This is a genomic window from Nonomuraea rosea (assembly GCF_039539705.1).
Taxonomy (GTDB): domain Bacteria; phylum Actinomycetota; class Actinomycetes; order Streptosporangiales; family Streptosporangiaceae; genus Nonomuraea; species Nonomuraea rosea.
In genome coordinates this window covers 166496-212205 of sequence record NZ_BAABDQ010000024.1, presented here as the reverse complement: position 1 = coordinate 212205, position 45710 = coordinate 166496, and the positions used below count along the sequence as shown (strand labels likewise).

Sequence of the window (45710 nt, the reverse complement as noted above, 5' to 3'; positions counted from 1 at the left end):
CCACTTCGCTGGCGCACGTCGCGGGAGCGCGGGCCACCGCCCGCCGGCTGCGGCACGCGCTGGGGGAGCGGCAGGCGGATCTGGCGACGGCGCTGCTGACGGACGGGGCCGAGCCGCCCGAGGGCGACGACGCGTTCGTGCCCGACCCGCGGCCCGGCCGGATCGAGGCGCTGGTCGCCGACGGGCGGCTGGAGGAGGCGGAGCGGGCGCTGGCCGCGTTCGACGAGAGCGGGCGGGCGCGCGAGGCCGGGCCGCGCGGGCGGTCGGAACGGATCAGGCTCGAAGCGCTGCTGCAGGCGGCCAGGAACGTTCCAGATGCGGCCGAGGAGGGCTTCTCCCGCGCGCTCGCGCTGGTGTCCAGAGAGGTCTCTCCCCTGCATGAGGCACGGGTGCTGCTGGACCTCGGCCGGCTGCTGCGGCGTACGGGGCGGCGCAAGGCCGCCGCCGAGCGGCTGGAGGCCGCCCGTGCGATCTTCGAGCGGCTCGGCGCGTCGCCGCTCGTGGACCGGTGCGCGCACGAGCTGGCCGCCTGCGGGCTGGAACCCCCCGCCACGGTACGGCTCGGGCTGACGCCCCAGGAGCTCAGCACCGCCACGCTGGTGGCCGGCGGCCTGACCAACCGCCAGATCGCCAGGGAGCTGCTCATCAGCGTCAAGACCGTCGAGTACCACATCGGCAAGATCTACACCAAGCTCGGGATCGGCTCCCGGGTCGCGCTCGCCGCCAAGCTCGCCGCCTGCGGCCAGACCGTGTGACGGCGCCTCCGCCCGGGAGGCGGAGGTGTCGTCGGCAGGCATCGGAGCAGGCTGATCGGCCACGCAGGTGATACCTTGATCGCACCTGTGTGATCATGAAAGAATTCTTCAACAGGTGTATCCGGGGTAGTTGGGGGACGTCGCCCATGATCCGCGAGCCGATCGAGCGGCCCTAGGGTGCCGGACGACGAGCTGGACGAGGCGTTCGAGCTCGGCAGGACGTGCGCGCTGGCCGCGGAGTGCGGCAGGGACCTGCAGCGCTGTGCCCAGATGTACGCGGGGCTGTTCCCCGTGGCGGCCTTCGGCGCCGAGTGCTACAGCGGCCTGACCCTGTCCATGGCCTTCAGCGCGCCCTGGGCGACGGCCGACCGGCTCAAGGTCGCCAACCGGGCGGCGCTGTGGGTCCTGGCCGTCGACCGGCTCGTCGACCACACCGCCACCACCCGCGAGCAGGTGAACCGCCTGACCCGCGAATGCCTGTCCGTGGCCGACGGCGCCGTGCCGCGTTCTGCGGTCACCCGCTTCCTGGCCGACCTGCGCGACGAGCTGGCCATCGTCAAGGAGTTCGACGACGTGCAGTGGCTCTGGCGCGACCAGCTCGCCAGGATGCTGGCGGGCATGGCCAGGGCCTGGGTGTGGCGCGACACGCGTGCCGTGCCCACGCTGGGCCGCTACCTCGACAACGCCGACAGCCGCGGCACGAGCTTCGTGGACGTCTCGCACTGGATCTACGCGGGTGACGACTGGGCGAAGGCGCACCTGGAGGAGCTGCGCGGGGTCAGCAGGCACGTACAGCGTTATCTGCACCTGCTGGGCGACGTCGCCTCCTATCGCAAGGACGTGAGCTGGGGCGACCTGAACGTCCTGGCGCTCGGCGTCAGCCGCGCGGAGGTGACGGGCGCGATGGCCGCGCTGGCCGGTCAGGCGCCCGGCCTGATCGAGCCGGTACGCGCCCACAGCCCCCGCACGGCCGCCTACCTGCGACGACAGATCGGATTCAACGCCGGTTTCGTGGGAATTTCGGCCCCCGGCCCGACGGCGTAGGAGTCCTGTCGGATTCCATGACAAGCCTGTTTGACTCTCAGACTGATGAACAGGCGAATTAGGGGGCGTGGATCGACAAACCGTGACATTTTGTTTCTTGTAAAAGGTTGCGGCTTGAGTGGAAAATGTGGCGTTGCTAGGGTGTCTCGATGCCAGGCGTGTGGATCGATCATTCTCAACAGAGCCTTGACAGATACCACTGACCCCGGCATCTCAGAGCAGGTGTGCATGCGCGGGAGATGTACAGGCGGTGCTGGATGGAATTCGGTCGCTTTGACCGTTGGCGGCTGCCGACGGCGATCAAGATCTTGGTCGCCGGGGGTTTCGGCGCGGGCAAGACCACCATGGTCGGGGCCGTCTCCGAGACCCGGCCACTACGCACGGAAGAGGCTCTCACCCAGGTCGGAACCGACATCGACGATTTATCGGGCGTTGAGGCCAAGCTGACCACGACCGTGGCCATGGACTTCGGCCGCATCACGATCCGTGACGACTACATGCTGTACCTGTTCGGAACGCCGGGCCAGGAACGGTTCTGGTTCGTGTGGGACGAGCTGGCCATGGGCGCGCTCGGCGCCGTCGTGCTGGCCGACACCCGCCGCCTGGAGGACTGCTTCCCCGCCGTCGACTACTTCGAGAAGCGGGAGCAGCCGTTCATCGTGGCGCTCAACTGCTTCGACGGCACCAGGCCCTTCACGGTCGGCGAGGTGCGCTCGGCGATCGGCCTGGAGCCGGACATCCCCATCGTGCTCTGCGACGCCCGCAGGCGCGACTCGGGCAGGGAGGTGCTCATCACGCTGGTGGAGCACGCCATGCGCATGGGCGCCAGCCCGGTCGGGACCATGTCGTGACCATCACCGGCTACTTTTGACCGATGGAGGAGATCGACCGCCGGATCGTCACACTGCTGGCCCATGACGGCCGCATGAGCTTCACCGACCTCGCCAGGGAGACCGGTCTGTCGGTCTCCGCGGTGCACCAGCGCGTACGCCGCCTGGAGAAGCGCGGGGTCGTGCGCGGATACGCGGCGATCATCGACCACGACGCGGTGGGGCTGCCGCTGACCGCGTTCGTGTCGATCAAGCCGATCGACCCCGCCGCGCCCGACGACGCCCCCGATCGGCTGGCCCACCTGACGGCCATCGAGGCGTGCCACAGCGTGGCGGGGGACGAGAGCTACATCCTCAAGGTGCGGGTGGCCTCGCCGGTGGCGCTGGAGGACCTGCTGCAGCAGATCCGCGCCTCGGCGAACGTCTCGACCCGCACCACGGTGGTGCTCAGCACGCCGTACGAGCACCGTGCCCCCGAGGTGGCCACCGACCCGGTCGCCGTCCAGGACGGTCACCGGCTGACCCCCGACTGACCCCCGCGTCAGCGGGCGGGCCGCAGGGCCGTCCGGCATTCCTCGATCACCTTCGCGAGCGCGCGGAGCCGGGGGTTGCCGTGGGCGCTGCGCTGGATCCAGCGCACCACGGCGAGGTCATCGCCGGTCATCTCGGCGAGCGAGCGCCGCAGGATCGGCTTGATCCGGCTGGAGCGGGTCACCCGGGCGTAGTGGGTCAGCGCGCCGGCGGTGTCCAGGGCGGGCCTGAGCACGGCGAGCTCGGGCGGGTGGTGCCTGGCCAGGTGCCATGAGCACTCCAGCACGTCGATGAAGGGCCCGGCGAGCAGGTGGTCGCGCAGCAGCGCCCAGTGCGGCCAATCGGCGCCGGCGTCGAGCTCGGCGGGGTCGTCCAGCAGCGCGGGCCAGAGCGCCCCGCTGCGCAGCGCCTGTGCCCAGAGCGCCGGCAGCTCGGCGCGGCTCGCGGTCCGGCATCGCCGTGCGGCGACGGCCACGATCCGGGGCTGCGAGCTGCGCATGGCCTCATGGACGAGGTCGGTCTGCGACTGGCGGTGCATCAGGCCGATGGACTCCGCCAGCGGGGGATCGTCGCGGCGCAGGCGCACGAACCACTCCTCCAGCTCCAGCGCCCGCAACTGCTCGGCGATGAGCCAGCGCGGCCACCGGGAGCCGGGGAGGTGCCCGGTCAGCAGTGAGCCGTCGGCGTCGAGCGCCAGGTGGCCGTCGAGGTCTCCGGCCGCCAGCAGCACCCTGGCCCGCAACCCCGGGCGGCTCGGCAGCAGGCCCCACGCGAGCATCTCGCGCAGCAGCGCGACGTCCGCCTCCGAGCGATCCTTGAAGATCCAGTCGGCCAGTCCGTGCCTGCCCTGAGCGACGACGGCCGCCAGGGCGGTGGCGCGCACGGCCGGGTCCTGCGAGCTCAGCGCGTACGCGAGCTCGGAGTTGGAGCCCGTCCGGCCGGTACGTTCGAGCAGGTCCCACACGATCGGGTCGGCGTGCACACCCCACCAGAACCACAGCCACCTGACCGTCGAGCGGCTGCCGCGCCTGGCCTGACGGGCGAGCCACCACCGCGCCAGCCGGGCCAGGGGCCGGGGCGCGAACGGGTTCAGGTCGCAGGGATTCAGGGTGACGGGACGCGAGAGGAGCAGGTGCGGGGTGCAGGCAGGCGGGGCGAGCGGGCGCCGGAGGAGCTCGCTCCTGCCGAAGGCCCACCAGAGGAGCTCTTCGATCACCCAGTCGATCGCGCGGTCCCGCACAGATCGAGAATCATCCGGAACATCCCGCCGCGCAACGGGCCCGCGAGCAGAATGCGCGCGCTCCGGACTCTTACGAAGTGCGGACGGTTACGCCCGCGCCCCCCTGCCGGCGCGGCCCCGATGCGACGCTGCCCCCTATGAGCGACCGCACCGCCGCCGTCACCAGACCGCCCGGCACGCGTGCCCCCGGGCCGTCCCGGGCGGCGCTCGCCGCCGGGCTGGTCGCCGCCCAGACGGCCGTGCTCGCGGCGATCTTCCAGCTGGGCCCCGGCGGGCTGTTCTGGTGGTACGCGGCCGCGTGGGGGCTGTTCGGGGCCGCCGTATGGGCGTTGCGCGGAGTGCGGGGCCGGCTCGCGGGCCGGTTGGTGCTGTGCGGCGGCCTGGCCGTGATCGCCACCGGCCTGCTCGGCCCGCCGGGCACCAGCACGGACTCCTTCCGGTACGCCTGGGACGGACGCGTCCAGGCGGCCGGCCTGTCCCCCTACGACCACGCCCCCGCCGATCCCGAGCTCGCCTCCCTGCGCGATCCCTGGCTCTTCCCCGCGTGCGCGCAGGGGCACTTCTACCCGGCGGGCGGCGGGACGTGCACGCGGATCAACAGGCCCACCGTGCACACCGTCTACCCGCCGCTGGCCGAGGCGTACTTCCTGCTGGTGGACCGGCTCTCACCCGCCGATGCGCGGCACAAGCCGCTGCAGGTCTCGGGGGCGCTGCTGGCGGCGGGCGTCACGGGGACACTGCTGCTCCTGCTGCGCAGGCGCGACGTCCGGCCGGCCGCGTACTGGGCGTGGTGCCCGGCCGTGCCGATGGAGGGGGTGAACAACGCCCACGTCGACCTGCTCGCCGTGGCCGCCGTCGTCCTCGCCCTGGGCCTGGCCTACCGGCGTGTCCCCGGCGGGGCGCCGCCGGGACCGGCCTGGCGGGGGGCGCTGCTCGGTGCGGCGGTCGCGGTCAAGCTGGTGCCCGCCGTGGTCGTGCCGGGCGCGCTCTCCGGGGCGCTGGCGGACGCGCGGGCCGCCCGGCGCGCCCTGCGGATCCTGGTGCCCGCCGTGCTGCTCGTCGCGGCCGCCTATCTGCCGTACGTCCTGCTCTCGCGCGCCTCCGTGCTCGGCTACCTGTTCGGCTACGTCGCCGAGGAGGGCTACGACGAGGCGGGGGCGCGGGAGCGCTACGCCCTGCTGCGGCTGCTGCTGCCGGACTCCTGGGCGCTGCCGGTGGCGCTGGCCGTGCTCTCGGCCGTCCTGCTGCGCGTCCTGCGGCGCGGCGACCCCGACCGGCCCTGGCGCGGCGCGCTGGAGCTCACCGGGACCGCCTTCCTCCTGCTGACGCCCGGCTACTCCTGGTACGCGCTGCTCGTCGTCGCCCTGGTCGCCCTCGACGGCCGCTGGGAATGGCTCGGCATCCCCCTGGCGAGCGCCGCCGCCTACCTGACGCCCGCCGGCACCCCCGCGTACGCGCTGGCGGCCGTGGCCGTCGCCGCAGGACTCTTCCTGCGGGCCCCCTGGAGGCCCGTGGCGGGACGTACGGGGCGGCCGGGTCAGGCGGGGCCGGTCGGGTCGTAATGGGCGCGCAGGCGGGCCATGGCCGCGTCGGTGGCGCCGAGGCGTTCGAGGCCGAGCAGCGCCGCGCCCAGCACCGGCGGCACGTCGGCCACCACCGGCTTGGCACGCGGCGCCCGCAGCGCGAACCCCGTGTCCAGCAGCGACGTCAGCAGCGGGTCCCTGGCCGTCAGCAGGCCGCCGCCCAGCACCACCTCCACCGGCGTCTCCAGCAGGCCGAGCCGGCGCAGGCACACCTCCGCCAGCACGATCACCTCCTCCGCCTGCCGCTCGACCAGCGACGCGGCCACCGCGTCCCCGGCCGTGGCCGCCGCCAGCACGCCGGGCGCCAGCTCGTGCAGCCGCTCCTCGTCCACCCGGCCGACGTGCAGGCCGATCACCAGCTCCTCGACCGTCGCCGTGCCGAAGTGGGCGGTGAGCAGCGCGGTGAGCGCGGTCGGCGCGCCCCGGCCGTCCTCGGCGCGGGCCGCGTGCCACAGGGCCTCCTCCGCCAGCCCCTGACCGCCGCCCCAGTCCCCGCTGACGCGGCCCAGCGCGGGGAAGCGGGCGACGGCTCCGGCGGGGGAGACGCCGACCGCGTTGATGCCCGCCCCGCACACCACCGCGACGCCCCACGAGGCCGACGCGCCGGCCCGCAGCAGCGCGAACGTGTCGTTGCGCACCACCACGTCCCCGCCGAACCCCCTGGCGGCGAACTCACGGGCCAGCGCCTCCTCCTCCACGGGCAGGTCCGCACCCGCCAGGCACGCCGACACGTGGTCGAACCCGCCCGCCGGCAGCCCGTACGGCAGCGCCGCGACCGCCACCTCCACGGCCGCCGCCACCCCCTCCCGCTGCGGCGCGAACGCCCCCGAGCGGCCCGTCGCGAGCACCTCCCCGTGCTCCGACAGCACCGCCGCGTCGGTCTTGCTGTTCCCGCCGTCCACCGCCAGCACGAGCCGCGGGCGCGTCACCGGCGCACCGCCCACGGCAGGAAGCCGCGGTTGGCCGCCAGCAGCAGGCCCGTCAGCTCCTCCGCGGTCTCGTCCTGCCCGATCAGCGGATGGGCGAGCAGCGCGTCCCGCACCCGGTCCGCCCCGCCGTGCAGGGCCGCCTCCAGGGCGAGCGTCTCGTACGCGGACACGTTCGCGATCAGCCCGGCGTACAGCGGCTCCACGGGCGGCACCGGCAGCGGCACGGCCCCGTCCCGGGTGATCGCCGCGGGCACCTCGATGACCGCCTCGTCAGGGAGGAACGGCAGCGTGCCGGCGTTGCGCACGTTGACCACCTGGGGGACCGCCTGGGGGACCGCCTGGGGGACCGCCTGGGCCGAAGCGGGTCCCGGGCCGTCGCCGAGCAGGGCGGCGACGAGCGCCACGGCCGCCTCGGAGTAGAACGCGCCGCCGCGCTCCGACAGCAGCTCCGGCTTCGTCACCACCGCCGGATCGGCGTAGAGGTCCAGCAGCCGCCGCTCCATCGCCGCCACCTCGGCCGCCCGCGACGGCTTGGCGCGCTGCTCGCGCACCACCGCGTCGTGGGCGTAGAAGTAGCGCAGGTAGTAGGACGGCACCACGCCGAGCCGCTCCAGCAGCCCGAGCCGCAGCCCCAGGCTGTCGGCGATCTCCTGGCCGTGGGCGCGCAGCAGCTCGGGCAGCACGTCCTCGCCGTCGAGATGGACGGAACGCTCCCAGGTGAGGTGGTTGAGCCCGGCATGGCCGAGCGAGATCCGCGCGGGTTCGACGCCCAGCCAGGCGGCGAAGCGGCGCTGGAAGCCGATCGCCACGTTGCACAGGCCGATCGCGCGGTGCCCGGCGTCGAGCAGCGCTCTGGTGACGATGCCGACCGGGTTCGTGAAGTCCACGATCCAGGCCTGCGGCGCGTGCTCGCGTACGGACTCGGCGAGCTCCAGCACGAGCGGGACCGTGCGCAGCGCCTTGGCCAGCCCGCCCGCGCCCGTCGTCTCCTGCCCCACGCAGCCGCAGCGCAGCGGGAGCGTCTCGTCCACCTCGCGGGCCGCCTGCCCGCCCACCCTGAGCTGGAACAGCACCGCCCGCGCCCCCGCCACCCCCTCCGCGACGGAGGAGGTGGTCAGCACGCGGGCCGGATGCCCCGCGTGCGCCAGCATCCGCCGCGACACGCCCGCCACCAGGTCCAGGCGCGCGGCGTCGGGGTCTATCAGGGCGATCTCGGACACCGGTAGCTCCTCGCGCAGCCGCGCGATCCCGTCCACCAGCTCAGGCGTGTACGTCGAGCCGCCCCCGACCACGGCGAGTTTCAACCCTTCACTCCCGTCAAAGTGACGCCCTCGATGAACACTCGCTGGGCGAAGAAGAACACGATGATCACCGGCGCGGTCACCAGCAGCGTGGCGGCCATGGTGAGGTTCCACTGAACGCTGTGGAACGCCTTGAACGTGGCCAGGCCGAGCGACAGCGTCAGGTTCTCCTGCTCGACGCCGGCGTACAGCAACGGCCCGTAGTAATCGTTCCAGCAGTAGAAGAACTGGAACAGGGCCACGGCCGCGATCGCCGGCCTGGCCATCGGGAGGATCACCCTGAGCAGGGTCCTGACGTCCGAGCAGCCGTCCACCTTCGCCGCGTCGGTGTAGTCGCGCGGGATGGTGAGCAGGAACTGGCGCAGCAGGAAGATGGAGAACGCGTCGCCGAGCAGCATCGGCAGGATCAGCGGCCACAGGCTGTCGGTCAGCCCGAGCCGGGCCCACACGAGGTAGATCGGCACCGCGACGACCTGCGGCGGCAGCATCATGGCGGTGATCACCAGCAGGAAGGCCAGGCGCCGCCCCCTGAAGCGGAACCTGGCCAGCGCGTAGGCCACCGGCACGGACGACACCACGGTGAAAAGGGTGCCCAGGCCCGCGTACAGCAGCGTGTTGCCCGCCCACCGCAGCAGCATGGACTTCTCGAACACCACGGCGAAGTTGTCCCAGTTCCACGTGCGCGGCCACAGATCGCTGGTCAGCGCCTGCTCGTCGGTCATCAGCGCGGTGAGCGCGATGAACAGCACCGGGGTCAGGAACATCAGCGCCAGCGCGATGGCCAGCGCGTGCGTGGCGATCCAGAGCAGCGCCCGCCGCCTGCGGGCCCGGACGCCGTGGCGCCGCGCGGGAGGCGCCGCCGCCCGCGGGGGCGCGGTGATCGTGGCGCTCATGCGTCCTCCCCGGTCCGCCTGAACTGCCGCAGCAGGATCAGCGTGAAGATCATCGAGGTGCCGAACAGGAGCAGCGCGAGCACGCAGGCGTAACCCATCGCGTAGTCGCGGAACCCGGCCTGGAACAGCCACTGCGGCAGCGTGAGCAGCGACTCGTCCGGGTAGCCGGGGGAGAAGGAGCTGCCCGCCGAGTCGGTCACGCCCGACGCCACCCGGGAGGCGATCATCGCCTGGCTGAAGTATTGGAGGGCGTAGATGACGTTCGTGACCAGGGAGAACATCAGCACCGGCGAGATCATCGGCAGCGTCACGCTGCGGAACTGCCGCCAGGGTCCGGCGCCGTCGATGGCCGCGGCCTCGTACAGGTGCCTGGGCACGTCGAGCAGCGCTGCCAGGAAGATCACCGCGAGCTGGCCGCAGCTCCACAGCGACAGCAGCGTGAGGCTGGGCTTGGACCAGGCGGGGTCGCCGAACCAGTCGGGCCCGCTGATCCCGAACACGGCCAGGAGCTGGTTCACCGGCCCGGTCGCCGGATTCATCAGGAAGACGAACGTGATCGTCCCCGCCGCCAGCGGCACCAGCGAAGGCAGGTAGAAGATCGTCCTGATGAGCCCGGCGCCCGCCTTCAGCCTGGTGACGAGCTGCGCCAGGGCCAGCGAGAACAGCACGGTCGCGGGGACCATGATGAGCACGAGCCACAGCGTGTTGCGCGCCGAGACGGCCACCCTGGGGTCCTGGAGCAGGTAGCGGTAGTTGTCCAGGCCGACGAACTCCAGGGTGTACATGTCGTAGCGGTGGAAGGAGAAGTACACCGTGGACAGCAGCGGGTAGACGAAGAAGATCGACACGCCGGCGAGCCACGGCGACAGCCACACGAGGGCCCGCAGGCCCTCGCTGCGCCGCCACAAGGACGGCCGTCCTGGCGCGGTGGTCAGCGCGGCGGTATGCGCCACCATGATCAGCCTCCGGACAGCTTGAGCTTGGCGTCGATCTGCTTGTCCACGCCTTTCAGGCCGGCGTCCAGGTCGGGTACGGCGCCTTTCTCCCATTTCGCGACGAAGGTGGCGAGCGCTTCCTGGTTGAAGACGCTGTTCACGCTGGCGGGAACGGTCGAGGTCTTCGGGTGGGCGAAGATATCCAGAAATGTCTTGAAATTTGCGTCTTTGGTCAGGTTGGGCGATTCCATCGACGCCTTGGTCGTGGGGACGTTGCGCAGCGCGTTCGACAGCGTCACCAGTGAATCGGTGTCCGTCGTCAGGTGCTTGACCAGCTCCCACGCCTGCTGCGGATGCTTGGCGCCCTTCGGCACGCCGATCACGGTGCCGGCGGTGAAACCCCCGCCGTACAGGTCGGGGCGGTCGTCGGCCACGGGGACGGGGGCGGTGCCGTAGTCCAGGCCGGCGGCGTCATTGGCGATCATCGCGGTGCGCCACTCGCCGTCGAGCACCATGGCGACCTTGCCCTCGAAGAACGGGTGCTTGGCGCCCCACTCGTCGCCCAGGCTCTTGCGGAACTTCTCCAGCTTGTCGTAGCCGTACCAGTCGACGAGCTCCTTCTGCCACGTCAGCAGCCGCTTCCAGGCCGAATCGGTGCCGATGGCCGAGGTGCCGTCGTCCTTGTACCAGGTGGCGCCGGTCATCGGGGCGAGGTGGCTGGGGCTGTTCTCGTAGTACTGGACGCTCGGGATGAAACCGGCCACCTTGATCGTGCCGTCGGCGTCGCGGACCGTGAGCTTCTTGGCCAGATCGGCCAGCTCCGTCAGCGTCTTCGGCGGCGCCGCGCCCTTCATCAGCGCTTTGTTGTAGTAGAGGCCGTACGCGTCGGCGAGCAGCGGCAGCGTGCACTGCCTGCCGTCGAAGCGGGTGTAGGAACGTGCCACCTCGGGCAGCACCGACAGGTCGACGCCGTCCTGCGCGATCACCGGCGTCAGGTCCTGGAACGCTCCCGACTTGCACCATTGGGCGACGTTGTCCGTGGTGAACGAGGCCGCCACGTCCGGCGCGTTGCCGCCGCGGATGGCCTGGGTGATCTGGTCGTCCTGGACGCCCTTGGTGGCTTTGACGGTGATCTGCGGGAACTTCTTGTTGAAGCCGGCGATGGCCTGCTCGAACGCCTTGACCTCGGCGTCGGTGGCGAAGCCGTGCCACAGCTCCAGCGTGGCGGCCGGCAGGGCCTGCGAGGCCGAGCCCGAGGGTTTGGGCTGGGCGCCGAGCGAGGGCCCTGCCTCCTTGTTCGCTGTGCACGCGGTCAGCGCGAGAGCCGCGGCGACCGCCAGGGGGACGAAGCGCACGGGGGGTGCCTCCTGCCAGACGTGCTGGGATGGGATGAGAGGGTGATCAGGACGGGACCGTGGAGCTGAAGACCTCCTCGCGCACGGTGGCGAGGGCGAGGTCGAGCGCGCCGGCCAGGACGGGGTTGCCCTCGACGTTCGACAGGCGCACGTGGGGCTGGGGGATGGTGAGGGCGTGCAGCTCGTGCTCGACCAGTTCGCGCAGCGTCTCTCCGCCGGTCAGCACGATGCCGCCGGTCAGCACGATGAGGGCGGGGTCGACGACCGAGGTGATCGCCGCCAGGCCCACGGCCAGCCGGGCGGCGATGTCGCGCAGGCCCGCCCTGGCGTCGTCGGCCCGCTGGCCCTCGCCGTGCGCCGCGCGCACCGCGTTGGCGATCGCGTGGCGGAAGTCGGTGCCGCGCACGCCGTACGAGCGCAGCAGCTTGAGCACGGCGGGACCGCCGGTGAGCGCCTGGTAGCCGTGGTTGGCGTAGCGCCCGGCCTCGCGGGCCGTCTGCGCGCCCGGCGTCGGCATGTAGCCCACCTCGCCCGCGCCGCCTGTGGCGCCCCTGTGCATCCGGCCGCCCAGCACGATGGCCGAGCCGATGCCCTCGTCGGCCCACAGCAGCACGAAGTCCCGGTGTCCGCGGGCGGCCCCGTGGGCCTGCTCGGCCACCGCGACCAGGTTGACGTTGTTCTCGACGTCCACGGGGACGCCGAGGCCGGCGCTCAGCGCGGGCACCAGGTCGGGGATCTGCCAGCCGGGCACGTCCTTGGCCGCGGCGTACCCGAGCGTGCCGGTGGACGGGTCGATCGCGGCCTGCACGCCGATCACGACGCGCCGCAGCTTGTCCGGGGGATCGGCGCCGAGCAGGGCGGCGTTGAGCCGGTCGACCAGCTCGCCGTGGGGCCGGCGCGGGGTCGCCAGCGTGTGCTCGCCCACGATCGTGCCGGTGATGTCGGCCACCTTGGCGGCGATCCTGTCGGGGGTGACGTCGAGCGCGGCCACGTAGGCCGCCGCCGGGTTGATCCGGTAGACCTCGGCCGTACGCCCCGGCAGGCCCTCCCTGACGCCGTCGAGCACGACGAGCCCGGCCTCCTGCAGCCGGGACAGGAGCTGCGACGCGGTCGGCTTGGACAACCCGGTCAGCGTGCCGATCTCGGGACGGGTCAGCGGCCCGCGTTCGAGGAGTGCCTGCAGAGCCGCGCGATCGTTGATGGCACGTAGCAGACTGGGGGTCCCCGGCACCGGACCGCTCACGCTGGCACTCCTTCATCTGAAGTTAGGAAACTTTCCTAACTCGGAAAATAAGGAGTCCCGCCGCGAGGGTCAAGGGGCGAAACCAAGACGTGACCGAACCCGGAAGGGAGATCAAGGAGAAAGAATGGGAGTGCTGCAACAGGCATGCTAATGTCGTCGTTTGTCGTAACAACAAGCAGAATGGCCCGGAGTGTCCCATTAACCACAATAATGGCCAGGCGGCAACTCGTCAAACGGAGCTTGCCAAAGAGCAGGCTTACGTCACGCGCCTCTACGATCGCCTCGACACGCTTCGGGAGCGAACCCAGAAGCAGCTCAAGGAGGTACTGGCCGCCGGAGCCGTCGGCACGATGCAGAACCGTTCGGAGCGCGACACGTTCGCCGAAATGTACGCGTCGAGGCTCGCGCGGCTGTGGGCGGTCGAGCGCGGCCTGGTTTTCGGTCGTCTCGATCACACCGACGAGGGCCGGCTCTACATCGGCAAGCTCGGCCTGTCCGACGATGATCAGCAGCGCCTGCTCATCGACTGGCGGGCGCCGGTCGCGCAGCCGTTCTACCGCGCCACCGCGAACGTCCCCATGGGCGTCACCAGGCGCCGCCACCTGCAGACCCGCCGGCGCGACGTCATCGGGGTGGACGACGACCTGCTCGACCTCGACTCGCTCACCGACGACGACCGCGCCACGCTCAACGGCGAGGCGGCGCTGCTGGCCGCGCTCGACGAGCGGCGCACCGGCCGCATGCGCGACATCGTCGCCACCATCCAGTCCGAGCAGGACCGCGTCATCCGCAGCGACCTGAACGGCGTCCTGGTCGTCCAGGGCGGCCCCGGCACCGGCAAGACCGTCGTGGCCCTGCACCGCGCCGCGTACCTGCTCTACACGCACAGGGAGCGGCTGGAGCGGCGCGGCGTGCTCATCCTCGGCCCCAACCTCACCTTCCTGCGCTACATCGAGCAGGTCCTGCCCTCCTTGGGCGAGACCGACGTGCTGCTGTCCACGGTGGGCGAGCTCTATCCCGGCGTGACCGCCACCCACAGGGACCGCCCCGAGGTGGCCGCGCTCAAGGGCGACCTGCGGATGGCCGAGGTGATCGCCAAGGCCATCCGCGACCGCCAGAAGGTGCCGCGCAAGCCCATCGAGCTCACCATCGGCCGCATCACGCTCACCATCGACCGTTCCATGCTGGAGGGCGCCAAAAACAAGGCCGCACGCACGCGCCGCCCGCACAACCAGGCCCGCGCGGTGTTCGTCAGATCGCTGCTGAACGCCCTGGCCAGGCAGCAGGCCCGCAAGATCGGCAAGGGGCTCATCGACGAGGACGACCTGGCCGACCTGCGCGAGGAGCTGCGTACCGAGCCGGTGGTCAAGTCCGCCCTCAACCGGCTGTGGCCGTACCTGACGCCGCAGCGGCTGCTGCTGGGCCTGTACGGCTCCGCCGAACGCCTCGGCTACGCCGCCGACCAGCTCACCCCGGAGGAGCGGGCGCTCCTGCGCCGCGACGGCGGCGAGTGGACCGAGTCCGACGTGCCGCTGCTCGACGAGGCGGCCGACCTGCTCGGCGACATCGACGAGCAGGTGCTGCGGGCCAGCGCGCTGCAGGCCGAGGAGGAGCTGGCCGCCGCCAGGCAGGCCGAGGAGACCGAGCGCGAGTCCGAGGTGGCCTACGCCCGCGAGGTGCTGGAGCTGACCGGCCTGTCCGACGTCATGGACGCCGAGCGCCTCGCCGAGCGCCAGCGCGGCCAGGGCCCCTACCTCACCACCGCGGAACGCGCCGCCGCCGACCGCACCTGGGCCTACGGTCACGTGATCGTGGACGAGGCGCAGGAGCTGTCGCCGATGGCGTGGCGGGTGGTCATGCGGCGCTGCCCGACCCGTTCCATGACGATCGTCGGGGACATCGCGCAGACCGGCTCGGCGGCGGGCGCGCGGTCGTGGGCGGGCGTGCTCGACCCGTACGTGGCCGGGCGCTGGCGCCAGGAGCGGCTCACCGTCAACTACCGGACGCCGGTGGAGCTGATGGTGCTGGCCTCCCGCGTGCTGGCCACCATCGACCCGGCCCTGGAGGCGCCGACGTCGGTGCGCGAGCTCGGCGTGGAGCCGTGGGCGGCGCCGCTGGCCGCGCTGCCCGAGCTGGCCAAGGCCGAGGTCGGGGAGGGCGGCAAGGTCGCCGTCGTGGTGCCGGACGCGCTGCTTGACGCGCTGGGCGACGCGGTCTCCGCCGTCGTGCCCGGCACGGTGGTGGTGACGCCGGGCGCCGGGCGGGCCAAGGGGGCGGCGGCCCTGGACGCACCGGTGGCGGTCATGGGGGTGACGGACGCGAAGGGGCTGGAGTTCGACTCGGTGATCGTGGCGGAGCCCGACCTCATCGCCGCCCAGTCGCCGCGTGGGCCGAGCGACCTGTATGTTGCTCTCACCCGTGCCACGCAGCGGCTCGGGGTGGTGCACGATCGGCCGCTTTCGCAGGCTCTGCAGGGCTTGCCAAGCCGCTCGCCCGCACCGGCAAATGGGCTTTGACCCGCTTTACCACACCCGGCGAAACATGTCCTACCTGCGAAAACTTGATGTTTCTGCTGATCGGGACACGGTTGACATCTGAGGTGGAGTCGGTAGTTTGCTGCGCAGTCCAGCACGGGACTTGGCCGGTTGGCCGTCTCTGACATCGCCGGATCCTGCGTCCGTGACGGAGCGTGGCTTCGTCCACACAGCCAGGTGCAGGGCCGTCGGTCCGTCGAGTCGGGGCACCCCAACCGGGCGGGGGGTTGGACCCGGGACGGGTCCGGGAGCCCAGTAGACAACGGAATTCCGAGCTCGCCGCCGACGAGACGGGTCCGGTCCGAAGGGTTTCCGGGCCCTCTTCCCGCTCTCGTGCGCGGACCGCCAATGCGCCGGGTGGTCCCGTCGGTCGCGGGATCACCCTGCCGGCCCCCTGCGCCGCGGCCCTTCTGCCCTGCGGGGCATGCAGGGCGCTCGCTGGGCTCGTATGGCGCTGCTGCGGTCGTACGGGGGCTGCTGTGGTCTTACGGTGTGGGCCTGCCGCGCTGCGGGCTCCTCGTGCGACGTGAGGGCCGCTCGCGTCGCCCGGCGCCGCCGGCCCCGGGTGAGTTGCCTGGCTCGATTTTCCGATCTTCCTGCGCCACGCTGGCGTGAACGTGGCCGGCGGGGCGGTAGCGTTTTCGCGAGCATGCTTGCGAGTTTGGCGAGGAGACCCCGGAGTGGTTCAGGACAAAACGAGCCTTCCGCCCGTGTCCGGGCGCGACTCGACCCCCGCTGAGGGGCCTCCTCCGACCGCGCCCCCCCCCGCGGACGACGCGTCCTCGCCCGAGCCGGCCGACCGCGCGCAGGCCCTGACCGTGGCCCCTGAAGCGGTCGCCGAGCCTTCGCCCGACGCCTCCCGCACCCCGCACATCCCACCATCGGAAACCGCCCCGGCGCCCGTTACAGGTGCCGCATCTGGAACGCCCGCGCCCACGAACGGGGGTCCGCCCGACGCCGTCGGCGAGCCGGTGGCCGTGAACGGCGCCGCATCTGGTGGAGCGTCCGCGGACGAGACCGTGTCCGATCCGCTGCCGGCGAACGCGCAAGCTGAGTCCGCTCGCTCTGAGTCCGCTCGCCCCGAGACCCCTGATGATGGCCAATCGCCCGCCGGCGCCGGAGCCGGGGGAGGCGGGGAGGTGCCCCCGGAGGCGGATGGGTCCTCTGGGGGGCCGGCCATGGCGGGCGGAAGGGCCGGGCGGGAGCCGAAGCGGGTGCTGCTCGCCAGGGTCGCCGCCGCGGTGGCCGGTGGGCTGGCGTTGTTCGCCGCCTTCCCGCCGCTCGACTGGTGGCTGTGCGCGCCGCTCGGCATCGCCCTGATCACCGGCGCCCTCTACGGCACGCGCCCCCGCCGGGCCGCCTGGCTCGGCTACGTGGCCGCGCTCGTGTTCCTCTTCCCGGCCCTCGCCTGGGTGCGCACCATCGGTGACGACGTCTGGTTCATGCTGGTCGGCGTAGAAGGCCTGTTCTATGCGGCCATGGCCGCGCTGGCCGCGCTCGTGTTCCGGCTGCCGTTCTGGCCGCTGTGGTTCGGCGGGCTGTGGGTGGCCATGGAGTGGGCCCGCGGCCTGGTGCCCATCGGCGGGTTCCCCTGGGCGCGGGTGGCCTTCAGCCAGGGCGAGTCACTGTTCACCTCGTACGCGGCCCTCGGTGGCGCGCCGCTGGTGTCCTTCGCCGTCGTCCTGTGCGGCGCCCTGCTGGCCCACGCCGTCCTCGTACGCCCGGCCGCCACTCTCGGCAGCGCCGCAGCAAGCGGGGGCGCACGAGCGCTCCGCAGGGCCGTCTCGGTCGCGCTGGCGCTGGCGGTGCCCGTGCTGAGCTTCGCGGTGCCCAGGCCGGGCGACGAGGGCAGGACGATCAACGTCGGCATCGTGCAAGGGAACGTCCCCGGCCGCGGCATGTACATCCTGGGCGACGAACCCGCCGTTGTCCTGAAAAATCATGCCAACGAGACGAAAAGGCTGGCCCAGGCCGTACGGGATGGAAAGCTTCTCAAGCCGGACATCGTGATCCTGCCGGAAAATTCCACGGACATCGACCCCTACCGCGACGAGACCGCCCGGGAGATCATCCAGGACTCCGTGCGCGACGTCGGCGTGCCCACGCTGGTGGGCGCCGTGGTGGCGATCGGCGACGACCGGCGGGCCACCCGCAGCCTCGTCTGGGACCCCGTGACCGGGGCCGGCGACTACTACGACAAGCAGCGTCTGGTGCCGTTCGGGGAGTACACGCCGTTCAAGGAGATCGTGCTCGCGCTGTGGGAGCGGGCCGGCCTGGTCGGCAGGCAGTCGGTGCCCGGGGACAAGCCGGGCGACCTGAAGCTGGGCCCCGTCACGATCGGCGCCGTCAACTGCTACGAGGTGGCCTACGACGACACCGTGCGTGAGACCGTGCGCGCCGGCGGCACCCCGATCGTGGTGCAGACCAACAACGCCAGCTACGCCGAGTCCAACCTGCCGCCGCAGCAGCTGGCCATGTCCAAGCTGCGCGCCGTGGAGCACAACAGGGCCGTCGTGACCGCCGCCACCACCGGGATCTCCGCCTACGTCACGCCTGACGGTAAGGTCTCCTGGCAGACCCGCGAACTGGTCGCGGACATGAACGTGGTCAAGGTGCCCGTACGCACCCAGGAAACGATCGCCACGAAGGTGGGCGGGGTTCCTGAATGGGCATTGATGGTGATGGGAGCGGCGGCGGCGGGAGCCGCCCTGTGGCGGGGCAGGCGGCGAGGCGATCGGATGAGGAACGACGGATGATGGAGACTCTGGGCCGGGTGCTCGTCGTCGTGCCGACCTACAACGAGCGCGACAACCTGCCCATGATCGTCGAGCGGATCCGCGCGGCCGTGCCGGAGGCCCACCTGCTGGTGGCCGACGACAGCAGCCCCGACGGCACCGGCGAGGTCGCCGACACGCTCGCCGCCGGTGACGACCAGGTCCACGTCCTGCACCGGCCCGGCAAGCAGGGGCTCGGCGCCGCCTACATCGCCGGGTTCCGCTGGGGGCTCGACGAGGGCTTCGACGTGCTGGTGGAAATGGACGCCGACGGCTCACACCAGCCCGAGGAGCTGCCCAAGCTGCTGGAGGCGCTGGCCGACGGGGCCGACCTGGCGATCGGCTCGCGTTACGTGCCGGGCGGCAAGGTGGTCAACTGGCCGCACCGGCGCGAGCTGCTGTCCAAGGGCGCCAACCTCTACACCAGGGTCATGCTCGGCCTGCCCGTACGCGACGCGACCGCCGGGTTCCGCGCCTACCGCGCCGCCACCCTGGAGAAGGTGGGCCTGTCGGGCGTGGAGTCGCAGGGCTACTGCTTCCAGGTCGACCTGACCCTGCGCACGGCGCGGCACGGGCTGCGGGTGGTGGAGGTGCCGATCACGTTCGTGGAGCGGACGGTCGGCAAGAGCAAGATGAGCGGCAAGATCATGTCCGAGGCGCTGTGGCGCATCGGCCTGTGGGGCATCACCGGCCTGCCCAAGCGGATGCGTGGCAATCGCCGCCACGGTTAGCGGAACGCATCGGGGGCGCCGGGCGTTGTTCCTGCTGTAGCGCGCTTGTGCGGAATCGAGGAAACGATGCGGCTTCTGCTCTTCCTGGCCTTCCTGGTCGTGCCCGTTCTGGAGATCTGGCTGCTGATCCAGGTCGGGTCGGTGATCGGCGGGCCCGCGACGGTCGCCCTGCTCATCGCCGACAGCCTGCTCGGGGCCTGGCTCGTACGCCGTGAGGGCCGCAGGGCCTGGCGAGCGCTGCAGACCGCCCTGGAGTCCGGCCGGATGCCCGACCGTGAGCTGGCCGACGGCGGCCTGATCCTGGTCGGCGGCGCGTTGCTGCTGACGCCGGGCTTCTTCACCGACATTTTCGGGTTCCTGTGCATCCTGCCGTTCACCCGGCCGATGATGCGCCGGCTCGGTTCGTGGTTCTTCGACCGGCGGGTCAAGAAGATGGCGGCCGCTTCGCCGTACGCGAACCTCTTCCCCGCCGCCCCCACGCAGGACGCCGCGGCCCCGCACAGCGGGCGCGTGGTGCACGGCGAGGTCATCCGCGAGGACCGCGACTCCTGAGCGCCCGTCCTTTCGGTTGCGAAGGAGGGCATCGTGCCGGACGAGGACAAGAAGCGAGCGATGCACCGAGGCCTGGTGGATCGCGTCCTGAACGGCGAGGGCACGGCGGCCGCGGAGCAGCGGGCGCGGGCCTTCGCCAACGAGGGCCTTTCCCCGCCGCTGGCCGCGCTCATCGGCAAGGTGGCCGGCAGCCCGGCGCAGGTCACGGAGCAGGACCTGGCTGCGGCGAAGGCGTCGGGCTGCACCGAGGACCAGCTTTTCGAGCTGGTGGTCTGCGCCGCGGTCGGCCAGTCCGCCCGGCTGTACGAAGCAGGACTGGCCGCCCTGGCCGAGGCGACCGGGAGGCCGGATCGTGCGACTTGACATCCTCGATCACGGTTACCGCCCCGGGACCAAGCTGCTCTTCGCGCTCATCCGGCTGTTCTCGCGGCACCCGGTGCCCGACGCCGCCAAGCTGGTCTTCTACCGGCCCGACTTCTACGGCGCGCGTGCCAAGGAGCTCACCCACGAGGCGATGCGCGGGCCGTCCGCCTGGTCGGCAGGCGACCGGGAGCTGATGGCGGCCTACGTGTCCACGGTGAACGAGTCCGCGTTCTGCGTCGCCGCGCACACCGCGACCGCGAAACAGGCGTGCCAGGACGGGCCACGGGTCGCGGCGGTGCTGGCCGACCTGGAGTCCGCCCCCGTCGAGGAGCCGCTGCGGGCGACGCTGCGGATGCTCGGCAAGCTGACCAGGGAGGGCACCGTCGGCGCGGCGGACATGAAGGACGTGCTGGCCGCCGGGGTCTCACCCCAGCAGGTCGAGGACGCGCTGGCGGTCTGCGCCGCCTTCAACACGACCAACCGGCTCGCCGACGCCTTCGGCTTCGAGCCGCTCAGTCCCGAGGGCTTCGAGGCGGGGGCGAAATACCTGCTCAAACGAGGCTACCGGTAGCCCTGCCCATAATTGCAACTTGCATTGCTAAGTTAGAATGTTAAGTTAGCAGGGTGGCACACCATCTGAGTTTCGACCTGCATGTGCTCACCGCCCGCCTCGACCGCGCCGCGGACCGGATCCTGCGGGCGGAGTACAACGTGTCCTACCGGCGTTTCCTGGCGCTGACCCTGGTGGGGGAGCTGGGCGCCTCGACGCAACGAGCCCTCGCCGACGCCCTCGGCGTGACCGAGCCGTCGGTGAGCCGGATGACCGGTGTCCTCGCCGCCGAGGGGCTTCTCGACGTCCAGCCCGACCCCGGCGGGGGCCGCCGCCGGCGGCTGAGCCTCACGGACAAGGGGAAGCAGCTGGTGGCCTCGGTGCAGCAGGGGCTCGAAGAACGGCTGGCCGCGCTCGTGGCACACAGCGGCGTGCCGTACGAGGACTACGCGAAGCACACCGCGCAGCTGCTCGCGACGTTCGACCAGGCAGAGCGGGAGAGGGCGAAATGAGCCAGAGCATCCAGACCCCGCCGGTGAGCCGGCGCGCGGTCGTCTCGGCGGACGGCACGACGATCGGCTATCGGACGATGGGCGCCGGGCCGGGCCTCATCGTGGTCGGCGGCGCTCTGCGCACCTCGGAGGACTACCTGCCGCTGGCCACGGCGCTGGCCCGCTCGTTCACGGTGCATCTCGCCGAGCGGCGGGGACGCGGCGCCAGCGGCCCTCAGGGAGCCCGGTACACCCTGGAGACGGAGGTGGCGGACCTCCTCGCCATCCAGGCGGAGACCGGAGCGCGGCTGGCGTTCGGTCACAGCTACGGCGGACTCGTCGTCCTGGAGACCGCACGGTCGTCCCAGGCGTTCGAGCGCATCGCGGTCTATGAGCCGGGACTGCCCGCCGGTCACGTCCCCACCGCCTGGATGGCCCCTTACCGGGAGCGGCTTGCCGCGGGCGATCCTCATGGAGCGTTCGTTCACTTCATCCGGGGCGTGGGCGGTGCGCCGGCCTATCTGGCGAAGCTGCCCTACTGGTATCTGCGCCTGGCGTTACGGGTGGGCTTCCGCGGGCCGGGCTGGCAGCGGATGCGGCCCCTTCTGGAGGCCAATCTGGCCGAGCACGAGCAGGTGGCGGCCCAGCAGGGCCGGCTTGCCGCGTTCTCGGCCGTCACCGCTCCGGTGCTGCTCCTCTGCGGGAGGCGCAGCTCGCGTGCGAGCAGGGCGGAGTACGGCGTCGTGCGGAGCGCCCTTCCTGGCGCGACGCTCGAAACCTTGGACGGCCTGCACCATTTCGGGCCTCAGGGGAAATCAGGCGTCGTCGTGGCCGAGCACGCCCTGGCGTTCCTCCGCTGACATCTCAGCAAAATCCTCAACTGGACATCAACCGGCGCCGGGTTATGGTCAGACCATGACTTTTTCCGGGCTCGGGATCCTGGCCGTGCTCATCATCCTCGTGGCGGCCGCCGTGCTCGGCGGGATCGTGTACGCCATCGTGCGGCTCGTGAACCGCAACCAAAGGTGGTAACGGCCTCCTGACGCCCTGGCGTTCCTCCGCTCGGCAAATCCTCAACTGGACATCAACCGGCGCCGGGTTATCGTCAGACCATGAATCTGGGTCTTCCCGAGCTCGTGATCCTCGCCGTGCTCTTCCTCGTGGCGGCCGGCGTGATCGGCGGGATCGTGTACGCCGTCGTGCGGCTCGTGAACCGCAACCAAAGGTGGTAACGGCCTCCTGGCGTACGGCAAGAAAAACCCCCGGGCAGAGCCCGGGGGTTTCACCGTGAGATCAGCTCATGCGCTCTTACGACGCTGAGCCCGCAATACTGCGAGCCGCTCGTTGAGCACCTCCTCCAGATCCTCGATGGACCGCCGCTCCAGGAGCATGTCCCAGTGTGTCCGCGGGGGCTTCGTCTTCTTGGATTCCGGTTGCTCGCCGTCCACGCGCACGGCGGTCGCGCCGCACATGCGGCACTCCCACGTCGCGGGAATCTCGGCCTCGGCGGCAAGCGGAACCTCGAAGCGATGGCCCTTAGGACAGGTGTAGGACACCTCCTGGCGCGGGGCCAGATCCGTGTTACGGTCGTTCTCGTAGCTGGTTGCCCCGAGCCGGGTGCCACGAAGCGCGCGCTCGCCCATGTTTAAATGCCTCCTACAGGGCCCCCATGCGTGGGGGGTCTGTCTCCCACGGTGTCTAACGCTTGGTACCGTGATGGGATTCCCCAACGCGAGGTGATCCAATCGCGGTTAGGCCGTCGGTTCTTGGCGCGGCCCATGTTTGGGCCCGTGGGCCAGGGGTTCCGTGATTCATCTTATTTCGATGTGCCTGGTCAGGCGACCGCTCGGCGCGCTCTCGGGAAAACCAGCGCGGCGGCCAGCCAGATCCCGCCGGCAAAAATGAGCACGCCGTGCGCGACCCGAACCGGGTACGGGGTGAAGAACTGCGGCAGGAAGAGGGCGAATCCCAGCGCGAGCGCCAGCGCGCTCGACCTCGCCAGCACACCGGTCCGCCACACCGACACCGCCGCCATCACCGCTCCCACGCCGAGCAGCAGCAGTCCGGCGGCGAACATGGTGACGGCGACGGGCCCGTACCTGAACTGCTCGGCCAGCTCCATCAGCGCGGGCGCCTGGTCGCGCAGTGAGCGCTGGGCGATGACGTTCAGCCCGAAGTCCTCGGCGCCGTAGTAGGGGAGGGTCAGGCCCGCGCCGGCCCATGTCACCGCCGCCGCGCGCAGGGACAGGCGGTCGCCGAGCACCTGGTGCAGCCCGAGCATGCCGAGACCGAGCAGGATGAACCCCGCCATGGCGGCGGCGTGCCCGGCCACCCAGGCGGTGGAGGCCATGGCGGTGGCGTCGTCACCCGCGGGCCGGACGGCGATGTAGGCGAGGAACAGGATGCCGCTCGCGGCGAAGGCGGCTGAGGTGAGCCGGGGGGCCATCGGAACTCCTAGAAAGTGCGTTGCTCTGTTGTGAGAGCAATGCTCTCGCTATGAGCGTCCGATGTCAAGAGCAGTGCTCTCGCTTTGGAGCGGCGATACTCGGGGGTCACCGGCCTCTGCGGGTCAGCAGGGGCACGAGGGTGCGGTCGCCGAGCCTGGTCATCGCCGCCAGCGGCTTCACGGCGGCGCTGACCAGCAGCGGGAGGCCCGGCCTGCCGGTGGCCCTGGCGAGCCCGGGGCCGAGCGCGGCCATCATCGCGGTCAGCGCCGGCAGCGGCCGGATCCACATGGTGACCTCCTCGATCAGGCCGTCCGCGCCCACCTCGACGACGGCCGACTCGTGCAGCTCCTGGCGGCCGAGCCGGGCGGTCGCCGTCAGCGCGCGCGTCCGCTCGTCGCCGACGTCCTTCAGGTAGCGGATGCCGGACAGTGCGCCGAAGACGACGGAGAACAGCTCCCGAACCTGTTCCTTGCCCTCGAAGGCGGCATTGGCGCTGAGCGGCGAGTGGAAGACCACGTCGTCGGCGAGGGTGGCCATGAGCGCGTCGAGGTCGTGGGCCTCGCCGGCCCGCCGGTACGCCAGGGCGGGTGAGTCCTGAATGTGAACTGTCATGAGTTCACTTTATCAACCCACTATCCTGGGTCCATGAACAGGTTCGGTGAGATGCACTGCTCCATCGCTCAGGCCGTCGGCGTGGTCGCCGAGCCGTGGACGCCGCTGATCCTGCGCGACCTGTTCCTGGGGCTGGCCAGATTCGACGACCTGGCGGAGGATCTGGGGATCTCGCGCAACCTGCTGACCCGCCGCCTGGAGCATCTGGTCGCGGCCGGGGTGGTGGAGCGGCGGCCGTACCAGGAGCGTCCGGTACGCCATGAATACGTGCTCACCGAGGCGGGCCGGGACATCGTGCCGGCCCTGCTGACGCTGATGGCGTGGGGCGACCGCTGGTCCACCCCGCCCGGCGGCCCGCCGGCGCTGCTGGTGCACTCCTGCGGCGCGCGCTTCAGCCCGGTCGTCACGTGCCCGCACTGCGGCGGGGAGGCCACGGCGGACACCGTGACGGCCGTACGCGGCCCAGGCGCGGCTCAGGGCCCCGGCACGATGCTGCTGGCCGCCGGCTCCTGAGCCCCACGGGAGAGTGCGGCTCAGATCGTGTCGGGCACCTCGTTGCCGGCGGCGCGGATGGCCTTGGGCAGGTTCGTCAGGGCGAGCAGCACGAAGCCGATCACGAAGAAGATGATCATCGAGACGATGGCGATCCGGTAGCTGTTGGTGAGCTGCAGCGCGATGGTGACCGTCAGGGACCCGATGAACGCCGACCCCTTGTCGCTGATCTGCAGCAGGCTGAAGTACTCGGCCTCCCGCCCCTTGGGGATCACCTGCGAGAACAGCGAGCGCGACAGCGCCTGCGTGCCGCCCAGCACGATCGCGATCGCGAACGCCAGCAGGTAGAACTGCACCGCCTGGCCCTCGACCACGAACATGGCCGCCACCACGATCACCGTCCACACCACCAGGCTCGCCAGGACCGTCCGCTTGGTCCCGTAGCTGCGGGCCAGCCGGCCGAGCAGCAGCGCCCCGAAGAACGCCACGAACTGCACCATCAGGATCGCCGTGATCTGCACGGTGGTGTCCAGCTTGAGCGCCTCGGAGGCGAAGGCCGCGCTGTTGCCGATGACCGTCTGCACCCCGTCGTTGTAGACCAGGTAGGCGATCAGGAACAGCAGCGTCAGAGGATATTTGCGCAGCTCGGACAGGGTGCGCCCGAGCTGGCGGAAGCTGCCGCCGACCGAGCGCAGCGCCGTGGTCTCATGTGTGGGCACCGGCCGGTTGCGCAGCCGCAGCAGCGGCACGATCGTGAACGTCGCCCACCACAGGCCCGCCGACAGCATGCAGATGCGCACCGCCATGCCCTGGCTCAGCCCCAGGCTCTCGTACTGGAGGTAGAGCGCCAGGTTGAGGGCCAGCAGCAGGCCGCCGCCCAGGTAGCCGATCGCCCAGCCGCGCGAGGAGACCTTGTCGCGCTCCTGCGGCGTGGAGATCTGCGGCAGGAACGAGTCGTAGACCACCACCGAGGAGCCGAAGGCCAGGTTCGCCAGGATGAACAGGCCGCCGCCCAGCAGGTAGCGGTCGCCCTCGACGAAGAACAGCCCCATCGTGGCCAGCGCCCCGGCATAGGCGAAGCCGCCGAGCAGCTCCCGCTTGCGGCCGGTGTGGTCGGCCAGCGCGCCGACGATCGGCAGGCACACGATCTGCAGGAACACCGCGATCGTCAGCGTCAGCCCGAAGAACGCGGCCGGCCTGATGTCGGCGCCGAAGACGTCGACGTACCCGAGCCCCGGGTGGTCGGCGGCCAGCTGGTCGAAGGTGGACACGCACGTCGCGGCGGCCACGTCCGGGAAGTCCTTGGCACAGGCCGCGGTCTTGGCCACCGGGATGATGTAGGGGCCGAGGAAGACCGAGATGATCGTGGTGTAGAAGGCGGAGTTGGCCCAGTCGTAGAAGTACCAGCCGCGTTGCTCGCGCCTGCGCGCTGCGGGGGAGTCGTCGAGGGCCGCGGGGGGTGCGGGTACGGGCATGGTGTCGGGTCGCTCCTCTGCGGCCGTACGGCCGGAATCCGGCGTACTACGGGGGAATGCGTCGTTCTATGCGGCCAGGCGGCCGGGATGCCACAGGCCGCGGCGATCGAGCACGTCGCGCAGGCCGGTCACGTTGTCGGTCATGATGCCGTCGACGCCCAGCCCGATCAGGTGCTCCATGCGGGCGGGGTCGTTGATGGTCCACACGTGCACCTGCATGCCGATGGCGTGCGCCGTACGGATCAGGCGTCCGGTGGTGACCCGCAGGCCGCGGAAGCCCACCGGCACCTGCGCGCACGGGATCCCCGCGCGCGACAGGCGGGCCAGCAGGCGGCCGTAGCCGGAGGTGGCCGCGGCGGCCCGCAGCGCGGCGACGCCGCGCGGGCCGAGCGCCGAGCACACCTCCCGCCCGAGCGCCGCCCTGGCCATGACCAGGCGCTCGTCGGAGAAGGAGGTCAGGCAGATCCGGTCATAGGCGTTGGTACGCCGGACCGCCTCGGCCAGCGGCGCGATCGCGGCCGCCTCCTTGACGTCGATGTTGAAGCGGATCTCCGGCCAGGTGCCGAGCAGGTCCTCCAGCAGCGGGATCTCGTGCACCCCGCCGATGCGGGCCCGCGCGACCGCCTGGTAGGGCAGCTCGGAGATGCGGCCCCGCCGGTCGGTCACGCGGTCGAGCGTGTGGTCGTGGAAGGCGAGCAGCACGCCGTCGGCGGTGGCGTGGGCGTCGGTCTCCAGATAGGTGTAGCCGAGCCGGACCGCCCGCTCGAAGGCCGCGATGGAGTTTTCCGCGCCCTCGGCGGCGCCTCCGCGGTGTGCGAAGGGCAGCGGGCCCGGATGGTCGAGAAAAGCGAATCGGCGGCTGAGCACGTCCTGAAGTATGCCCTTCCCGGGTGAACGGTTCGGTTACGAATCGGGGAGATTCTCCCACTCCTGCCGGCGGGCCTCGGACAGCGCGATGGCCGCGGCCACCGCCACGTTGAACGAGCCCACCCGGCCGACCTGCGGGATGTAGCAGACGCCGTCGGCGGCGTCGAGCAGGGCGGGGGAGCAGCCGTGGTCCTCGCTGCCGACCACCAGGCACACGTCGCGGCTCAGGTTCGCCTTGTGCAGCGGCACCGCCTCGCCGGTCAGCTCGATCGCCAGCACGGTGTAGCCGGCCTCCCTGGCCGCCTTGACCGCCTCGGTGGCGGGCACCGCCTCGTGCCAGGTGACCAGCCGCTCGGTGCCGAGCGCCGTCTTGCCCGCCTTGGGGTTGGTCGGCGGGGTGGCGTTGCCCGCGAGCCAGATCTCGTCCACGCCGAACGCGGCGGCGCTGCGGAAGATCGAGCCGATGTTGAACGGGCCGGTGACCGACTCGACGATGAGGCCGAGCCGGTTTCCGGTGTTCCTGCGCCAGGTGCGGTTGAGCCGCTTGACGTCGGTGGGGCGCAGTTGTCTTCTCATCGGGTCACCTTCAGGATCCGGTAGGCGGCTCGGCTGGCCTCGCGGGAGGCCTGCCAGCCCTGCTCGCCGAGCCAGCGCTGCAGGGAGTCCGAGCCGAGGTGTTTCTGGACGACCAGGTAGGCGACGCCGTCGGGAGTCAGCCGGGTCAGCCACCTGGTGAGCATGTCGTGCAGGGCCTGCTTTCCGATGCGGATCGCAGGGTTAGACCAGATAGCCCGAAATTTTACGTCATCCGGCACTTCGTCGACATGTACCGATCTTACTTTGTAAAGGCGGGCGGTTTGCGCATTCCGTTTGGTGAGCTCCAGGCTGCGCCGGTTCACGTCGACGGCCCAGACGGTCGCCTCCGGGGCCCGCGAGGCCATGGTCAGCGCGACGGGGCCGTAGCCGCAGCCCAGGTCGAGCAGGTCGCCCTCCTGAGGCGGCGGCGGGACGCTCTCCAGCAGGATCCGGGTGCCCACGTCGACCCTCTCCGGCGAGAACACGCCGCTGTCGGTCTCCAGCCGCAGATGCAGGTCGGGCAGGACCAGGTCGACGGAGCCCGGCCTGCTCGCGGTCTTCGGCTGCTCGGAGAAGTAGTGGGCCACGTGGGAAAACGTTACGGGATGCGGGAACCGAACAGGACCGCGGAGCCGGACACCAGCAGCCCGGTGAGGATCGCGGCCACGATGAACCACTGGGTGATCTCCTGGTTGACCAGCTTGTAGCCGAGTGAGGTGCCGATCTGCTCGTAGACCTCGCGCAGCTCGCTGCCGGACTCGGCGGCGTAGGCGCGGCCGCTGGTGCCGTCGGACAGCGACTGCAGGGTCTGCTTGTTCACGGGCACGTTGACCGGCCGGCCGTCGATGTTGACGGTGCCCTCCTGAGTGCCGTACGCGATGGTGGAGACCGGTACGCGGGCCTGCTGGGCGGCCTCGATGGCCTCGTTGACGGATCTGCCGGAGGTGTTGTCGCCGTCGGAGAGGAGCACGATCGCGGCCGGCGGCGGGTCGGTGGCGGCCTGCTGGTCGAAGGAGCGCAGGGAGTCGAGCGCGTTGAAGACGGCCTCGCCGATCGCGGTGCCGGGGCGGGTGGTGAGGTTGCCGATGGCGGTGACGACGGCCTGGTGGTCGGTGGTGGGGGAGATGACGACGTTGGCGGAGCGGGCGAAGGAGACCACGCCGACGTTGAAGCGGTCGGGCAGCTCCCTGGCGAACGCCTGCGCGGCGGCCTTGGCGGCGCTGATCCGGTTGGGCTGGACGTCGTCGGCGTCCATGGACAGCGACACGTCCAGCGCGATCATGATGGTGGCGCGGTCGCGCGGGACGCGTACCTGGTCGGCGGGTTTGGCGGCGCCGATGACCAGGAGGGCCATCAGGACGAGGAACAGGATGGGGGCGACGTGGCGGCGCCAGCCGGGGCCCGCGGGGGCGACGAGGTTGAGCAGGGCCAGGTTGGTGAAGCGCACGGTGTAGCGGCGGCGGGCGAACATGGCCATGATGTAGCCGGCCACGAGCAGCAGGATGAGGACGAAGAGCCAGAGCCAGGCAGGAGCGAGAAACGTCATCGGGGTCTCCTGTGGGCGAGGTGGCTCATGCGGCGCTGGCGCAGGACGAACTGCGCGACGTCGAACACCCAGTCCCGGTCGGTGCGCAACACGAGGTGGGCGATTCCGGCGCGGCGCAGGGCAAGGCGGGTGCCGTCGCGCTGGAGCGCCGCCGCTTCGGCATACGCTTGACGAACTTTGGGCGAAAGATGCACTTCGCGTACGTTCCCGGTCTCAGGGTCGGCGAACGCGACGCGGCCCACGTCGGGCAGTTCGAGCTCGCGCGGATCGATCACCTCCACGGCCAGGACCTGGTGGCGGGCCGCCAGGCGCCTGATCGGGCGCTCCCATGGGCGTTCGGCGTCGGGGTCGAGGTCGGGGTGGGCGTCGAGGAAGTCGGAGACGATCAGCCGCATGCCGCGCCGTCTGCGGCTGGCCGACAGCACGTCGATGCCTTCGGCCAGGTCGGGGGCGTCGGGGACGGGGCGGCCGCGCGGGGCGTCCATGAGGGAGTGCAGCAGGCCGTAGAGTGCGGGGCGGCCGGTGCGGGCGGGCATGCGGTGGACGTACTCGTCGTGCAGGACCAGCGCGCCGAACCTGTCGCCCATCCGGCTCGACAGGAACCCGATCGCGCCGACCGCGGCCACGACCAGGTCGCGTTTGTCGGTGTCGGCGGTGCCGAAGTCCATGCTGGCGGACAGGTCGGCCAGCGCCCACGTCTCCAGCTCACGGTCGGCGATCAGGTCGCGCACGTGGGGGATGGTGGTCCTGGCGGTGACCGCCCAGTCCATGCGGCGCACGTCGTCCTCGCCCGGCACGTAGACGCGGCTGTCGCCGGCCTCGCTGCCGGTGCCGGGCAGCAGCCCCTGGTGGGCGCCGTGCAGCAGGCCGTCCAGGCGCCGGGTGACGGTCAGCTCCAGGCGCCGCAGCGCCTGCTCGGCTGTGCTCGTGGTCAACGGTTCTGGTTCCAGACGACAAGAGGCGGGGGTACGGCGTGCAGGATCTGCTTGACGACCTGTTCGGGGTCGATGCCGTCGGCCAGGGCGTCGAAGGTGAGCATGAGCCGGTGCGACATGACGTCCACGGCCACGTCGCGTACGTCGTCGGGCAGCAGGTAGTCGCGTCCGCGCAGCAGGGCCAGCGCCCGCCCGGCCGAGACCAGGCCCAGCGTGGCGCGCGGGCTGACGCCGATCTCGATGGTCTCGGCGAGGTCGGCCAGGCCGTACTCGGCGGGGGCGCGGGTGGACATGACCAGCCGTACCACGTAGTCGGCGACGAGCTGGTGGACCGAGACCTGCTCGGCCGCCTCCTGCAGGGCCAGCAGCTTGGCGGGGTCGAGCACCCGCTCGGCGACGGGCGGGGTGACGCTCATGCGGTGCAGGATCTCCAGCTCCTCGTGCGCGGTGGGATGCGGCACCCGTACGCGGAACAGGAACCGGTCGCGCTGCACCTCGGGCAGCGGGTAGACGCCCTCGGACTCGATCGGGTTCTGGGTGGCGAGCACGATGAACGGCCTGGGCAGCGGGTGCGTGACGCCGGCGAGGGTGACCTGGCGCTCCGCCATCACCTCCAGCAGCGCCGACTGGACCTTGGCGGGGGCCCGGTTGATCTCGTCGGCCAGCAGGAAGTTGACGAACACGGGGCCGAGCTCGACGTCGAACTTCTCGTTGGAAGGGTGGAAGACCCTCGTGCCGACGATGTCGCTCGGCACGAGGTCGGGGGTGAACTGGATCCGGGCGAACGTGCCGCCCACGACGGTGGCCAGGGTGGCGGCGGCGAGGGTCTTGGCGACGCCTGGGACTCCTTCCAGCAGGCAGTGCCCGCGGGCCAGCAGGGCCACGATCAGTCTTTCGACCATGTGGTCCTGTCCGACGATGACACGCCGGACCTCGTCGAGACTCTGACGCAGCAGTGCCGCGTCGGTTCCGCCTGGCAACTCTTCGGCGACGCTCATGACGCCATTCCACCAAACGCGCCGCAAACGTGCACGACGCCACGTCTGTGCTTTCATGGCAAACGTGGCAAGTCCCCTGCAGTATGGCGATCCGCCCCGCCTGGGGCCCTTCGTGGTGCAGGCTCGCCTGCACATGGCTCCGGCCGGTTTCGTGTACCTGGGCCAGGCGCCCGACGGGCGCGCCGTGTCGCTGGCCGTGCTGACGAGAGGGGCCGCGCTCGACGCCGCGGCGCGTGAGCGGTTCCTGACCGCGATCAGGGAGGCCGGGGGTGAGCGGTCCGGGGTGCGCGGGTGGCTGGGGCGCTCGGGCAAATCACGGGGTTCGGTGCTGGAGGGCGCTCCCGAGGTGCTGGACTCCGACCAGGGGCACGCGCCGTGGGTGGCGGTGCCGTACGTGCCGGGCCGCCCGGGGGCCGAGCGGTTCCTGGAGCCGGTCATGGTGGGCGGGACGCTGATCGGGGAGGCGCACGGGCCCGACTTCGTCCCGTACTGGCTGACCGATCGCGCGCCCGCGCTGCCGGGGCCGACGCGGCGGCGCCGGCCGCTGACCGAGACGCGCAGGCGGGTGCTGCTGGCGGCGCTGGCGCTGACGTTGCTGTTGCTGCTGGTGACGACGATCCTGCTGCTGCTCCTGCTCGGCAGGCAGGACAGCGAGCCGCAGCCGAGGCAGCTGCCGCCGACCGTGTTCGTGCCGACGCCGCCGCCGACGCCGGCCAGCCCGGAGCCGTCGACTTCTCCCTCGCCCTCGCAGTCGCCCAGTGAGAGCGGGCAGGTGACGCCTGGGCGGACGCCGGGCGACGACACCGGCGAGGAGTCGCCTCTGTAGCTTCCGGCTTTCGGTTATCGGCTTTCGGGTTATTTGCTTGAGCCTCACGTAACGGGAGGTTCTAGCGTCCGCGGCATGGAATTCATCGTTCACGACACACTCGCGTCGATGGCGGCGCTGCTCCAGGAGCCTCTCGAACGGCGGCCGGAGGCGTTGCGGGAGATGCTGACGCCGATGCGCTCGGCGATCCCGATGCCCGGCGACATCGTCGACCTCCACCACCAGAGCGGCGGCTTCCGCGTCGACGCCGACGACCCCCGCTACCTGCCGGCCGTCCGGCGCATGATCGAGGCCGACGTGCTCGGGCAGGTGCGGCACGAGCTGGGCCGCGCCTCGGAAGCGCTCGGCGCGGCTGAGCAGGCCGAGTCGCTGCAGGTCATGTTCGTGATGGGGGATCCGGACAACGAGCATCTGATGCGGATCGGTGGCGGCTACTACGGCATGGGCGGCTCGCCCGGGTGGCTGTACCTGCTGGGCTGGCCCTCCGACGAGGTGATCGGCAGGATCGCGCATCTGGCGGTGCACGAGTTCCACCACAACGTGCGCTACACCAACGTCGAGTGGAACCCGGCGACGGTGACGGTCGGCGAGCACGTGATGGCCGAGGGGCTGGCCGAGGCGTTCGTACGGGAGCTGTCGGGGGCGGAGGCGATGGGGCCGTGGTCATCGATGGTGAGCGGGGAGGCGTTCGACTCGGCTCGGGAGCGGATCATGGCGGATTTCGCGCTGGAGGGGATGCAGCACACTTCCGCGTACGTGCTGGGGGACAGCGCGATGCGGCGCTTCGGGGCGGAACCTCGTGGCATTCCGGACATGGCGGGATATGCGGTGGGGTTGCGGCTCGTCGATGAGGTGCTGTCGGCGACGGGGCTGAGCGCGGCGGAGGCGACCCTGCTGCCGGCGGCGGAGCTCATGAGACGCGCGGGCGCGCGACGGTAGGCCGTCGCGCAGGCTGAGGTGCTGGGCTGTCGTGCTGGGCGCGTGGGCGGTCAGCGTGGGGAGACGAAGCCGGACTCGTAGGCGGCGATCACGGCCTGGGTGCGGTCGCGCGCGCCGAGCTTGGCCAGCACGTTGCCGACGTGCGTCTTGACGGTCTCCTGGCTGACGACCAGCTCGGCGGCGATCTCGTTGTTGGACAGGCCCTGGGTCATCAGGCGCAGCACGTCGCCCTCGCGGCCGGTCAGCCGGTCGATCCCCGGTACGCGCCCGGGCGCGGGGACGGCGTTCCGGCGGCCGGCCAGCGTCCGGATCGCGGCCGGGAACAGCAGCGACTCACCCGCCGCGACCAGCTTGACCGCCTTGATCAGGTCGTCCGGTCTGGTGCGCTTGAGCAGGAACCCGCTGGCCCCGGCCCGCAGCGCGTCGTAGACGTAGTCGTCGTTCTCGAACGTGGTCACCACCAGCACCTTGGGCGGGTCGTCCAGGGTGAGGAGGCGCCTGGTGGCCTGGATGCCGTCGAGTGCGGGCATGCGTACGTCCATCAGCACGACGTCCGGGCGCTCACGGCGTACGACGGGGATGACCGCGGCGCCGTCGGCGGCCTCGCCGACCACGCTCAGGTCCGGCTCGGCATCGAGGATGATGCGCAGGCCCGCGCGGATGAGTGCCTCGTCGTCGGCGATCACCACTCTGAGCGTCATAAGCTCGACCGTAGCGGCAGCCGCACGGTGACCCGCCACCCGGTGCCGTCAGACCCCACTGCCCCGCCCACTGCCTCGCCTGCTGTGCCGCCTGCTGTCTCGCCCGCCGTGCCGTTCGCTGTCTCGCCCGCTGCGGGACCTGCTGTGAGGGCTGTCGCGGGCGCCGGCGCGGGACCTGCTCCGAGGTCGGCCGCGAGGCTTGTCGCGGGGCCCGCCTCCAGGTCGCCGTGCAGGAGGCGGACGCGCTCGCGCATGCCCTGCACGCCTCTGCCTCCTCCCACCTTGGAGCCGTTCGCGGCTGACGGGTTGGTGACCTCCAGCCGCAGCTCATCCCCCTGTACGGCGGCGGCCAGGCGTACGGGGCCGCAGCCGTGCTTGATGGCGTTGGTGAGCGCCTCCTGGAGAATGCGGTAGGCCTCCCTGGAGACGAGAGCGGGCACGCCGGACAGATCGCCCACCTCCTGCCGCACGTCGGCGCCCGAGGCGGTGATGAGCTCGTCGAGATCGGCGAGCGTCGCCTGCGGGCCCCTGCCACCTGCTGCCCGGGTGTCTGCCGGCTGGTCGTCTTCGCGGAGGACGCCGAGGACGTGGTCGAGGTCTTCCAGGGCGGCACGGGCCGACTGCTCGATCGCGGCCAGCGCGTTCCTGGCCGTGGCGGGGTCGCGGTCCAGGACCCGCCCGGCCGCGGCGGCCTGCAGGGTGACGACGCTGAGCGCGTGCCCGACGGAGTCGTGGAGTTCGCGGGCCAGGCGGTTGCGCGCGGCGAGCGTACGGGAGTGCTCCTCGGCGGCGGCCAGGCGTTCGGACGGGGTGGGGCCGAGCAGGACGGGAGCCAGCCGGGCCAGCAGCTCACCGGACCCCGCCGCCAGCGCGACCAGCGCGGCCAGCGCCGCCAGGCCGATCAGCGCCCAGGCCACCGCCGCCCACCCCGGCGTGACCAGCCACCCGAGCACCGGCGTCGTCTGCCCGGTCACCGGCAGCGCCAGCATGACCAGCGTGAACGGCACGACCGCCAGCGTGCAGCCACTGACCACGCCGCCGATCGCCAGGTGCAGCGTGAACCAGGCGGCGGTCCGGCGGCGCTCCTGCCAGGAACGGCGCGGCTGACGCGGCGGGACCTCGACGTGCGCGCCGAGCAGGCCCTGCGCCGCGTTCACCTCCACCGACCGCACCGGCAGGAACAGCCCGGTGAGCGCGACGACGGGCAGCACCGCCACGAACACGCCGACCTGTGCGGGCAGCAGCAGGTTCGCGGGCTGGCCGTCCCACAGGGCCGCGATCAGGACGCCGACCATCATGTACGGCATCAGCAGCGCGCCGCCCAGGATGAGGCACGCCCATCGGCGCGGCAGGTTCCTTCGCACATCCGCGATTGTATGTCGACGATTATTCACGCTCGATGGAATGCGCCCTTGGAGAAATGCGCCGCCAGCGAAAAGAATCCATGAATGGCGCCGTCCGGGTCTAGCGTTTTCGCAGAACTACCCGCACAGAAAGGCGACCGTCATGACGGAGACCCGGCGCGTCGCGTGGCCTGACCAGCTCAGTCACCGCCTCCTGAAGGAACGCATCGTCGTGCTCGGCCGGGAGGTCGACGACGACATTTGCCATCGGCTCTGCGGGGAGCGGCTTTTGCCGGCGGCCGAGGATCCCAAGCGCGACATACCCCTTACATCAATTCGCCGGGCGAATCGGCGCGGTCGGGGCTGGCGCTCTACGGCATGGTGCAGTTCATTCCGTGCGATGTGGCCACGGTCGCGAGGGGGTTCGCCGCGTCCATGGGGCAGATGCTGCTGTCGGCCGGGGCGAAGGGCAAGCGCTCGTTCGAGCCTGCCGGTGGGTGAGGTGAGGCACGTTTGACCTCTGATGTGGGGATTGCGTCAACTTTTACTTGCATTTGAGGGAATCCGTCAGTAAGAGTGGGTTCTATGCAAGATGGCGTCCACATTGACGAGCTGGACCGGGCGATCGTCGCGGCGCTCCAGTTGAACGGGCGGGCTCCCTGGAGCCTCGTCGCCCGGCTGGTCGGCGCGAGTGAGTCCACCGTGGTCCGCCGTGCCGCGCTGCTCGGTGAGAGCGGGCTGTTGCGCGTCATCGGCGTCGTGGACGTGCTGCGTTGCGGGCTGGGCGTGCCGGTGCTGAGCCGGTTCCGGTGCCGGCCGGGCACGACGTACGACGTCGCCGGCGCGATCGCGGCCAGGCCCGAGGCGCGGTTCGTCGCGGTCGTGTCGGGCAGCGCGGACTGCGTGGCCGAGTTCGTCGTGCCCACGCACGCGGCCATCAGCGGGCTCATGGTGGCCGACGTGCCCGGCGGCGACCGGGTCACCGAGAGCGAGACGCACGCGGTCATCCGCACGTTCGTCTCCAACCACGACTGGAACCCCGGCGTGCTCGGCGAGCAGGCCACCGCCGAGTTGCGCGACTCCGCCGAGCTGCCGTTCGAGGACCGGTTCAGGCAGAGCCCGTCGGAGCGGCTCGACGAGCTGGAGCTGGCCGTCGTCCACGCGCTCGGCGAGGACGGGCGCATGTCGTACAAGGCGCTCGCCCAGGCCGTCGGCAGCAGCGAGTCGACGGCGAAGCGGCGCGTCGAGTCGTTGATGCGGCGTGGCTGCCTGCGCTTCCGCACGCTGGCCGAGCCGGAGGTGCTCGGCTACGCCGTGGAGTTCATGCTGTGGCTGGAGGTCGAGCCCGGCCTGATGGAACGGGCAGGTCAGCAGCTGGCCGCGCACCCCTCCACCCGCTATCTGTCGGCCACCACGGGCCGCTTCAATCTCGCGGGACAGGTGGCGTTGCGGCACTACGGCGAGCTGTTCCGTTACCTGACCGATGACGTCGGTGCTCTGCCCGGCGTCCGGGCCGCCGATGTCACCCTGCAGCTCACCACGCTGAAACGCGCGTGGGCGCCTACCCCCGCCGCGCGAGCACCCGTACCAACCCCCGCCCCACGAACGGAGACCCCCTCGTCATGACCGAACAGCAGCCCTGGCAGTGGGACGAGCAGACCTGGCGCCGCCACGTCGGCCGGGTGCGCGCGGGCCGGAGCCTGCGCCCCGCCACGTGGCCCGGCGGCGCGCGGGTCGCCGTCGCCCTCTCCTTCGACTCCGACCACGAGACGATCCCGCTGCGCGACGGCGAGACCCGGCCCGGCAAGCTCTCCCAGGGCGAGTACGGCTCCCGCGTCGGCGCCCCCCGCGTCCTGCGCCTGCTGGAGCGCTACCGGATCCCCGCCTCGTTCTTCATGCCGGCCGTGTCCGCGCTGCTGCACCCCGGCGAGGTGCGTGACTACGTCGCCGCCGGTCACGAGGTCGCCATGCACGGCTGGATCCACGAGCGCAACATGACGCTCGGCCCGGCCGACGAGCGCGAGCTGGCCCTGCGCGCCGCGGACACGCTGGAGAAGCTGGCCGGCGCCCGCCCCGTCGGCATCCGCACGCCGTCATGGGACTTCTCCGACCACACCCTGGCCATCACCCGCGAGCTGGGCCTGCGCTACGACTCCTCGCTGATGGCCGACGACGAGCCGTACGAGCTGCTGGCCGACGGCGAGCCGACCGGCATCGTGGAGATCCCGGTCGAGTGGATCAGGGACGACGCCCCCTACCTGATGATGGAGCGCTACGGCTCGCTGCGGCCGTACACGCCGCCGCGGGACGTGGCCGGGATCTGGCGCGACGAGTACGACGCCGCCCGCGAGGACGGCGGGCTGTTCCAGCTCACCATGCACCCGCACATCATCGGCCACCGCTCCCGGATCGCCGCGCTGACCGAGCTGCTCGACCACATCGCCGGCCACGACGACGTCTGGTACGCCACCCACGCCCAGATCGCCGACTACGTCCTGGAGCAGTCATGAGCGTCGAAGCCGCCGCCACGCGCCTGACCGGGGCGCAGCGCAAGGCGATCGTGGCCGGTGCGATCGGCAACACGGTCGAGTGGGTGGACTGGGCGATCTACACCACGTTCGCGTCGGTGTTCTCCCGGCAGTTCTTCCCCTCGGACAACGAGACGGCGAGCCTGCTGTCGACGCTCGTCGTGTTCGCCGTCGGGTTCCTCATGCGGCCCATCGGCGGCGCGATCCTCGGCGCGTACGGTGACCGGCGCGGACGAAAGAAGGGCATGACGCTGACCATCTCGCTGATGGCGGTGGCCTCGTTCGCGATCGCGATCTGCCCGGGCTACGAGACGATCGGGATCCTCGCGCCGGTCGTGCTGGTGCTGGCCCGCCTGGTCCAGGGCTTCTCGGCGGGCGGCGAGTTCGGCACCTCCTCGGCGTTCCTGGTCGAATCGGCCGCGCGCGGGCGGCGGGCGTTCGCCGGGTCGTGGCAGCAGGTCTCGGTCGGCGGCGGCGTGCTGATCGCCTCCGCGCTCGGCACGGTGCTCACCACCTCGCTCGATCAGGCGGCGCTGGAGAGCTGGGGCTGGCGGGTGGCGTTCGTCATCGGCGGCCTGCTCGGGCTGGTCGGCCTGTGGCTGCGGGTGTCGGTGCCGGAGACGGAGGCGTTCGCCAAGGTCGAGTCGTCGGGCCGCAAGCGCGCCAACCCCCTGGTCACGATGGTCAGGGACCATCCCAGGGCGGCGCTGCGGGTGGCGGGCATCACCATCGCGGGAACGCTCCTGTACTACATCTGGGTCAGCTACATGCCGACGTTCGCGCACATCGACACCGGCATCCCGCTGAACCAGGCGCTGCTGGCCAACACGATCGCGGTGCTGGTGTTCCTGATCCTGCTGCCGTTCGGCGGGCTGCTGTCGGACCTGGTCGGGCGCAAGCCCACGATGCTCGCCTTCGCGCTCGGCTTCCTGGTGCTGGCCTGGCCGGCCTTCCACTTCATGGACGGCGGGTTCGGGTCCCTGCTGACGATCGAGATCATCGGCATGGTGTTCATGGTCGGCTACTCCGCCAACTGCGCCGTCATCATGGCCGAGCAGTTCCCCGCCGAGGTCCGTACGACCGGGATCGGGCTGCCGTACGCGCTGGCCGTGGCGATCTTCGGCGGCACCGCCCCGTACGTCACCACCTGGCTCACCTCCAACGGCTACCGCGACCAGATCTGGATCTACGTGGCCGCCGCGGCGCTGGTCGGCGTGGCCGTCTACGCCACCATGCCCGAAACCAAGGGAAAGGAGCTGACGTGACACCGCATGTGCTGGTCACCGGCGCTGCCAGCGGGATCGGCGCCGGGATCTGCGAGCTGTTCGCGAGCGCGGACGACGCCCGGATCACCGCCGTGGACGTGCGGGCCGACGCCCTGTCCGCGCTCGCGGACCGGCTGGGCGCGCACGTGATCGCCGCCGACCTGGCCGACGCCGGCGCCGCCGCGGGGCTGCTGGATCGCGCCTGGCAGGAGCATGGCCCGGTGGACGTCGTGGTCAACGCGGCCGGCATCTACCCGGCGACGCCGTTCCTGGAGATGACCGCGGCCCAGTGGGACCGCGTGCAGGACGTCAACGTACGGGCGCCCATGCTGATCACCGCGGCGTTCGGCAGAGCGTGCGCCGCGAGCGGGCGGCCCGGCTCGGTGGTGAACATCGCCTCGGGCGCGGCCCTGCGCGCCCGCCCGGGCGCCGCGCATTACTGCACGTCCAAGGCCGCGCTGGAGATGCTCACCAAGGCCGCGGCCGTCGAGCTCGGCCCGATCGGCGTCCGGGTCAACGCGGTCAGCCCCGGATTCGTCACCGTGGACAGCGCCGCCAACCCCGTCACCGAGGAATACGCCGCGGCCGTCTCCGCCAACCCGCTGGGCCGGCGCGGGCTGCCGCCGGACGTGGCCGCCGCCGTGCGCTGGCTGACCGGTGCGGAGGCCGCGTGGGTGACGGGCGCGGTGCTGCGGGTCGACGGCGGGGCCTCGGCGGGCACGACCGCGCTGCCCCTGCATTGGAACGGAACGAGCGAGGTACAGCACGCATGACCGAATCCACGGCCTACGCGGTGGTCGGCGGCGGCGCCATCGGCGGCACCGTCGCGTACCACCTGGCCAAGGGCGGGCACGACGTCCTGCTCATCGACGCCGACCCCGCGCACGTCGCCGCGGTCCGGCAGCACGGCCTCGTGCTGCGCGGCACGGCCGGCGACCAGAGCGCCCGGGTGCGGGCCGCCACCCCCGAGGAGGTGCCCGAGGAATTGGACGGGCCGTTGCACGGCGTGCTGCTGTGCGTCAAAGCCCAGGCGACCGCTGGCGCCGCCGCCTGGATCGCGCCCCGCCTGGCCGCGGACGGGTACGTCGTGTCCGTCCAGAACGGGCTCAACGAGCAGCTCATCGCCGAGCACGTCGGCCGGGAACGGGTGGTCGGCGCGTTCGTCAACGTGTTCGCCGACGTGGTCGAGCCGGGCGTGATCCGCGACGGTGGCCCCGGCGCGTTCGTGATCGGGGAGCTGGGCGGCGAGTCCAGCCCCAGGGTCGACCGGCTGGCCGCGGACCTGGCCGGGCTGGGCGCCAAGGCCACCGCGAACGTCAGCGGCTATCTGTGGTCCAAGCTGGGCTTCGGCGCCATGCTGAGCGCCACCGCGCTGGCCGACGCGCCGATGGCCGACCTGATCGACCGGCACAGGCCGCTGATGTACGCCCTGGTGGCGGAGGTGTTCGCGGTGGCGGCCCGGCTGGGGCACCGGCTGGAGCCGTTCGACGCGTTCGAGCCGGCCGCCTACCTGCCGGGGACGCCGCCGTCCGGCCGCGAGGCGGCGACGGACCGGCTCACCGCCTGGTTGCGTACCCAGCCGAAGGACCGCAGCGGCATCTGGCGCGACATCGCCGTCCGGCGTCGGCCCGTCGAGGTGCACGAGCACTACCGGGCCGTCTTCGCGCACGCGCGGGCGGGCGGGATCGCCACCCCGCTGCTGCGCGGCATGCTCGACCGGCTGGCCGGCGTGGAGTCCGGCCGCGCGCCCATGAGCGAGGACCACCTCAGCGAACTGGAGGCCGCCCTGTGACCGCCGCGACCCCGGTGAGCGACGCCGAGCTGCGCGCCTGGATCGCCGGCCACCGCGCCGAGCTGCTCGCCGACCTGTCCGCGTACGTCTCGCTGGAGACGCCCAGCCACGACAAGGCGCTGCTCGACACGGCCCTGGACTGGCTCGACGGCTACCTGGAGACCAGGCTGGGCGCGCCTGCGGCCACCCGGCGGACCGGCGGCGGCGCGTACGGCGACATCCGCGTGAACGACTACCCCGGCACCGGGTCGCCCGTGCTGCTGCTGGCCCACTACGACACGGTGTGGCCGGCCGGGACGCTGGCCGGGTGGCCGTTCACCGTCGAAGGCGACCACGTCACCGGGCCGGGCGTCTTCGACATGAAGGCCGGCCTGATCCAGCTCGTGTGGGCGCTGCGGGCGCTCGACGCCGCGGGCCTGCCGCATCCGCCGCTGCGGCTGCTGCTCAACGGCGACGAGGAGATCGGCAGCCCCGCCTCGCGGCCGCTGATCGAGCAGGCGGCCGGTGACGCCGCGGCGGTGCTGGTGTTCGAGGCCAGCGCGGACGGCGCGCTGAAGACCGAGCGCAAGGGCGTCGGCATCTTCCGGCTGGAGTTCACCGGCGTGGAGGCGCACGCCGGGCTCGAACCCGCCAAGGGCGCCAGCGCCATCGACGAGCTGGCCAGGGCCGTGCGCCGGCTGCACGACCTGACCGACCTGGAGTCGGGCACGACCGTCAACGTCGGCGTCGTCTCGGGCGGGTCCGGCGCCAACGTGGTGGCCGGCGCGGCCTGCGCCGACGTGGACGTACGCGTCGCCAGCCAGGCGGAGGCCGCGCGCGTGGACGCCGCCCTGGCGGAGCTGCGCCCGCACGACCCGCGCGCCTCCATCGAGGTGCGTGGCGGCTGGAACCGGCCCGTCATGGAGCGCACGCCCGGCACCGCCCGGCTGTTCGAGCAGGCGTGGGAGGTGGCCGCGCGGCTCGGCCTGGACCTGCGCGAGTGCTCGGTGGGCGGGGCCAGCGACGGCAACTTCGCCGCGGCGCTCGGCCGGCCGGTGCTGGACGGGCTGGGCGCGGTCGGGGCCGGGGCGCACGCCCGGCACGAGCACATCAGCGTGGCCGGGATGATCGAGCGCGCCGCCCTCACCGCCGCACTCCTGCGGGACCTGGCCGCCCGCTGATCACCCCTGCTGATCACCCCCGGCGACGGCCGACTGAAGGGTGACTTGTACACTTCTGAGGTTTGCCGGGGGGAAATCGGGGGAAGTGGCGTGCCGCTTGAGCAGGTCCTGGTGTTGCTGGTGGCGGCCGCCGGGGCGGGGTGGATCGACGCCGTCGTGGGCGGTGGCGGGCTGCTCCAGCTTCCCGCCCTCCTGATGACCGGGATCCCGACCGTCGAGGCGATGGCCACCAACAAGCTGTCGTCGGTCTTCGGCACCACCTCCGCCGCCGTCGCCTACGCGCGCTCCACCAAGGTAGACCGGCAGGTGGCGCTGCCCGGCGCCGGGCTGGCGGTGCTCAGCGCGGGCCTGGGGGCGTGGGCGGCGGCGGCCGTCTCGACGGAGGTGCTGCGGCCGGCGGTCATGGTGGTGCTGCTGGGGGTGGCCGCGTTCGTGACGTTGCGGCCGGGGCTGGGCGCGGTGCCCGAGCCGCACCTGCGGACCGATCGGCGGGTGTTCGCCGCGGTGGCCGTCGCCGGGGTGGGGATCGCCTTCTACGACGGCATCATGGGGCCGGGCACGGGAACGTTCCTGATCATCGCCTTCACCACCATCCTCGGGCTGGACTTCGTCTCGGCCTCCGCCTCCGCGAAGATCATCAATGTGGGGACGAACCTGGGCGCGCTCGCGGTGTTCGCGGCGCAGGGGCACGTGCAGTGGGCGCTGGGGCTCGGCATGGCGGTGTGCAACGTGGCCGGCGCCCAGTTCGGCGCGCGGACGGCGCTCAAGCGGGGCACCGCTTTCGTGCGGATCGTGCTGCTGTGCGTGGTGGTGGCCATGGTGGTCCGGCTGGGATGGCAGCAGTTCGGCTGAGCGACCCCCCGCCGGGTGCCGGCCGCAGGTCAGCCGGCCGGTGTCCGCGTACGGGTGCGCAGCGCCGTGGCCGTCAGCGCCACGAACGCCGCCAGCAGCGACGGGATGACCAGCGCCCGCGGCAGCCCCGCCTGCTCGGCGACCAGCCCGATGAAGACCGGCCCCGACAGGAACCCCAGATAGCCGATCGAGGCCACCCGGGCCAGCGCCCGCCCCGCGAACGCCGGCTCCCGGTTGCCCGCCGCCGAGAACACCTGCGGCACGATGCACGACAGCCCCGCCCCGAAGCAGCCGAACCCGATCACGCCCGTCACCGGATGACCGCCCAGCAGCGCCAGCCCCAGCCCCGCGGCGGCCAGCAGCCCGCAGCAGCGCACCAGCGGCACCGGTCCGAACCGGGCGGCCAGGCGATCGCCCGCCAGCCGGCCCGCGGTCATCATGACGGAGAACGCGGCGTAGCCCGCGGCGGCGAAACCCGGCGAGGCGGCCAGGTCCTCGCGCAGGTAGACCGAGCTCCAGTCGGCCGCCGCACCCTCGCCCACCAGGCAACAGAAGGCCAGCACGCCGAGGAACGCGATCCCCTTGGGCCGCCCGGCCCGCTCCCCGGCCGCATGCTCGCCGGAGGGGGCCGAGCGCAGCGCCCACCGCGCCGCCCAGACGGCCAGCAGCACGATCACCGCGCCCGCCGACAGGAACGTGGCCGAGGGCGCCAGCTCCGCGTGCGCGAACAGGCCGCCCGTCGTGGCCCCCGCGAACCCGCCGATGCTGTAGACGGCGTGGAAGGAGGACATGATCGGCCGCCCGCCGGCCCGCTCCACCTCGACGGCGTTGGCGTTCATGGCCACGTCGAGGACCCCGTGCACCATCCCGAACACCAGCAGCGTCCCCATCAGCGCGACCAGGCCGCCGGCGTAGGCGGGCGGCACGAGGACGAGGCCCTGCAGCAGCGCCGCCGGGATCATGACGCGGCTGCTGCCGTACCGGTCCACCAGGCGGCCCACCGCCGTCATGCCGGCGACGGCTCCCGCCGCGATGGCCAGCAGGGCGAGGCTGAGCTGGCCGTCGCCGAGGCCGAGGCTCTCCTTGATGGCGGGGATGCGCGCCGTCCAGGTGCCGATGGCCGTGCCGGCCAGGAAGAACAGCAGGTAGACGGCCGTACGTTCGCGTCTCATCCGGCCTCCCTGACCGCCACGCCGGCCGCCGTGAGCGCGTCACGCTGCTCGCGCGGGATCCCGGAGTCGGTCACCACCATGTCCAGCCGCGAGATCGGGCACACCGCGCCGAACGCCGTACGCGAGAACTTGCCCGAGTCGCACGCCACGATCACCCGCCTGGCCGCGGCGATGGCGGCCTGCTTGACCGCGACCTCCGGCAGGTCGTGGGCGGTCAGGCCGTGCTCGGCGGACAGGCCGCAGCAGCCGATCACCGCCGTGTCGAAGCGCAGCGCCCTGATGGAGCTCTCGGTCAGGGGGCCCATGAAGTTGTGCTCGCCCTGGCGTACCTCGCCGCCGGGCAGCACCAGGCGCACGCGCGGGGCGGCGGCCAGCATCGTCACCGGCTGCAGGGCCAGCGGCAGCACGGTCAGGCGGCGGCCGAGCAGGGCGCGGGCCACCTCCAGCACGGTCGTGCCGCCGTCGAGCACCACGGCCTCGCCGTCGGCGATCAGCCCGGCCACCTCGACGCCGATCTGCCGCTTGGCCTCCACCGCCTCCCGCTCGCGCACCCCGAACGGCGGCTCCTCGCCGCGCAGCAGCAGCGACAGCGCGCCGCCCCTGACCCGGCGCACCACCCCCTGCTGGGCCAGCTCGTCCAGGTCGCGGCGGATGGTCATCTCCGACACCTCGTGCTGGGCGGCCAGCTCGGCGACGGAGACGCTGTCCTGATCGCGAAGAGCGTTCATGATGGCAGTTAAACGTTCCATGTGTTCATACAAACACGATCAATGTGCGCAATACAATGGCGGCATGCGTGCCAGTCGCCTGCTCTCGCTGCTCCTGCTTCTGCAGACGCGCGGCCGCATGACCGCGCCCGAGCTGGCCGCGGAGCTGGAGGTGTCGATCCGCACCGTCTACCGCGACGTGGAGGCGCTGTCGTCGGCCGGCGTCCCGGTCTACGCCGACCGGGGTCCCGCGGGCGGCTATCAGCTCCTCGACGGCTACCGCACCCGGCTCAACGGGCTGACGTCCGAGGAGGCGTCCTCGCTGTTCCTGGCGGGGCTGCCCGGGCCCGCCGCCGAGCTGGGGCTGGCCGACGTGGCGGCCAACGCGGAGCTGAAGCTGCTGGCCGCGCTGCCGCCGGAGCCGCGCTCGCACGCCTCGCGGATGCGCGAGCGGTTCCTGCTCGACGTGCCCGGCTGGTATCGCTCGGCCGACGACGTGCCGCATCTGAGTGAGGTGGCCGAGGCGGTGTGGGGGCAGCGGCCGCTGCACATGACCTACCGGCGCTGGGGCCGGCAGGTGGTCGATCGGGTGATCCACCCGTACGGGCTGGTGCTGAAGGGCGGTTCCTGGTATCTGGTGGCCGCGCCCGCTCAGGGCGATCCCCGTACGTACCGGGTGTCGCGGGTGCTGACGCTGGAGACGCTGCCCGGCCGGTTCGCCCGGCCGGAGGGGTTCGAGCTGGCCGGGTTCTGGCAGGGGTACGCCAAGGAGTTCCGCGAGCGGATGTACACCGCCGAGGCGGTCATCAGGCTCGCGCCGGACGGGGGCGACCTGCTCGCGTACACGATGGGTGCCGACGTCGTCCGCGCGGCGCTGGCGGCGGCGGGGGAGCCCGACCCTGAGGGCTGGCGGACGATCACCGTGCCGGTGGAGTCGCTGGCGCACGCGCGCTGGCTGCTGCTGCGGATGGGCGCGGGCGTCGAGGTGGTGGGACCGCCGGAGCTGCGGGCGCTGATGTGCGAGGCGGTCGCGGAGCTCAGCAAGATGTACGGATAAATGAGGGGATAACCGGGCGCTGCTCTGTCACGATGCCCGGCATGTATCTTCTCGCATTCGCGGGCGCGTGCGTCCTGATCGCCATGGTGCCCGGAGTGAGCACCGCCATCATCCTGCGCCAGACGCTGCGCGCCGGTCGCGGCTCGGGGCTGGCCGCCACGCTGGGCAACGAGACCGGCATCCTGCTGTGGGGGCTGGCCGCCGCGTTCGGCCTGTCGGCGCTGCTGGTGGCCTCGCAGCTGGCTTACGACATCATGCGCGTGGCGGGCGCCGCGGTGCTGGTCGTGATGGGGGCGCAGGCGCTGTGGCAGGCCCGCAAGGGCGCGCAGGCTCCCGAGGCCGACGTGGTGCCGGGGTGGCGCGGGCCGTACCTGGCGGGGCTCGGGACGTGCCTGGCCAACCCGAAGGCGGCGGTGTTCGCGATGTCGTTCCTGCCGCAGTTCGTCCCGGCCGGGCAGAACGTGCCGGCGACCCTCGCGACGCTGGCCGTCGTGTGGGTGCTGATCGACCTGCTCTGGTACGGGCTGCTCATCTTCATGGTCGCCAAGGCCAAGGCGTGGCTGGGCAGGCCCGTGGTGCGGCGGCGGCTGGAGCAGGTCTCCGGCGTCGTCCTGATCGGGCTCGGCGTCCGGCTCGTGGTCGAGGCCCGATGACCGGCCGGCACACGTTCTGAGGGGGTCGGAGCCCCTGCCGCTGGACTACCTTTAGTGCATGACGAACGACCTGGCGACCCTGATGAGGCAGGCTCAGGACGACGATCCGCTGCTGGCGCTGCACGCCACCACC

At 71.9% G+C, this 45710-nt stretch carries 47 protein-coding genes and 1 pseudogene (1 of these 48 cut by a window edge); 27 read left to right on the top strand and 21 right to left on the bottom strand.

Features of this window, described 5'->3' with window-relative positions; all coding sequences use genetic code 11:
• From ABEA43_RS41860 to ABEA43_RS41845, 4 genes are all read left to right on the top strand, one after another.
• Window positions 1-755, top strand: a 755-nt coding sequence (locus ABEA43_RS41860) for a helix-turn-helix transcriptional regulator (protein ID WP_345571030.1), incomplete at its 5' end; no start/stop codon positions are given.
• Window positions 756-932: 177 nt separating this feature from the next.
• Window positions 933-1799: a terpene synthase family protein gene (locus tag ABEA43_RS41855; RefSeq protein WP_345571028.1), complete on the top strand. Its 867-nt coding sequence runs from the start codon at window positions 933-935 to the stop codon at window positions 1797-1799.
• Between the two features lie 257 nt (window positions 1800-2056).
• On the top strand, window positions 2057-2650 hold the full coding sequence (locus tag ABEA43_RS41850; RefSeq protein ID WP_345571027.1) for a GTP-binding protein: 594 nt from the start codon (window positions 2057-2059) through the stop codon (window positions 2648-2650).
• Between the two features lie 23 nt (window positions 2651-2673).
• Complete coding sequence (locus ABEA43_RS41845; protein WP_345571025.1) at window positions 2674-3162, top strand: Lrp/AsnC family transcriptional regulator; 489 nt, start codon at window positions 2674-2676, stop codon at window positions 3160-3162.
• An 8-nt stretch (window positions 3163-3170) separates the two neighbouring features.
• On the opposite strand, the gene ABEA43_RS41840 is transcribed toward ABEA43_RS41845, so the two are convergent.
• Window positions 3171-4400: a hypothetical protein gene (locus ABEA43_RS41840; protein ID WP_345571023.1), complete on the bottom strand. Its 1230-nt coding sequence runs from the start codon at window positions 4398-4400 to the stop codon at window positions 3171-3173.
• Window positions 4401-4537: 137 nt separating this feature from the next.
• On the opposite strand from ABEA43_RS41840, the gene ABEA43_RS41835 reads away from it, so the two are divergent.
• Window positions 4538-5962: a glycosyltransferase 87 family protein gene (locus ABEA43_RS41835; RefSeq protein ID WP_345571022.1), complete on the top strand. Its 1425-nt coding sequence runs from the start codon at window positions 4538-4540 to the stop codon at window positions 5960-5962.
• On the opposite strand, the gene ABEA43_RS41830 is transcribed toward ABEA43_RS41835, so the two are convergent.
• Genes ABEA43_RS41830 through ABEA43_RS41805 form a run of 6 tightly spaced genes read right to left on the bottom strand, consistent with a single transcriptional unit; the run spans window position 5938 to window position 12639 of the window.
• Entirely contained in the window at window positions 5938-6912 is a 975-nt protein-coding gene (locus ABEA43_RS41830) for an N-acetylglucosamine kinase (RefSeq protein WP_345571020.1), read from the bottom strand. The genes ABEA43_RS41835 and ABEA43_RS41830 overlap by 25 nt on opposite strands.
• Window positions 6909-8216, bottom strand: coding sequence for a family 4 glycosyl hydrolase (locus tag ABEA43_RS41825; protein WP_345571018.1), 1308 nt, complete (start codon window positions 8214-8216; stop codon window positions 6909-6911). The genes ABEA43_RS41830 and ABEA43_RS41825 overlap by 4 nt, the downstream gene beginning before the upstream one ends.
• Window positions 8213-9106 (bottom strand): carbohydrate ABC transporter permease, encoded by an 894-nt coding sequence (locus ABEA43_RS41820; RefSeq protein WP_345571016.1) that lies wholly within the window; start codon window positions 9104-9106, stop codon window positions 8213-8215. Before ABEA43_RS41820 ends, ABEA43_RS41825 begins: the two co-directional genes overlap by 4 nt.
• On the bottom strand, window positions 9103-10062 hold the full coding sequence (locus ABEA43_RS41815) for a carbohydrate ABC transporter permease (protein WP_345571014.1): 960 nt from the start codon (window positions 10060-10062) through the stop codon (window positions 9103-9105). Before ABEA43_RS41815 ends, ABEA43_RS41820 begins: the two co-directional genes overlap by 4 nt.
• Window positions 10063-10064: 2 nt before the next feature.
• Window positions 10065-11396, bottom strand: a complete 1332-nt coding sequence (locus ABEA43_RS41810) for an ABC transporter substrate-binding protein (protein ID WP_345571012.1) — start codon at window positions 11394-11396, stop codon at window positions 10065-10067.
• Window positions 11397-11442: 46 nt separating this feature from the next.
• Window positions 11443-12639: an ROK family transcriptional regulator gene (locus tag ABEA43_RS41805; protein WP_345571010.1), complete on the bottom strand. Its 1197-nt coding sequence runs from the start codon at window positions 12637-12639 to the stop codon at window positions 11443-11445.
• 350 nt (window positions 12640-12989) lie between these two features.
• On the opposite strand from ABEA43_RS41805, the gene ABEA43_RS41800 reads away from it, so the two are divergent.
• The 8 genes from ABEA43_RS41800 to ABEA43_RS41765 all read left to right on the top strand — a co-directional run bounded on the left by ABEA43_RS41800 (window position 12990) and on the right by ABEA43_RS41765 (window position 21494).
• Window positions 12990-15155: a HelD family protein gene (locus ABEA43_RS41800; protein WP_345571008.1), complete on the top strand. Its 2166-nt coding sequence runs from the start codon at window positions 12990-12992 to the stop codon at window positions 15153-15155.
• Between the two features lie 1196 nt (window positions 15156-16351).
• Window positions 16352-17929 carry an apolipoprotein N-acyltransferase gene (gene lnt / locus ABEA43_RS41795; RefSeq protein WP_345571006.1) on the top strand — a complete coding sequence of 526 codons (1578 nt, stop codon included), beginning with the start codon at window positions 16352-16354 and terminating at the stop codon, window positions 17927-17929.
• A complete protein-coding gene (locus tag ABEA43_RS41790; RefSeq protein ID WP_345571004.1) occupies window positions 17926-18678 on the top strand; it encodes a polyprenol monophosphomannose synthase in 753 nt (250 codons plus the stop codon). The genes lnt and ABEA43_RS41790 overlap by 4 nt, the downstream gene beginning before the upstream one ends.
• Before the next feature lie 66 nt (window positions 18679-18744).
• Entirely contained in the window at window positions 18745-19230 is a 486-nt protein-coding gene (locus tag ABEA43_RS41785; protein WP_345571002.1) for an FxsA family protein, read from the top strand.
• A 33-nt stretch (window positions 19231-19263) separates the two neighbouring features.
• On the top strand, window positions 19264-19593 hold the full coding sequence (locus tag ABEA43_RS41780) for a hypothetical protein (protein WP_345571000.1): 330 nt from the start codon (window positions 19264-19266) through the stop codon (window positions 19591-19593).
• A complete protein-coding gene (locus ABEA43_RS41775) occupies window positions 19583-20164 on the top strand; it encodes a carboxymuconolactone decarboxylase family protein (RefSeq protein ID WP_345570998.1) in 582 nt (193 codons plus the stop codon). Before ABEA43_RS41780 ends, ABEA43_RS41775 begins: the two co-directional genes overlap by 11 nt.
• 53 nt (window positions 20165-20217) lie before the next feature.
• Window positions 20218-20655, top strand: coding sequence for a MarR family winged helix-turn-helix transcriptional regulator (locus tag ABEA43_RS41770; protein WP_345570995.1), 438 nt, complete (start codon window positions 20218-20220; stop codon window positions 20653-20655).
• Window positions 20652-21494, top strand: a complete 843-nt coding sequence (locus ABEA43_RS41765; protein ID WP_345570993.1) for an alpha/beta fold hydrolase — start codon at window positions 20652-20654, stop codon at window positions 21492-21494. Before ABEA43_RS41770 ends, ABEA43_RS41765 begins: the two co-directional genes overlap by 4 nt.
• Window positions 21495-21932: 438 nt before the next feature.
• Here the strand turns inward: ABEA43_RS41765 and ABEA43_RS41760 are convergent, their stop codons facing one another.
• From ABEA43_RS41760 to ABEA43_RS41750, 3 genes are all read right to left on the bottom strand, one after another.
• Window positions 21933-22277, bottom strand: a complete 345-nt coding sequence (locus ABEA43_RS41760) for an RNA polymerase-binding protein RbpA (protein WP_043625492.1) — start codon at window positions 22275-22277, stop codon at window positions 21933-21935.
• A 191-nt stretch (window positions 22278-22468) separates the two neighbouring features.
• Complete coding sequence (locus tag ABEA43_RS41755; RefSeq protein ID WP_345570991.1) at window positions 22469-23080, bottom strand: hypothetical protein; 612 nt, start codon at window positions 23078-23080, stop codon at window positions 22469-22471.
• A gap of 106 nt (window positions 23081-23186) precedes the next feature.
• A complete protein-coding gene (locus ABEA43_RS41750) occupies window positions 23187-23693 on the bottom strand; it encodes a nuclear transport factor 2 family protein (RefSeq protein ID WP_345570989.1) in 507 nt (168 codons plus the stop codon).
• A 33-nt stretch (window positions 23694-23726) separates the two neighbouring features.
• Here ABEA43_RS41750 and ABEA43_RS41745 point away from each other — a divergent pair, with 33 nt between their 5' ends.
• Window positions 23727-24206 (top strand): winged helix-turn-helix transcriptional regulator, encoded by a 480-nt coding sequence (locus ABEA43_RS41745; RefSeq protein ID WP_345570987.1) that lies wholly within the window; start codon window positions 23727-23729, stop codon window positions 24204-24206.
• Between the two features lie 20 nt (window positions 24207-24226).
• Here ABEA43_RS41745 and ABEA43_RS41740 read toward each other — a convergent pair whose 3' ends face one another.
• From ABEA43_RS41740 to ABEA43_RS41710, 7 genes are all read right to left on the bottom strand, one after another.
• Window positions 24227-25660, bottom strand: coding sequence for an MFS transporter (locus ABEA43_RS41740; RefSeq protein WP_345570985.1), 1434 nt, complete (start codon window positions 25658-25660; stop codon window positions 24227-24229).
• 66 nt (window positions 25661-25726) lie between these two features.
• Entirely contained in the window at window positions 25727-26527 is an 801-nt protein-coding gene (locus tag ABEA43_RS41735) for a glycerophosphodiester phosphodiesterase family protein (RefSeq protein ID WP_345570983.1), read from the bottom strand.
• A gap of 36 nt (window positions 26528-26563) precedes the next feature.
• Entirely contained in the window at window positions 26564-27103 is a 540-nt protein-coding gene (locus ABEA43_RS41730) for a TrmH family RNA methyltransferase (protein ID WP_345570981.1), read from the bottom strand.
• Window positions 27100-27690, bottom strand: coding sequence for a class I SAM-dependent methyltransferase (locus ABEA43_RS41725; RefSeq protein WP_345570979.1), 591 nt, complete (start codon window positions 27688-27690; stop codon window positions 27100-27102). Before ABEA43_RS41725 ends, ABEA43_RS41730 begins: the two co-directional genes overlap by 4 nt.
• Window positions 27691-27701: 11 nt before the next feature.
• On the bottom strand, window positions 27702-28649 hold the full coding sequence (locus ABEA43_RS41720; protein ID WP_345570977.1) for a VWA domain-containing protein: 948 nt from the start codon (window positions 28647-28649) through the stop codon (window positions 27702-27704).
• Entirely contained in the window at window positions 28646-29584 is a 939-nt protein-coding gene (locus tag ABEA43_RS41715; RefSeq protein ID WP_345570975.1) for a DUF58 domain-containing protein, read from the bottom strand. The genes ABEA43_RS41720 and ABEA43_RS41715 overlap by 4 nt, the downstream gene beginning before the upstream one ends.
• Window positions 29581-30582, bottom strand: a complete 1002-nt coding sequence (locus ABEA43_RS41710; RefSeq protein WP_345570973.1) for an AAA family ATPase — start codon at window positions 30580-30582, stop codon at window positions 29581-29583. Before ABEA43_RS41710 ends, ABEA43_RS41715 begins: the two co-directional genes overlap by 4 nt.
• Before the next feature lie 55 nt (window positions 30583-30637).
• On the opposite strand from ABEA43_RS41710, the gene ABEA43_RS41705 reads away from it, so the two are divergent.
• Together ABEA43_RS41705 and ABEA43_RS41700 are read left to right on the top strand one after the other, a co-directional pair.
• Window positions 30638-31408, top strand: coding sequence for a hypothetical protein (locus tag ABEA43_RS41705; RefSeq protein WP_345570971.1), 771 nt, complete (start codon window positions 30638-30640; stop codon window positions 31406-31408).
• Between the two features lie 75 nt (window positions 31409-31483).
• Window positions 31484-32347 (top strand): DUF2268 domain-containing putative Zn-dependent protease, encoded by an 864-nt coding sequence (locus ABEA43_RS41700; protein ID WP_345570969.1) that lies wholly within the window; start codon window positions 31484-31486, stop codon window positions 32345-32347.
• Between the two features lie 50 nt (window positions 32348-32397).
• On the opposite strand, the gene ABEA43_RS41695 is transcribed toward ABEA43_RS41700, so the two are convergent.
• Window positions 32398-33048 carry a response regulator transcription factor gene (locus ABEA43_RS41695; RefSeq protein WP_345570967.1) on the bottom strand — a complete coding sequence of 217 codons (651 nt, stop codon included), beginning with the start codon at window positions 33046-33048 and terminating at the stop codon, window positions 32398-32400.
• Complete coding sequence (locus ABEA43_RS41690) at window positions 33045-34412, bottom strand: sensor histidine kinase (protein WP_345570965.1); 1368 nt, start codon at window positions 34410-34412, stop codon at window positions 33045-33047. The genes ABEA43_RS41695 and ABEA43_RS41690 overlap by 4 nt, the downstream gene beginning before the upstream one ends.
• Before the next feature lie 193 nt (window positions 34413-34605).
• On the opposite strand from ABEA43_RS41690, the pseudogene ABEA43_RS41685 reads away from it, so the two are divergent.
• From ABEA43_RS41685 to ABEA43_RS41650, 8 genes and pseudogenes are all read left to right on the top strand, one after another.
• Window positions 34606-34868: pseudogene (locus ABEA43_RS41685) on the top strand (ATP-dependent Clp protease proteolytic subunit); the annotation flags it as partial.
• 108 nt (window positions 34869-34976) lie between these two features.
• Entirely contained in the window at window positions 34977-36017 is a 1041-nt protein-coding gene (locus ABEA43_RS41680; RefSeq protein ID WP_345570963.1) for an Lrp/AsnC family transcriptional regulator, read from the top strand.
• Window positions 36014-36901: a polysaccharide deacetylase family protein gene (locus ABEA43_RS41675; RefSeq protein WP_345570961.1), complete on the top strand. Its 888-nt coding sequence runs from the start codon at window positions 36014-36016 to the stop codon at window positions 36899-36901. The genes ABEA43_RS41680 and ABEA43_RS41675 overlap by 4 nt, the downstream gene beginning before the upstream one ends.
• Window positions 36898-38184, top strand: coding sequence for an MFS transporter (locus tag ABEA43_RS41670; protein ID WP_345570959.1), 1287 nt, complete (start codon window positions 36898-36900; stop codon window positions 38182-38184). Before ABEA43_RS41675 ends, ABEA43_RS41670 begins: the two co-directional genes overlap by 4 nt.
• Window positions 38181-38957, top strand: a complete 777-nt coding sequence (locus ABEA43_RS41665) for an SDR family NAD(P)-dependent oxidoreductase (RefSeq protein WP_345570957.1) — start codon at window positions 38181-38183, stop codon at window positions 38955-38957. The genes ABEA43_RS41670 and ABEA43_RS41665 overlap by 4 nt, the downstream gene beginning before the upstream one ends.
• A complete protein-coding gene (locus ABEA43_RS41660; RefSeq protein WP_345570955.1) occupies window positions 38954-39976 on the top strand; it encodes a ketopantoate reductase family protein in 1023 nt (340 codons plus the stop codon). Before ABEA43_RS41665 ends, ABEA43_RS41660 begins: the two co-directional genes overlap by 4 nt.
• A gap of 14 nt (window positions 39977-39990) precedes the next feature.
• Complete coding sequence (locus tag ABEA43_RS41655; RefSeq protein ID WP_425570462.1) at window positions 39991-41136, top strand: M20 family metallopeptidase; 1146 nt, start codon at window positions 39991-39993, stop codon at window positions 41134-41136.
• Between the two features lie 90 nt (window positions 41137-41226).
• Window positions 41227-41988: a sulfite exporter TauE/SafE family protein gene (locus ABEA43_RS41650; protein WP_345570951.1), complete on the top strand. Its 762-nt coding sequence runs from the start codon at window positions 41227-41229 to the stop codon at window positions 41986-41988.
• A 29-nt stretch (window positions 41989-42017) separates the two neighbouring features.
• Here ABEA43_RS41650 and ABEA43_RS41645 read toward each other — a convergent pair whose 3' ends face one another.
• The gene (locus tag ABEA43_RS41645) at window positions 42018-43160 is read right to left on the bottom strand and encodes an MFS transporter (protein ID WP_345570949.1); all 1143 of its coding nucleotides are present in this window, start codon (window positions 43158-43160) and stop codon (window positions 42018-42020) included.
• Window positions 43157-43909 carry a DeoR/GlpR family DNA-binding transcription regulator gene (locus ABEA43_RS41640; RefSeq protein WP_345570947.1) on the bottom strand — a complete coding sequence of 251 codons (753 nt, stop codon included), beginning with the start codon at window positions 43907-43909 and terminating at the stop codon, window positions 43157-43159. Before ABEA43_RS41640 ends, ABEA43_RS41645 begins: the two co-directional genes overlap by 4 nt.
• Window positions 43910-43952: 43 nt before the next feature.
• On the opposite strand from ABEA43_RS41640, the gene ABEA43_RS41635 reads away from it, so the two are divergent.
• The 3 genes in view from ABEA43_RS41635 to ABEA43_RS41625 are tightly spaced (at most 58 nt apart) and all read left to right on the top strand, a layout consistent with a single transcriptional unit that may run on beyond the window.
• Window positions 43953-44924, top strand: coding sequence for a helix-turn-helix transcriptional regulator (locus ABEA43_RS41635; RefSeq protein WP_345570945.1), 972 nt, complete (start codon window positions 43953-43955; stop codon window positions 44922-44924).
• A gap of 41 nt (window positions 44925-44965) precedes the next feature.
• The gene (locus ABEA43_RS41630) at window positions 44966-45577 is read left to right on the top strand and encodes a LysE family translocator (protein ID WP_345570943.1); all 612 of its coding nucleotides are present in this window, start codon (window positions 44966-44968) and stop codon (window positions 45575-45577) included.
• A gap of 58 nt (window positions 45578-45635) precedes the next feature.
• Window positions 45636-45710 carry the start of a hypothetical protein gene (locus ABEA43_RS41625; protein ID WP_138667843.1) on the top strand. The gene runs 138 nt beyond the window's last position, so only the first 75 of its 213 coding nucleotides appear in the window; it begins with the start codon at window positions 45636-45638; its stop codon lies off the right edge, out of view.

Coding starts and splice junctions, on each gene's coding strand:
- ABEA43_RS41850 (WP_345571027.1), top strand. CDS start 2,057: ATGGAATTCGGTCGCTTTGACCGTTGGCGGCTGCCGACGGCGATCAAG.
- ABEA43_RS41845 (WP_345571025.1), top strand. CDS start 2,674: ATGGAGGAGATCGACCGCCGGATCGTCACACTGCTGGCCCATGACGGC.
- ABEA43_RS41835 (WP_345571022.1), top strand. CDS start 4,538: ATGAGCGACCGCACCGCCGCCGTCACCAGACCGCCCGGCACGCGTGCC.
- ABEA43_RS41820 (WP_345571016.1), bottom strand. CDS start 9,106: ATGAGCGCCACGATCACCGCGCCCCCGCGGGCGGCGGCGCCTCCCGCG.
- ABEA43_RS41815 (WP_345571014.1), bottom strand. CDS start 10,062: ATGGTGGCGCATACCGCCGCGCTGACCACCGCGCCAGGACGGCCGTCC.
- ABEA43_RS41800 (WP_345571008.1), top strand. CDS start 12,990: ATGCAGAACCGTTCGGAGCGCGACACGTTCGCCGAAATGTACGCGTCG.
- lnt (WP_345571006.1), top strand. CDS start 16,352: ATGGCGGGCGGAAGGGCCGGGCGGGAGCCGAAGCGGGTGCTGCTCGCC.
- ABEA43_RS41790 (WP_345571004.1), top strand. CDS start 17,926: ATGATGGAGACTCTGGGCCGGGTGCTCGTCGTCGTGCCGACCTACAAC.
- ABEA43_RS41785 (WP_345571002.1), top strand. CDS start 18,745: ATGCGGCTTCTGCTCTTCCTGGCCTTCCTGGTCGTGCCCGTTCTGGAG.
- ABEA43_RS41765 (WP_345570993.1), top strand. CDS start 20,652: ATGAGCCAGAGCATCCAGACCCCGCCGGTGAGCCGGCGCGCGGTCGTC.
- ABEA43_RS41760 (WP_043625492.1), bottom strand. CDS start 22,277: ATGGGCGAGCGCGCGCTTCGTGGCACCCGGCTCGGGGCAACCAGCTAC.
- ABEA43_RS41755 (WP_345570991.1), bottom strand. CDS start 23,080: ATGGCCCCCCGGCTCACCTCAGCCGCCTTCGCCGCGAGCGGCATCCTG.
- ABEA43_RS41750 (WP_345570989.1), bottom strand. CDS start 23,693: ATGACAGTTCACATTCAGGACTCACCCGCCCTGGCGTACCGGCGGGCC.
- ABEA43_RS41745 (WP_345570987.1), top strand. CDS start 23,727: ATGAACAGGTTCGGTGAGATGCACTGCTCCATCGCTCAGGCCGTCGGC.
- ABEA43_RS41740 (WP_345570985.1), bottom strand. CDS start 25,660: ATGCCCGTACCCGCACCCCCCGCGGCCCTCGACGACTCCCCCGCAGCG.
- ABEA43_RS41730 (WP_345570981.1), bottom strand. CDS start 27,103: ATGAGAAGACAACTGCGCCCCACCGACGTCAAGCGGCTCAACCGCACC.
- ABEA43_RS41720 (WP_345570977.1), bottom strand. CDS start 28,649: ATGACGTTTCTCGCTCCTGCCTGGCTCTGGCTCTTCGTCCTCATCCTG.
- ABEA43_RS41710 (WP_345570973.1), bottom strand. CDS start 30,582: ATGAGCGTCGCCGAAGAGTTGCCAGGCGGAACCGACGCGGCACTGCTG.
- ABEA43_RS41705 (WP_345570971.1), top strand. CDS start 30,638: ATGGCAAACGTGGCAAGTCCCCTGCAGTATGGCGATCCGCCCCGCCTG.
- ABEA43_RS41700 (WP_345570969.1), top strand. CDS start 31,484: ATGGAATTCATCGTTCACGACACACTCGCGTCGATGGCGGCGCTGCTC.
- ABEA43_RS41695 (WP_345570967.1), bottom strand. CDS start 33,048: ATGACGCTCAGAGTGGTGATCGCCGACGACGAGGCACTCATCCGCGCG.
- ABEA43_RS41680 (WP_345570963.1), top strand. CDS start 34,977: ATGCAAGATGGCGTCCACATTGACGAGCTGGACCGGGCGATCGTCGCG.
- ABEA43_RS41675 (WP_345570961.1), top strand. CDS start 36,014: ATGACCGAACAGCAGCCCTGGCAGTGGGACGAGCAGACCTGGCGCCGC.
- ABEA43_RS41670 (WP_345570959.1), top strand. CDS start 36,898: ATGAGCGTCGAAGCCGCCGCCACGCGCCTGACCGGGGCGCAGCGCAAG.
- ABEA43_RS41660 (WP_345570955.1), top strand. CDS start 38,954: ATGACCGAATCCACGGCCTACGCGGTGGTCGGCGGCGGCGCCATCGGC.
- ABEA43_RS41645 (WP_345570949.1), bottom strand. CDS start 43,160: ATGAGACGCGAACGTACGGCCGTCTACCTGCTGTTCTTCCTGGCCGGC.
- ABEA43_RS41640 (WP_345570947.1), bottom strand. CDS start 43,909: ATGGAACGTTTAACTGCCATCATGAACGCTCTTCGCGATCAGGACAGC.
- ABEA43_RS41635 (WP_345570945.1), top strand. CDS start 43,953: ATGCGTGCCAGTCGCCTGCTCTCGCTGCTCCTGCTTCTGCAGACGCGC.
- ABEA43_RS41630 (WP_345570943.1), top strand. CDS start 44,966: ATGTATCTTCTCGCATTCGCGGGCGCGTGCGTCCTGATCGCCATGGTG.